This window comes from Spirochaetales bacterium, from assembly GCA_016930085.1.
In the GTDB taxonomy this organism is placed as follows: domain Bacteria; phylum Spirochaetota; class Spirochaetia; order SZUA-6; family JAFGRV01; genus JAFGHO01.
In genome coordinates, this window is sequence record JAFGHO010000117.1 from 1 (window position 1) to 57671 (window position 57671).

The 57671-nt window shown below is 49.1% G+C and carries 43 protein-coding genes (1 of these 43 running past the window's edge); 24 read left to right on the forward strand and 19 right to left on the reverse strand.

The window, feature by feature from the left end; genetic code table 11:
* The first annotated feature begins 287 nt into the window (after nucleotides 1–287).
* Complete coding sequence (locus JW881_19660) at nucleotides 288–740, forward strand: response regulator (GenBank protein ID MBN1699741.1); 453 nt, start codon at nucleotides 288–290, stop codon at nucleotides 738–740.
* Nucleotides 741–833: 93 nt separating this feature from the next.
* Here JW881_19660 and JW881_19665 read toward each other — a convergent pair whose 3' ends face one another.
* The 6 genes from JW881_19665 to aepX all read right to left on the reverse strand — a co-directional run bounded on the left by JW881_19665 (nucleotide 834) and on the right by aepX (nucleotide 6351).
* Nucleotides 834–1085: an RNA-binding protein gene (locus JW881_19665; protein ID MBN1699742.1), complete on the reverse strand. Its 252-nt coding sequence runs from the start codon at nucleotides 1083–1085 to the stop codon at nucleotides 834–836.
* A gap of 357 nt (nucleotides 1086–1442) precedes the next feature.
* A complete protein-coding gene (locus tag JW881_19670; protein ID MBN1699743.1) occupies nucleotides 1443–1853 on the reverse strand; it encodes a DoxX family membrane protein in 411 nt (136 codons plus the stop codon).
* Between the two features lie 203 nt (nucleotides 1854–2056).
* On the reverse strand, nucleotides 2057–3196 hold the full coding sequence (locus JW881_19675; protein MBN1699744.1) for a phosphonoacetaldehyde reductase: 1140 nt from the start codon (nucleotides 3194–3196) through the stop codon (nucleotides 2057–2059).
* Nucleotides 3183–3917: an NTP transferase domain-containing protein gene (locus tag JW881_19680; GenBank protein ID MBN1699745.1), complete on the reverse strand. Its 735-nt coding sequence runs from the start codon at nucleotides 3915–3917 to the stop codon at nucleotides 3183–3185. Before JW881_19680 ends, JW881_19675 begins: the two co-directional genes overlap by 14 nt.
* A 4-nt stretch (nucleotides 3918–3921) precedes the next feature.
* Nucleotides 3922–5052 (reverse strand): phosphonopyruvate decarboxylase, encoded by a 1131-nt coding sequence (gene aepY, locus JW881_19685; protein ID MBN1699746.1) that lies wholly within the window; start codon nucleotides 5050–5052, stop codon nucleotides 3922–3924.
* On the reverse strand, nucleotides 5053–6351 hold the full coding sequence (gene aepX, locus JW881_19690; GenBank protein ID MBN1699747.1) for a phosphoenolpyruvate mutase: 1299 nt from the start codon (nucleotides 6349–6351) through the stop codon (nucleotides 5053–5055).
* A 208-nt stretch (nucleotides 6352–6559) separates the two neighbouring features.
* Here aepX and JW881_19695 point away from each other — a divergent pair, with 208 nt between their 5' ends.
* Nucleotides 6560–11755, forward strand: coding sequence for a right-handed parallel beta-helix repeat-containing protein (locus JW881_19695; GenBank protein ID MBN1699748.1), 5196 nt, complete (start codon nucleotides 6560–6562; stop codon nucleotides 11753–11755).
* A gap of 207 nt (nucleotides 11756–11962) precedes the next feature.
* Here the strand turns inward: JW881_19695 and JW881_19700 are convergent, their stop codons facing one another.
* On the reverse strand, nucleotides 11963–12505 hold the full coding sequence (locus JW881_19700; GenBank protein ID MBN1699749.1) for a hypothetical protein: 543 nt from the start codon (nucleotides 12503–12505) through the stop codon (nucleotides 11963–11965).
* Between the two features lie 529 nt (nucleotides 12506–13034).
* Between JW881_19700 and JW881_19705 the strand changes: the two genes are divergently transcribed.
* Both JW881_19705 and JW881_19710 read left to right on the forward strand, forming a co-directional pair.
* The gene (locus JW881_19705; protein ID MBN1699750.1) at nucleotides 13035–15281 is read left to right on the forward strand and encodes a hypothetical protein; all 2247 of its coding nucleotides are present in this window, start codon (nucleotides 13035–13037) and stop codon (nucleotides 15279–15281) included.
* 647 nt (nucleotides 15282–15928) lie between these two features.
* On the forward strand, nucleotides 15929–16378 hold the full coding sequence (locus JW881_19710) for a hypothetical protein (GenBank protein ID MBN1699751.1): 450 nt from the start codon (nucleotides 15929–15931) through the stop codon (nucleotides 16376–16378).
* Nucleotides 16379–16424: 46 nt separating this feature from the next.
* Here JW881_19710 and JW881_19715 read toward each other — a convergent pair whose 3' ends face one another.
* Complete coding sequence (locus JW881_19715) at nucleotides 16425–17129, reverse strand: SDR family oxidoreductase (GenBank protein MBN1699752.1); 705 nt, start codon at nucleotides 17127–17129, stop codon at nucleotides 16425–16427.
* A 40-nt stretch (nucleotides 17130–17169) separates the two neighbouring features.
* Nucleotides 17170–18453: a M48 family metallopeptidase gene (locus JW881_19720; GenBank protein ID MBN1699753.1), complete on the reverse strand. Its 1284-nt coding sequence runs from the start codon at nucleotides 18451–18453 to the stop codon at nucleotides 17170–17172.
* A gap of 285 nt (nucleotides 18454–18738) precedes the next feature.
* Between JW881_19720 and JW881_19725 the strand changes: the two genes are divergently transcribed.
* The 4 genes from JW881_19725 (at nucleotide 18739) to JW881_19740 (ending at nucleotide 23875) form a co-directional block, all read left to right on the forward strand.
* Complete coding sequence (locus JW881_19725; protein ID MBN1699754.1) at nucleotides 18739–20100, forward strand: hypothetical protein; 1362 nt, start codon at nucleotides 18739–18741, stop codon at nucleotides 20098–20100.
* A gap of 12 nt (nucleotides 20101–20112) precedes the next feature.
* Nucleotides 20113–21468, forward strand: coding sequence for a hypothetical protein (locus JW881_19730; protein MBN1699755.1), 1356 nt, complete (start codon nucleotides 20113–20115; stop codon nucleotides 21466–21468).
* Nucleotides 21469–21623: 155 nt separating this feature from the next.
* A complete protein-coding gene (locus tag JW881_19735) occupies nucleotides 21624–22289 on the forward strand; it encodes a hypothetical protein (protein MBN1699756.1) in 666 nt (221 codons plus the stop codon).
* A 74-nt stretch (nucleotides 22290–22363) separates the two neighbouring features.
* Nucleotides 22364–23875 (forward strand): hypothetical protein, encoded by a 1512-nt coding sequence (locus JW881_19740; protein ID MBN1699757.1) that lies wholly within the window; start codon nucleotides 22364–22366, stop codon nucleotides 23873–23875.
* A 121-nt stretch (nucleotides 23876–23996) separates the two neighbouring features.
* Here the strand turns inward: JW881_19740 and JW881_19745 are convergent, their stop codons facing one another.
* Nucleotides 23997–24524 carry a hypothetical protein gene (locus JW881_19745; protein MBN1699758.1) on the reverse strand — a complete coding sequence of 176 codons (528 nt, stop codon included), beginning with the start codon at nucleotides 24522–24524 and terminating at the stop codon, nucleotides 23997–23999.
* A 153-nt stretch (nucleotides 24525–24677) separates the two neighbouring features.
* On the opposite strand from JW881_19745, the gene JW881_19750 reads away from it, so the two are divergent.
* Nucleotides 24678–25436, forward strand: a complete 759-nt coding sequence (locus tag JW881_19750) for a carbohydrate binding domain-containing protein (protein MBN1699759.1) — start codon at nucleotides 24678–24680, stop codon at nucleotides 25434–25436.
* 106 nt (nucleotides 25437–25542) lie between these two features.
* On the forward strand, nucleotides 25543–26067 hold the full coding sequence (locus JW881_19755; GenBank protein ID MBN1699760.1) for a hypothetical protein: 525 nt from the start codon (nucleotides 25543–25545) through the stop codon (nucleotides 26065–26067).
* 133 nt (nucleotides 26068–26200) lie between these two features.
* Here JW881_19755 and JW881_19760 read toward each other — a convergent pair whose 3' ends face one another.
* Both JW881_19760 and JW881_19765 read right to left on the reverse strand, forming a co-directional pair.
* Nucleotides 26201–27733: a hypothetical protein gene (locus JW881_19760; protein ID MBN1699761.1), complete on the reverse strand. Its 1533-nt coding sequence runs from the start codon at nucleotides 27731–27733 to the stop codon at nucleotides 26201–26203.
* A 156-nt stretch (nucleotides 27734–27889) separates the two neighbouring features.
* On the reverse strand, nucleotides 27890–29125 hold the full coding sequence (locus JW881_19765; protein ID MBN1699762.1) for an ankyrin repeat domain-containing protein: 1236 nt from the start codon (nucleotides 29123–29125) through the stop codon (nucleotides 27890–27892).
* A 269-nt stretch (nucleotides 29126–29394) separates the two neighbouring features.
* Between JW881_19765 and mnmE the strand changes: the two genes are divergently transcribed.
* The 3 genes from mnmE (at nucleotide 29395) to rsmG (ending at nucleotide 33392) form a co-directional block, all read left to right on the forward strand.
* Nucleotides 29395–30753, forward strand: coding sequence for a tRNA uridine-5-carboxymethylaminomethyl(34) synthesis GTPase MnmE (gene mnmE / locus JW881_19770; GenBank protein ID MBN1699763.1), 1359 nt, complete (start codon nucleotides 29395–29397; stop codon nucleotides 30751–30753).
* Between the two features lie 2 nt (nucleotides 30754–30755).
* Nucleotides 30756–32651, forward strand: a complete 1896-nt coding sequence (gene mnmG / locus JW881_19775; protein ID MBN1699764.1) for a tRNA uridine-5-carboxymethylaminomethyl(34) synthesis enzyme MnmG — start codon at nucleotides 30756–30758, stop codon at nucleotides 32649–32651.
* A gap of 90 nt (nucleotides 32652–32741) precedes the next feature.
* Entirely contained in the window at nucleotides 32742–33392 is a 651-nt protein-coding gene (gene rsmG / locus JW881_19780) for a 16S rRNA (guanine(527)-N(7))-methyltransferase RsmG (GenBank protein ID MBN1699765.1), read from the forward strand.
* A gap of 13 nt (nucleotides 33393–33405) precedes the next feature.
* On the opposite strand, the gene JW881_19785 is transcribed toward rsmG, so the two are convergent.
* Nucleotides 33406–34782, reverse strand: coding sequence for a tetratricopeptide repeat protein (locus tag JW881_19785; protein MBN1699766.1), 1377 nt, complete (start codon nucleotides 34780–34782; stop codon nucleotides 33406–33408).
* A gap of 251 nt (nucleotides 34783–35033) precedes the next feature.
* On the opposite strand from JW881_19785, the gene JW881_19790 reads away from it, so the two are divergent.
* Complete coding sequence (locus JW881_19790; GenBank protein ID MBN1699767.1) at nucleotides 35034–35975, forward strand: Hsp70 family protein; 942 nt, start codon at nucleotides 35034–35036, stop codon at nucleotides 35973–35975.
* A gap of 35 nt (nucleotides 35976–36010) precedes the next feature.
* The gene (locus tag JW881_19795; protein MBN1699768.1) at nucleotides 36011–38233 is read left to right on the forward strand and encodes a lytic transglycosylase domain-containing protein; all 2223 of its coding nucleotides are present in this window, start codon (nucleotides 36011–36013) and stop codon (nucleotides 38231–38233) included.
* Between the two features lie 69 nt (nucleotides 38234–38302).
* Here the strand turns inward: JW881_19795 and JW881_19800 are convergent, their stop codons facing one another.
* From JW881_19800 to JW881_19810, 3 genes are all read right to left on the reverse strand, one after another.
* Complete coding sequence (locus tag JW881_19800) at nucleotides 38303–40762, reverse strand: cyclic nucleotide-binding domain-containing protein (GenBank protein MBN1699769.1); 2460 nt, start codon at nucleotides 40760–40762, stop codon at nucleotides 38303–38305.
* 152 nt (nucleotides 40763–40914) lie between these two features.
* Complete coding sequence (locus tag JW881_19805; protein MBN1699770.1) at nucleotides 40915–41286, reverse strand: EamA family transporter; 372 nt, start codon at nucleotides 41284–41286, stop codon at nucleotides 40915–40917.
* Nucleotides 41287–41307: 21 nt separating this feature from the next.
* Nucleotides 41308–42201 carry a decaprenyl-phosphate phosphoribosyltransferase gene (locus tag JW881_19810; GenBank protein ID MBN1699771.1) on the reverse strand — a complete coding sequence of 298 codons (894 nt, stop codon included), beginning with the start codon at nucleotides 42199–42201 and terminating at the stop codon, nucleotides 41308–41310.
* Between the two features lie 152 nt (nucleotides 42202–42353).
* On the opposite strand from JW881_19810, the gene JW881_19815 reads away from it, so the two are divergent.
* Nucleotides 42354–42818 (forward strand): hypothetical protein, encoded by a 465-nt coding sequence (locus JW881_19815; protein ID MBN1699772.1) that lies wholly within the window; start codon nucleotides 42354–42356, stop codon nucleotides 42816–42818.
* Nucleotides 42819–42839: 21 nt separating this feature from the next.
* Here the strand turns inward: JW881_19815 and uvrA are convergent, their stop codons facing one another.
* Nucleotides 42840–48440, reverse strand: a complete 5601-nt coding sequence (uvrA, locus tag JW881_19820; GenBank protein ID MBN1699773.1) for an excinuclease ABC subunit UvrA — start codon at nucleotides 48438–48440, stop codon at nucleotides 42840–42842.
* Nucleotides 48441–48469: 29 nt separating this feature from the next.
* Complete coding sequence (locus JW881_19825; protein ID MBN1699774.1) at nucleotides 48470–49738, reverse strand: right-handed parallel beta-helix repeat-containing protein; 1269 nt, start codon at nucleotides 49736–49738, stop codon at nucleotides 48470–48472.
* Nucleotides 49739–49981: 243 nt separating this feature from the next.
* Here JW881_19825 and JW881_19830 point away from each other — a divergent pair, with 243 nt between their 5' ends.
* The 5 genes from JW881_19830 to JW881_19850 all read left to right on the forward strand — a co-directional run bounded on the left by JW881_19830 (nucleotide 49982) and on the right by JW881_19850 (nucleotide 53811).
* A complete protein-coding gene (locus JW881_19830) occupies nucleotides 49982–50575 on the forward strand; it encodes an RNA polymerase sigma factor (GenBank protein ID MBN1699775.1) in 594 nt (197 codons plus the stop codon).
* Between the two features lie 39 nt (nucleotides 50576–50614).
* Entirely contained in the window at nucleotides 50615–51220 is a 606-nt protein-coding gene (locus JW881_19835; protein ID MBN1699776.1) for an isoamylase early set domain-containing protein, read from the forward strand.
* 56 nt (nucleotides 51221–51276) lie between these two features.
* The gene (locus tag JW881_19840; protein ID MBN1699777.1) at nucleotides 51277–51849 is read left to right on the forward strand and encodes a hypothetical protein; all 573 of its coding nucleotides are present in this window, start codon (nucleotides 51277–51279) and stop codon (nucleotides 51847–51849) included.
* 136 nt (nucleotides 51850–51985) lie between these two features.
* On the forward strand, nucleotides 51986–52681 hold the full coding sequence (locus JW881_19845; GenBank protein ID MBN1699778.1) for a hypothetical protein: 696 nt from the start codon (nucleotides 51986–51988) through the stop codon (nucleotides 52679–52681).
* A 17-nt stretch (nucleotides 52682–52698) separates the two neighbouring features.
* Nucleotides 52699–53811, forward strand: coding sequence for a hypothetical protein (locus JW881_19850; protein ID MBN1699779.1), 1113 nt, complete (start codon nucleotides 52699–52701; stop codon nucleotides 53809–53811).
* 85 nt (nucleotides 53812–53896) lie between these two features.
* Here the strand turns inward: JW881_19850 and JW881_19855 are convergent, their stop codons facing one another.
* Entirely contained in the window at nucleotides 53897–54313 is a 417-nt protein-coding gene (locus JW881_19855; GenBank protein MBN1699780.1) for a hypothetical protein, read from the reverse strand.
* Nucleotides 54314–54558: 245 nt separating this feature from the next.
* Between JW881_19855 and JW881_19860 the strand changes: the two genes are divergently transcribed.
* The 3 genes in view from JW881_19860 to JW881_19870 are tightly spaced (at most 2 nt apart) and all read left to right on the forward strand, a layout consistent with a single transcriptional unit that may run on beyond the window.
* Nucleotides 54559–55641, forward strand: coding sequence for a DUF444 family protein (locus tag JW881_19860; protein MBN1699781.1), 1083 nt, complete (start codon nucleotides 54559–54561; stop codon nucleotides 55639–55641).
* Complete coding sequence (locus JW881_19865) at nucleotides 55616–57241, forward strand: SpoVR family protein (GenBank protein MBN1699782.1); 1626 nt, start codon at nucleotides 55616–55618, stop codon at nucleotides 57239–57241. The genes JW881_19860 and JW881_19865 overlap by 26 nt, the downstream gene beginning before the upstream one ends.
* Before the next feature lie 2 nt (nucleotides 57242–57243).
* Nucleotides 57244–57671, forward strand: partial view of a hypothetical protein gene (locus JW881_19870; GenBank protein MBN1699783.1) — the beginning only. 2071 nt of this gene lie beyond the right edge of the window; 428 of the gene's 2499 nt are visible here — the first part of the coding sequence; it begins with the start codon at nucleotides 57244–57246; its stop codon lies off the right edge, out of view.

Genomic DNA, 57671 nt, shown 5'->3' on the forward strand with positions numbered 1-57671 from the left:
ATAATTCAGCATTTACCGGGTAGAAATAGATTAATTTCTCTCTATACGAATCAATATTCACCATTTTGGATACTTCGACTTTAAAAAACACATCTATAAACCACACACCCGCTTCCCATACCTCCATATCGGATCAAACAGAATAATCATGCGTAGACAAGTAAGAAAAAATCACACATAAACCGCTAATCCCGATAAACTAAAACGGTGCCAGGAAAAAAATTTGCTTTCCTGATCCATCCATGATATAATAGAAAACCGTTATATATAAAGGAGAAATATCCGCCATGGAAAATACGGTGACAAAAAACAGGTGTCACATATTGCTTGTTGAAGACAATGAACGTGACATCATCCTCACAAAAGAAGCCTTTAAAGATAATAACATGACATACAGCCTTTTCGTTGCAAAAAACGGTATCGAAGCACTCTCTTTCCTCAGAAGAGAAGATGGCTATGAAAATGTACCGAGACCGGACATCATCCTGCTCGATCTGAACATGCCCGGTAAAAGCGGTTTCGACGTTCTTAAAGAAATCAAGAGTGATCGGAATTATCGATCCATTCCAGTGGCGATATTTTCCAATTCAAGCAATGAAGACGACATTATGGCCAGTTACAATGATTACGCGAACTGTTTTATTACAAAACCCGTCGATTACGAGCAATTAATCACTGTTATTCGGATATTTTTTAATTTCTGGGTCGATACGGTAAAACTTCCCCCCCATAAGAAATAATTGCTGCTCATTCTCCCGCCCTTCTAACGTCTTTAGAATTTCACAATCGCGCCATGCCGGTTATCGTGATGAGATATCCAAAGCGGCCGGGTTTTAATAGCCCGGTCGCTCTTTACGCGGACGGGCATCGTCGACTTTCAGCACTCTTCCCTTGAATTCGGTTCCGTTTAGTGCGTTCTTCGCATTTTCCGCTTCTTCCGTTCCAGCCATTTCGACAAATCCGAATCCCTTCCCCTCGATAATCTTGACATACTTGACTTCCCCATACTGACTGAAAAGATCTTTCAGTTCAGTATAATCAACCGAATAATCAAGATTCCCGACATAGAGTTTATTGGTCTGCATAAACTTCCTCCGATATCATATTTCTTTTAATATTTTGGAGAAAACCGATGCAGTAAACTCCATAGTCTTAAAAGAAACAAAAAATAATGTTAACATCCCGAAAACAGGGGCTGCTTTCCTCTATTCCCAAGCTGTATCACCTTATCTCTACGCCCGCTTCATTTATGGGCTTTCCGACATCATATATAATGTCTACATCGATACAAAATTTTACAATACATTCCCTGTTTTGTCAATAATATTTTGCTCGAGGCACTCTCCTCGCCGGGAACGACCGGTTTGATGATGAAGAGGGAATCGTCCACGCTGCGTCCGATACCCCGTTTATCATTGACTGCGTCTTTAATTATCGGTTTATCAATCGTAGCGTTTCAAAATCACGAAAATTGCCGCCCCGATAACGAGTTCGACCGAAAGAATAAGAAGCCAGACCATGAAGTTTTCAAAACTGGTCGTCATTTTCGTGAAACCCTGAAAAAATCTCGTAATAACGATCCTGATGATCCAGATGATAAAAATTATGAGACTCGTGATCGCCGTATATTTCCTTGCTTTCAGGAAAAAGACACCCAGAAGAAGAACGATACCGCAAATAATCTCGACCACACCGAATGATATCTCGACGGCAATACTCGTCCCCCCACCCATTGAAAACATATCCTCGTCGATACGGGTAGAAACGCCGCAAATACCGAGGGCGATAAAAAAAATCGCGAGCATTATTCTCAGAATCAAAAGCGAATTGACATTTTCTGCAAGCTTTGCCATTGCTATTCTCCTTTTCATAATTTGTTTCCCATTTACAAAAGGGTTATAAGGAGTATGGGGAATTCATGTGATTAATGCAATATTTTGAAACAATATTCTTTCACTTTTTCCTCATTCAACCGCTTTCTGGGACGGAGGTTGGAGAAAACAGCATCAGGCCGTAAAAAGCGGGGACAGAGGTTGAAAAAAAAATAATGCCGGACTCACACCGATGCTTGCGGCAACATTTCCCGAATCAACCCTTCTTCTACCCGTCTCGGATTGTTGGCAAGTCGCTCTAGGTTTACTCTGGAAAGCCATGCATCAACATCGCCTTTGGTTTCCAGGCCGATCTTCGCCATCGCTGTTTCGAGTCCGATTTCCCGCATCAACCTCTCGATTTTTTCTCGCGCTTCTTCCGCGGTTTCAGTGCCGATGGATGTCAGCAACAAGCGCATAGTCTTTTTTACATAACCGCATCCTCGTTTGTCTGTAACATCTTCTTCTGTTACCAGATTATTGTATACGATAAATCGTCCGAGCATGAGTCCTACGGCATGACCGTGCGGGATATGATATTTCTTCGTCAGGTAATAAGAAAAGGCATGAGGAGCGGTCGTTTTCGTGATATTGATCGCCTTGCCTGAAAGATGCGCGGCAAGGGCCATCTTCTCTCTGCTATCGTTGTCCGGTGTAAGTACCGCTTTTTTCAGGTTATCGAATGCGAGGCTTATCGCCTGCTTTGCGTATTCGGCGGATTGTCGATTCGATTGAACCGACCAGAAAGACTCGATCCCCTGTGAAAGGGCGTCCATACCAGTTGCCGCGGTTACGGAAGGCGGCATACTGAGGGTGAGTGACGGGTCCACGATCGCGTAATCGGGAAGGACGGAAGGAGCCGCTACAGAATACTTTTCTCCATTAATATAGACGACCGCGAAGTGCGTTGACTCGCTTCCGGTCCCCGCGGTTGTCGGGATCGCGACAAGGGGTATATCGCGGCTTTTCAATGCTTTTTTTTGCGTTATCAGGAGTTCCGGAGACTCAGCATGGTCGGCAAAAACGGCAATGAGTTTTGCCATGTCGATCACCGAACCTCCCCCGACAGCGATTACGACATCATGACCGTGCTGTCTGAAAAGAGCAAGCCCACGCTTCACATCTTCTATCCGGGGATTTGGATCGAATTCGGAAAAAAACATGATATTGCGATTCCCGATGACCGGTTCAAGCATGTCTTTCGCCCCTGAAGATTCAAACGACATCCGGTCCGCCACCAGAAATATGTTCGAAAACCGCTTTCCTGTTATTATCTGCTTGAGGCGACCGATACTGCCGTACCCGAAAAAATCAGTCTGGCGCACCCTTGCCTCCGTCCCCCAGCAGTTTTATTGCAAGCCGGTAGTCTTCTTCCGTATCGATCTCCATGCATACCTCATGATCCAGCGCGACCGGCTCGAGTCCTATTTTTTCCGAACATTCGTTAAAGGCATTTTCCGCGTATACTTCCGTACGGCCCGAATCGACAAACCTCCTTATCTCCCCAAGCCATATCCCCATCCCATGCATGGAAAGCCGGTATAAGGGAAGAAGAAAAACGCAATCGTTCCCGAAAACCCGTGTCCCGATCTCCACGACGATACCATTCGTGATTCTCCCCTTGAAATCCTTTTCCGGAAGCGGCGCTGCGGGATCGACAATAACCGCGTTATCCGCCGGATGTTTCAGAATCTTTTCACAGACACTCCTTTCCATTATAAGGTCGCCGTGAAGGAGGAGTAATGAATCGCTTTTCACATATCGTTCGGCAAGAAACATCGAATAAATATAGTTCGTGGAAGCATATACCGGATTGAACACATAGGAAACATTCAGGTTTCCGTACTTTTGCAGGACGTACTCCCGGACCAGTCCGTCAAAGGGCCCGAGAGTGATCACAAACTCATCGATGCCGCAGTCAAGGAGGAGATCGATCTGGACCGAAAGAATCGTACCCCCCCGAACCTCGAGCAGGCATTTGGGCCTGTCGTCGGTAAGCCTTCCCATCCGCTTTCCGATTCCGGAGTTCAGTATCAGCGCTTTCACCGGACTATTCTCTCACTCCGAGCCGTTGCATGAACATCCGCTTCAAGTCTTGCGGATGATGATGCGGCCGTCCCAAATCCTTGCGCGCCCCCTTTTTAACACGAACTTCAAGAAAGGCGGGACCGCCGATCTTTATAAAATCCGGAAAGATCGATTCGAGGTCATCCCGGCAATCCGCTTTTACGCAATACCGATAGCCGCACCCGCGCGCGATTTCCACGAGATCGATATCCGTCCCGCAGGTGGGCTGTCCCCCTACCGAATCATGGGCGGCATTATTGAAAACGATATGGCGGAAATTGGAAGGGGCACACGTCCCATTGATTCCGAGGCTTCCGAGGTGCATTATCACCGAACCGTCCCCGTCAAAGCAATAAACCTGCCGCTGACGTTGCGCAAGGGCAATTCCAACTGCGATGTGCGATACATGACCCATGGAACCCACGGTCAGAAAATCCCTTTCGTGCCCGAAGCCGCACTCTTCTCGGTACTCGTACAATTCACGGGATATTTTACCGGTCGTCGAAACGATAACCGCCTCGTCATGCAGTTTTCCCGCGATGAACGAGACCGCCTCTTCCCTGGTCATCGTCCCTGCCGGGTTTGATCTTCTTTTCAATTCATACGGTGCAAAGGTCCCGATTCTGACGACAAACGCAAAACTCCTCCCCTTTTTCAGTATCTTTTTCACTTTTTTCATGCCGATTTGAAGCCCTTCGTATGAGTTGGGCATGATATCATACTGAATATCGAGGGTCTCGAGCATGGGAATCGTGATCTTTCCCATTTTTTTATGCTGCGGTTCGTCTTTTACTCCCGGTTCACCCCTGAATCCGACAAGAAGAAGGAGTGGAAGCGTATAGACGTCAGGGTCGGCGAGGGAGACTAAAGGATTAACGGCATTTCCGAGTCCCGAGTTCTGCATATAGACCATCGCCGCCTTCCCGGTTCCAAGGTAATGCCCGGAAGCAAGCGCGACCGCTCCCCCCTCGTTCGCCGTGATGATATGTCGGTCCGGCGGTACCGTATCAGTCACATATGCGCAGAAATCCTTCAGGGTCGAATCCGGAACCCCTGTGTAAAAATCGATCCCCGCTTCCTTGAGAAGGCGATAAAAATCGCAGGCGTTTATCATTTATTTTCCTCCCGGTATAAGCTCCAGAATCTCCCTGATCGGGATACACATATCCTCCGCTTCAAGACCTCGGTGATACATGAGAATTTTCTCCGCCGTTCCTTTCATGGCTTTATAGGCGCTTCGAAGGAGATGATTCGCGTAGATCACCACACTGATACCCGCAGCGGCAAGTTCGTTCTCGGTAATTGTATTAAAGGTTGTAGGGACGACAAAAAGCGGAACCTTTTCCGTGAAACGGGAAAAAGCCCGTGCGAACTCGAGAATTTCATCCGGCGATCCGTTTTTACTGTGAATCATGATGCCGTCCGCCCCCGCTTCGATGTATGCCTTTGCCCGGATGACCGCGTCATCCATGCCGGCTTCGAGAATAAGGCTTTCAATTCTGGCGACAATCATGAAATCATCCGTGATGCGCGCCTTTTTACCGATCGTGATTTTACTGGAAAAGTTTTCGATCGAATCCTGTGTCTGGGCGACCTCTGTTCCGAAAAGAGAATTTTTTTTAAGACCGATTTTGTCTTCGATGATAATCGCGGACACCCCGAGGCGTTCGTAGGCACGAACGATAAAAGAAAAATGTTCGGGTTTCCCACCCGTATCGCCGTCGATGATGAGGGGCTTTGTCGTCACATCGAGTATATCATTGACCGTGTTGAGACGGGAGGTCAGATCCACGAGTTCGATATCCGGTTTGCCTTTTGCCGTCGAATCGGTAAGGCTGCTGATCCAGATGCCGTCGAACTCCTCCTCGCCTTGATTCTCGTCGACTTTCGTGTGTTCCGCGATAAGACCCGATATACCGTTATGGGCTTCGAGGATCCGGACAATGGGTTTGGCATTGATAAGCCGTTTAAGCCGCTTTCGCCGGATTTCCGGGGTTGTCGCGATTTCGAGAAGCCCCAGATTCATCGCTCCGGAAGAAAAACCGGGGGTATACGAGGTTTCGACCAGTTCCCCCCCCCACTCTTTCAGCGTCTCGATCACCTTTTCTCTCACATCTTTCTGCACGCCGACCTGCCAGTCGTCTCCGTGAACGACATAATCGGGCTTTATCCTTCTCAGGTTTTCCGTATAATCACGGGTTTCCTGCGGAACGACTTCTTCCACGCCTTTGATGTTTTTAATAATCGTTTCACGTTGTCCGTACTGCAGATAGGGAAGACGTTTGTATGAGGCGATCGCCTTGTCGGTCAAAAGGCCGACAATGACACGCCCGAGTTTTCTGGCAATATCGATGATATTGAGATGTCCCGGATGGATGATATCCGCGCTCATGGCTACATAAACCTTTTTCATGGCATATCCTTATTCGTTTTCACGACAAAGTATAAAAATATGATGATACTATGGAAGCTATAAATATAGCAATACCGACAGGCATGTATTCATGTATCGGGCTTGAACAATCTTCAATAATAATGATAGATTATACCACAGGGAATAGAAGACGATATTTGACTTTTGGCAGTAATGGTGATACATTAATAGTAAAAAAGAAAGTAAAATGGATAGGAAAGCCGTATTTCTGATAGTTTTTTGTTTATTTCTCGTTTCAATCCCGGGTTTTACCAGAGATTATTATATTTCCCCGTCGGGAAACGACTCCAACACCGGATTATCTTCAGGAAACGCATTCAAAACCATAGACGGCGCCCGCAGGGCGATTCAAACCTATATTTCAGGGGGAATGTCTGAAGACATCGTCGTCTATCTTTCGGCAGGAACGTATCCCGTTACCGATACCGTCCAATTTACCCCGGCGGATTCCGGGAAAAGCGGTTATTCCATTACCTATCGGAATATTGCGGGCTCGAGACCGCTTGTCGCCGGAGGAATTACCGTAAATCAGTCGGACTGGCAGGCTTATGCATCGATTGTTTACCGGGCTTATGTCGGAACCATCACCGCGGTCGCCCTGTTCGAAAACGGGAGGGCGGGAATCCGGGTCGACAATCCCTATGGGTACGCATTGACCCAGATGGTCTCCTCCCTTGATACGCCGGGTGAGTTTTATTATGACGGGACGCAAGGATACCTTTATTACAATCCCCGCTATACACCCATCGACGAGCAGCAGATCACAATACCGCAGGTGCTGCGTATTATCGAGTTCGCGGGTGAAAGCACGATAAACAGGGTTGAAAACATCATTTTCAGCGGGCTTTCCTTTATCGGCACGACATACTCCGACCTGGAACTCGACAGCTATGGAGACGAAACCGGCCTCATCCACATGAGGAATACATCCCGGATAACGATTCGTGAATGCAGAATTCTGGGCGCCGGGGTTACGGGTGTCTTTGTCTGCGACTATGCCTATCGCAATACGATCGAAAACTGTAGAATCGACGGGAGCGGACGGAACGGGATAACCCTCCGAGGCCATCTTCCTGGCGAGGGCGGCTTTGCGAGTGCGGCGGCCTCTGACGTGAACAAGGAAACCAGTGTCAAAAGCTGTTATATAACGGCAACGGGTACACACAGAAGCACGGGAGTGGGAATACGGATTATTCAGAGCGGAAGCAACATCATCGAAAGCAATACTATTTACAGCACAAGCGGATCAGGCGTCCATATCGACGGCCCCGAAAATATAATCGGCTTATCGGTATACGGGACGACGGTAACGAACACAAACAAATATTCGTTTCTTCACGCAAGGAACAATATAATAAGGAAGAACGATATTTCGCGAACCGGACTGAATGCCACGGGAAGCGGCATTTACACGGGAAACGCGGGCACGGGAAACATCTTTGACAACAACATCGTCCATGATATCTATTCCGGCAACATCGGCGGTTTCGCGGCCGGGATAAGCATCGCCTCTCCTTCGGAGGAAGTATCCGTGGTAAACAATATCCTTCACAGCATCAAAACGAGTGAACGCCGGGGCAGGCCTCTCTATATCGCAGGAAACGATTGCACGATCAGCAACAACATCATCGCCGACAACGATCCCACCCACGACTTCGTCTACGACAATACCAGATACGACGGGCGGAACCTCACCATTACGAACAATATCGCAAGTACTCCGGGGGGGACGTTTATCCATTATTTCGAAAGCTGGCATGAATATGTCATGACATCGGATGAGAATCTCTATTATCATCCGTACGGCGGTTATGAAGTCAGAACTCCGTATGAAAGAAACAGCCTTTCAACATGGCAGCAGCACTACGATCAGTCCTCCGTATTCGATATGAATCCCCTCTTTATCGATGAAGGGTCGCACAATTACTCGCTTGAAACCACCTCACCCGCCTTCCGGATAGATTTTACGGATATCGATCAGGATGCCCTTGGTATACCGAAGGATTTCCCACACCGTTACGCGCGCGATCTCATCGAAGCGGAACGGTACAACGCAATTTCCGGTGCCGCGGGGAGGGTGACAACAATCCGTTCGCAATCCCAGTCGGATTACGCAGGCTACAATTCACTCTTTTTTGACGAACAGTGCAAGAACTTCGAAATCCGGTATTCGTGCAATACCACGGCGGGCGAAAACTCGGGGAGATCGATCAGCCTGAGACTGGACGGCCCGACCGGAACCGAAATAGGCAGCATCGCGCTCAGGGGAACAGGCGGTGAAAAAAAATACAGACAGGAAAACATCCCCGTGACCCGGATAACGGGAAAACACGACCTCTTCCTCTATTTTATCGGCGGCACCTCCACGGTCAGGGTCGACTGGTTCAGGTTCTACGAAACCTATGTCAATCCCGTTGTCCCCGCCGTCAATGCACCCATAGTCCAAATAACGAGCCCTCTCGACGGAGCGGTGCTCCGTTCCGGGCAGGATGTCACCATTACCGGCACGGCCCGCGACCTGGACGGCTCGATTACCTCACTCGTTATTTCACTCAACGGCATCGACTATGCCCTCCCCGTCGGCACAAATTTCTCCTATACATGGCGCCCGTACGGAACCGGCGAGCAATCGATCATCGTCCGTGCGACCGACAACTCCGGAAACACCGGCCTGGCCCAGATCACCGTCAACGTCTCCAACGAAAGCGGTAGCGTCCCGGTTATCACGATCACCCAGCCGGAAAACAATGCGACCTTTAAAAGCCCGTTAGCCGAACTTGCCGTTATCGCGACCGTAACGGATCCCGACGGTAACATCAATTCGACCGTCCTCCTTGTCGACGGGATGATCAAAGACAGCGAACCGGAAGAGATCGATCCGGATACATACAAGCTGGTCTGTCCGGGATTTGAACTCAAACCGGGCTCACATCATGTCACGGTCAGGGCGATCGATGACACGGGATTCCAGGGAGACCATTCCATCGAAATACTCGTCACAAGCGAATCATGCCTGATCGCGCACTGGACCTTCGACTCAGCCGTCGGGAACCGGGCGGAAGATTCGTCGGGAAACAATTTTCCCGGAGTCCTGTTCAATATCAACCGCGTCGAAGCGGGAATCAATGGCAACTGCTATTATTTCGACGGCAACGCGGCGGTCAAGGTGATGACGCCCCTGCTCGATTCCCAGCCCCAGTTCACGATCGCGGGGTGGGTAAAACCGCTGGAATTCGGAAACCGTTCCGGACTCTGGGGACAGTACGGTGTTCTGGGATTCGGTTTTTTTCAGGAATCGCTTATGCAGGTGTTCACCTACAACTGCGGAAACCTCGAACCCCCCTACCCCTTCGGACTCAATACCTGGCACCATATCGCCCTCACCGCGGACGGAAGCGTGCTCAGGGTTTTTTACGACGGGGTAATGCAGGACCCGTCGGCACCGACCCCCTGCTCCACCTACGGGAGTTCCTCATCGACCTTCAATATCGGTGGCGGCGGCATTTTCGACCCGGCCGGCAATTATTTCAAAGGCTGGATCGACGACGTCTACCTCTACAGCTGCGCCCTGAGTGCGGACGAGATCCGTATACTCGCGAAAAAAAACGACAACATACCGCCGTCCGTCCGGATTATGGAGCCCGCGAACAAATCGAAAATTCAGGGCCCCGCGACCATTGAAATAAAAATCGAGGCGAGCGACCGCGACGGTGAAATCGAATTCGTGGAAGTGACGGCGAACGAAGACCATGTCGGCCCGCCGCTTTACGAAGCGCCCTATTATTTTACGTGGGCCGGCGTCCCTCCGGGGGACTATACCATCACGGCAAAGGCGGTGGACAATGCCGGGGGCGAGGCGAGCGCGTCGATAACCGTTACCGTCGTCCAGGAAGGCCAGGACCTGCTCGGCTACTGGTCGTTCGACGAAGAAACGGGCGACAAAGCTTACGACAGGTCGGGAAACGAAAACCACGGTGATCTGAAAAACGGCGCCGCATGGACAAAGGGGATAAGCGGAAGCGCGATCAGGTTCAACGGCCACGCGATTGTAGAGACGAACAAGGGGCTTTTCAATGGACTTGCCGCCTTTACCGCGGCGGCGTGGGTAAAACCGTCCGACCTCCACGATCGGAGCGCCGTTTTGGGCCAGGACCACGCCCTGATTTTTTCGATCAACAAATCAGACGGGTCCTCGAGCGGGGAAAACCTTTTCACCACGTGGACCGCCGCCAATATCTATACCGGCACCCCGTATCGCTTTCCGGTCGAAGAATGGCACCACCTTGCCACCGTGGGAACCGGGGAACAATTCATCCTGTACATCGACGGGAAACCGGTCAGAACGATCAGCCAGCCGTGCAGCAGTTACGGCAACTCCGAGTTCACGTTCACCATCGGCGCACTCCCCGTTTTCTGCCAGTACCCGGGTAATTACTTCAAGGGGATCATCGACGAGGTCTACCTCTACAGCAGCGCGCTCGACGAATACGAGATCAAAAACCTCGCCCTCCTCAACTCCTTCAATGCCCCCGAGGTTATCATCACATCACCGGAAGACTACTCCATTTTCTCCGTCGGTGAGCAGATCGAAATCACCGCGGCCGTGAAAGACGATTTCATCCCACAGCTCAGGATGGAGTTTTACGTGAACGGTACCTTTTTGGCGGTCGACGAAACCGAACCCTATACCACCTCATGGACGTCGATCACAAACGGATCCTTCAATGTCAAAGCCAAGGCGATCACGTGGGACGGATACTGGTCGGAAGCCTCGGTCACCCTGACCATCGAACTGACCGGCGGCGAATCCGTGATCGATGACGAAGACGGCGAGAACGTCGGGGCGGAGGATGAAGAAACCGCATCCGGCGATACGGCGGAATTCTCAGACGGCGACAGGGAGTCTTTTTATTACGACACGGGAACCGATCTTTACGACGACGAGGAAAGCGTCGTTTCCACCAAACACATGCACTCCTCGCAAAGAAACGTGTACGACGAACTCGTCAAAAAAGACGACGGCAATAAAACGGGGAGACAGGACAAAGGTGAAGAAAAGGGTTCCTACGACATCGCCGCCACTCATTCCTTTCCGCTCGGCCGTGACGAAGACGGTAACGGCGATCCCGGTGCCGGAAAACCGGAACCCACCCCCTCCGACGTCACCCTCGCGATCGACCGTGGGGACATCGATCCTGTCACCGGCGAACTCAGACTATGGGATCCGTACACCCAGAACTACGACGGCTCGCCCCTCAAAAAACCCTTCCCCGTGATCCTCATTATCGGGATCATCCTGCTGATTCTTGCCGCAGTGGCAGCACAGGTTTATATCATACGGAAAATGGTGCTGAAGAAAAAAGCGGTCGAACGGCAGCCGTAAAGACCGGTTTTTTCGATACGCGTTTCTTTTCTTTACCGGCATGCAGCGTACATATATGAAAAACTCAACAGGTGACCTGTTTTTTATTAATGCGGACTGGACAAAAAAATATCCGGTGCTTTGTCTATTACGTCGAAGCTGTCGGATATTCTTTTCTTTCCGAAGTTGATAGAGGAATTTAGAATAGATAATTATCAGAGGGGGTTTTTAAAGCCGGAGTATCCAAAATGGCGAATAACGAGGAGGATAGAGAGAAATCAATCCATTTTGTCCCGGTAGATGCTGGATTATCATATACAATTGTCGTAATTTTCTCCGTGGGGATTGCTGTAATCTTTTCTCCTCATTACTCCACTGCTTGAATCTTTTTTCGAATTCTTCAAACACCCTATTCCCATACCTCTCCACCATCGCCAAAAACAACTCCAGCAACCCCCTCACCAACTGTGCGATGCTAAAGCAATTCAAATCGGCATGCAGGAGCTTGATCTTCCGATACATATCCTCAGGGAAATAAGCGTGCACATGTACCCGGCTTTCATCGGGATCCTCCGATACCACTCGATAACGGCTCATTCGTTGCCTTCCCCAAATATGTTCCTTTATAATCAAAGGATCGATACAGGACAATATCCCGACAATGACGCCGGATAACGAACACCTTGAACCGAATAAAGAAAAGGCAAGCAGCTTCTCTCTCATTATATTCGTAATAATGAAATGGAACTCATGCTGATCGGATTCTATCATATGACGCTCCTCGAATAATTATTCTTATACAGTATATAACGCTTAAAAAATGCCCGCTGCTTTGATTTTTAGAGGTAAAAAAAATCACAAAGAGGGGTATACCTGTTGCTAACATATTAATGCGGTTTTTTCACATTTAGTCTTTAATTACCACTACATTGTTTCAATATAAACAATTATATTAAATGCAAAAAACCACATTGCTTTATGAGAAAAGCGCTAAAACCCGGCTTAAAGATGTAAGGTTCTCTCGAATAACCAGATACCAATCATTACAATTTGAACTCTTGTACTTGTGAAATCCGGGTTAAACGCCCACAAAACAAATTATATTAATCAATTCCTGAGCATAATATAAAAATAATGGTACCTCACGCTCTGCCATACACACTAATTTCAATCAGAAAATATTATATTATTGGCTTGAAAAAATATAAAAAGCCAGATAGAAACATATTTAAAAATAAAAAAGGTTGTAAAAATATTACATAAAATATATTCATTCGCTTTTTTTCTTATTGTAATATCTGTGAACCTCAACGCGGGAGCACTCGGCGATGCCAACAATTACAATAAAATCGACATTGTCGACGCATTGGTAACAACACAATATTATGTCGGCGAACCGGTATCGAATTTCGACAAAACCTCAGCGGATGTCGATTGTAACAATGTAATCAGTATCATAGATGCACTCCTCATCGCACAATATTATGTGGGGGTCATCTATGAGTTTCCTTGTCCGACAACCGTCCCGACCCAGACCCCGACGCCCGCACCTACCCCCGTCCCTACTGCGGAACCGACCATTGAACCGACGACGGTTACGACACAGGCCCCCACCCCTGTTCCGGGAGCCGGAGAGGTATGGACGTCACCGTCACAGACTGTCGTTAATGTGGGAGACTATTTTCAGACGGAAATTCACGTCAACAGCGGCGACCGTCGGCTCGCTTATTTCGATATTGATGTCTGGTTCGACAAGTCCATAATCAGGATCGATACATCACGGGGGACGGACGGCGTTGCCGCGGGGAGTTCCGGGTTTTTCGATAATGTATGGCTCGATACGAGCAGTATTGAGATCGAAGGAAGAAATACGACGGGTACGGGGCCCGGAACGAATCTTCATGTCCTTACATTGTACTGGCAGGCAATCGGTGCCGGAATGTGTATTATCGAAAACACACCGTTTTACCTTGATGATCCTGATAATTATCAGATCGGGCTGCTTACCGGTACAGACGGCACGGTGGAAGTAAAGGAAATACCGACACCGGATCCGACGCCTGATGATACGGGAACACCGGCACCAACCCGGGTTGTCACCCCAAGCCCGACGCCGGAGGTGATGCTTGCGTCATTGAACTGCGATATCGAGTTTGGTACGGTTTTGGGGACGGCAAACCGGTGGATACCGCATACGGGAGAAAGACTCGAGAACCTGAAAGTGAAAATCACCGGTACGGATGAAAACGGCAGCAATTACAGGTTTTCCGATACCTATCAGGCGGTCAATATGCTGACGCCCCTCGATCCATACTATAACGCAGGCGAGGAAAACCCCAAAAACATCATGACGAACAGGGGTGACTGTATGTACATCGTTTCTGCGTGTTACGGCGGCGGCGTGTACTACGATATCGTCGGATTCGAACTCGACACGTCACGTCAGAGTGAAGAACGGTACGTATACGTGACGCTCGGGGTAAGTTACAGTCTGTCAATCGCCTCGGACGGCTATCTTTCCTGTGAAACGCCGGAAGGGACCACGACAACGTTCTGTATAAGGGTAGTATCCGGTTCGGGCAGGGCCCTTCCCGGAGACGATCTTCTTTTGCGGTTCGGGTTGACCAATTATCCCGAATTTTCGGATACTGTAGGTGACGGGGATTTTATGGCGGTGTATGACAAACGGCTTTTGGACGCGGCGAATATGTACGTCGATGAGACAATTGATGAAGGCGGCAGCCCGACGGGTCTTTCCGACTGGAATGGTGCAGCCCAAATCCCGATAAGGAAATGGATCCGTTTTAACGATAATTGTGAAGTCGGCAATGCCGTCGCATACGGCTGGGGATGCTGGGACAGTGTGGATATGTTCAATACGGAAGTCACGACTGTTGAGGGGTTGAGTGAAAACGTCACTGAATGGTACGGCTATACCTTCCCCGCGTTCGAGGTCGTGACAAGCGATAATGTCGACTATTACAAACCGGTTTCGGGCTCCCACAGTGTTCCGCAACTGACGACCTACGCGGCGTTCGGCGACGAATCACAGGCGATGCTGGTCTTCCGTGACGCTGAAGGCAATCCTGTCGACCCGGACGGGGGCGTACTCGACGAAAACAGCGCATACGACAAGAATTACAACTGGCGGCTTGCTGCGGCAAGCTCGGGGACCGACTGTTCGGGATTCGTCAGCAGGTGCGCGCTGCTTTCGGGGACGAACTATAAAATCGTCGATATCGACGACAACAATAAAGTGGAGAAGGAAGGGACCGGCCACCTCGTCAATCCGGATTATACCTGGGAGATAGCGGATTCAGTGAGAAGTCTGATCGTACCTGGTGACATTATCGTCAAGAAGGGGCATGTTGCGATCGTGCTTGCCGTTGATTTTCCCGACGGTTCGAGGGATTTGGGGGCAAATATTTTGCAAAGAGTTTCTATAATTCATTCGACATCTTCTCAATCCAGATGGAGAGTAAGAAATGATCAAGACTGGAGTGATATAGGAAGCACTTATAAACCACGAAGACTTATTATCGAGTAAATAAGGAGTATACTATTATGCGTTATTTATGTCTAATTTTGCTTATTTTCAATATAAATCTACTTTACAGCGAAAATTTAAATAATTACCAAATAATGAATGTTAAAACGATTAACTATGGAAATAAAGAGAATGAAATCGGATTCGATAAACTACCCGAGGGACCTGTGACACCACTTACATTTACTGTGAGTAGCAGGAATTTTATATATGTACCCGATCCGGTAAATAAGAGAATCAATATTTTTACTAATGAAATGATATTCTTAAAAATAATTTACGAGAAAATAAAAGGTGAAGCGCACTGGGCGGAATATATATCAATAGATGATGAAGAAAACATAATTTATCTGAACGACTATCTTGGTCTTAGAAAAATAAATAATATAGGAGAAGAGATTTTTACTATCAGATCTTATTCATTACCAAAACAGATCAGGAGTTACAAAAATCTTTTCATTCTCGATAAAGCTATATTTTATTATAACGACCATCATGAAATTGATTATTATAATGAAAAAGGTTTAAAGGAAAAAGGAATAAATATAATAGAAAAGTTACAAAGCTTATCAGAAAGCAAAAATTCTCAAAATGACAAAATCATAAACGGCGTAGAATTACCGGAACCTGTCCGTGACGAGATAGAGGTGCTTAAAAACGACGGTAAACACCTGATTGTCGGGAACAGGTTTTATTCGACCTGCTTCAGGAAGCATAATGAATATTACCAAAAAATCAGGGGGGTGCGGCTTCAAGGCCAGGATATAAACGAAGAAAAGGTAAAACAGGAAGTATCAATCGATCTTGACGGCTATTATCTTCTTTTTGCAGGCTATGATGATGCCAACCACAGTTACTGGACGGCGGCGGAAAAAGCTTCGATAAACGGCATGAAAAACCAGATAATCGTCGTCATCGATAACCTCGGCGAACTCGTCGATGCATTTCAATACGGTAAGCTTGAAAACGATATTCCGCAGAGAAACGACTATCCCGCCTCCGGCGCAAAGGTCGCCATTGCTCCTTCGGGAGATGTGTGGTTTATGGCGGTGAGTCCTGAAGGATACGACTTCTACAGGGTCGACCGGCAATGGTAATGCGGCTTTCACTTCCGCTATATGATTCCTCATCCGGGACGCCCCCTCACGATGCCAGGTACTTGTACCGCTGGGCCTGAAAGAGTTCGCCCGTGGGGCCGTTGTCTTCGAGAAGCGCGGGAACGAGGGCGCCGGGAAGGACGGTCTCGACATCGAACCACGCGTCCGGCCCGCCGAGATCGGTCCTGAGCCAGCCGGGGTCGAGAAGGTTGACGAGGACATTGTCGTCTTTCAATTCAAAGGCGATATCCTTCGAATACTTGTCGACCGCGGCCTTGCTGACGCTGTAGGGGGCGAGTTCCGGCTGGTCCTTGATCCCGGAAGTGAGGTTGACGATCCTTCCGTAGCCGCGTTTTTTCATGATCGGGGCAAAGACATTGCAGAGGCGGACAACCGCGTAAAGGTTGATCCGGAATACCCGCTTCCACTCCTCTTCCGGAATCTCCCATACCGCACCCCACGCACTCATCACCGCCGCGTTGTTGTAGAGGATATCCACCCCCCCGGTTTTTTTGATGATCGCATCCGTCAATGCCGCGATCTCGTCTTCTGAAGAGAGTTCGGCGGCAACGGCGGTTGTCTCGACGCCGAGTGTCTCAAGCTGCGAAACGGTCGCTTCGGTATGCTCGATTTTTCTTCCGTGCACATACACGTTGCAGCCGAGCCGCCCGAGTCCGACGGCTATCTGTCGGCCGATGCCCCGGCTCGAACCGGTGACAAGCGCCCATTTGCCGGTGAGTTTTTTCATCATGGATACATATCCTCCTTTTTCTGATACATCGGTGTAATAATCATGAAGGTCGAACCGCTCCGATACCCTCTTTTTCTGCAAAGGCGTCGATCGCCCTGATACGTTCGAGCAACGTAGGGTGGGAATAGTGATAGAAACTGTAGAGGGGGTGAGGGGTAAGATTGCTCAGGTTTTCCCTGTGCAGGGTGAGGAGGGCGTTCTTGAACGGCCCCGGATTCCCGGTCGCGTTGACGGCAAACCGGTCCGCCTCATATTCGTATTTCCTTGACAGGAGGGAACCGAGCGGCGTGAGGAAAAAGGTAAAGGGTCCCGAACAGAAGATCAGCAGTACTAAAACCGTGTGGTAGCTGGGTCCCTCGAGCCCGAACGCCTGGAAAAAGGGCGCGAAATTGAGAAGAAGGCTGATGATCCAGAAACCGAGCAGGCTCCCGGCAAGGGAGAGAAAAAGTGTTTTTATGGTATGCCGGAGTTTCTCGTGCCCTATTTCGTGCCCGAGTACGGAAAGGAGTTCATCCTCCCCCATACTCTCGATAAGGGTGTCGAAAAGGACGATCCGTTTTACCTTACCCATGCCGGTAAAATAGGCATTGCTGTGGGCGGAACGCTTGCTTCCGTCCATCATAAAAATTCCGCTTGTCCTGAAATCCAGTTTCTCCGCGAGTTCGAATATCCTGTCCCGGAGCCGGCCTTCCGGAAGGGGCGTGAACTTGTTGAACAAGGGGGCGATGACCGCCGGATAGATGAGGGTGAGAACGAACTGGATTATGGTAAAGGCGGCGAAAGCCGCGATCCACCAGAAATCCCCCGCCCTGTCCATGAAAAAAAAGAGAAGGTAGATCAGGGGTACAAAGATGACGAGTGACACAAAAAGGCCTTTGAGCATATCGAGAAAGAATAGTTTTTTCGTCATTCTGTTAAAGCCGAATCGTTCTTCGATAACGAACTGTCCGTAGAGAGAAAAAGGGAGTCCGAACAGCCTGAATGCTAAAGCGACTATAATGATAAAAAGAACACCGTGGGTATACGGTTCGATGTGCAATCCCTTGAGCCACGTCTCGACGACGCCCAGGCTGCCGGAAATAATAATCGCGAGAAGAAAGCCGGACGATGCCGTCTCGGAGAAAAGGGCGAACCGGGACCTCGTCAACGTATAATCGACGGATTTACGGTATTCCTCCGGGGTGACGATTGCATCGACAAACCCGGGGACGGAGGTGCTGTGTTTTCGGACATGATTCATATTAAGCAATAAAAGCGCGGTCTCCCAGATGTATTGAAGGCCAAAAAGAACAAGGTAGAGAATGAGAATGAATCCGGCCGTCATGGCAACCTCTCTTTCCTTTTTTATACAAGAAAACAATCTATGAAAAAATCCCCGGATGGTCAAGAAGCCGGCCGCATCCGCCGATATGAACTTTTGATAAAATATTGGGGACAAAGTATTTTTTTTCTCTTTGAATATTGTTAAATTTATGGAAATCCGGGATGAAGTGGGATACATTGAGTGGCAATGCTGATTTTTTTTACCGATTTTACGCCAAAATAATTTGAAAAATGGTTACCGGCTCATATACTTATGTAGTGAAACACAACACAAGGAGGCAGTTAAATGAGGAAAGGAAAATATATCGGTTTTCTTTTAATATTTATATGTTTCACTCTCTCTTTTACCCATGCCCAGGAAGTATCGGAAAAACAGGATATTTCGATTTTTAATCTGAGTTATTATGCGTGGGACATCCCCGATGACGTGCTCGGAAGCATCGATTCCGAAATACGAAGCGTCTTCATCAATCTCGGCCGGTTCAACGTTCTCGAAGTCCGCAAACGCTTCGATGCAGACAGCGATCTGCAGTCATTCATCAATAGCATACGGGAGTTCAAGGAGCAGAACGTGGAAATTCCCGAAGAAGTATCATACGGCCGTGTTATTTTCACCGAAGCGGACTTCCAGCAGCTTATTTCATCCTTTATCGTCATTCTCCCCGAAGTTACCTATTTCAATGTCATCAGGAAGGAAAAGGACAACGGTGAATTGAAAGAATACGAGGTCGAAATCAAAACTTCTTATTCGATCCTCGACGCGAGTACAATGCAGGTGATAGCGAAACCGTCCGTATCCTCGAACGGAAGCGATAAAAACAGAAAGAGTGCTATTCAGGACGCGATCGAGGGAATCCCTCTGAATCTCGCTTTTGAAATCAAGAGTGTTTCGATTTTCACCCTCAAAACCGGCGTTCTCGAGGTGTATTCCGGGGGAGTGACGATCGAAAAGGGAAAGAATATGGGGATTCTGCCCGGCTTCGAGTTTGAAATCGTCAAGAAAGAAGAATTAAAGTCCGGTCTCGAACGCGAACGCCACGCCGGTCTCATCCTGGTCAGATCCGTGTCCGAGGAGGTCTCAGAGGCCACTGTCCTTTACGGGCGGCCGGAGGAAAACGACCAGCTCCTTGAAGTGCCCCGTGTCGGCGGGGATATCATGGTGTACGGCCACGTGCTTTGGGATGTCCTCAGCAAGAGTACGGAAGAAGATCTGCCGCTCAGCTTCGTCCTCGGGTTCAAGGCGACATGGAGTCTGGGATTGTACGCGGTAAAACCACTCGTCTTTTTTGAAATACCGTTCGCGAAACTGTCGAAAAACGAGGTCGTCGAACTGATAACATTGTTGTACGGTTTTCCCGGCAATGTCTTTATCGGGGCGGAGTTCAATCTCTATATGGGCCGGCTGCAGATATCGCCGACAATCGCGGGCGGTCTTGGATTTTACTATCCGTGGGAAGAAGGGGATGAAGACGACAAATTCCTGAGTCACCTGGGATTCAAGGCCATGCTGGGCATCAATTATCTCTTTTCCCGGGACGCGAAGTTCACGTTAGAGGCGGGGTACCAGCATATGTTTCCCATTTACCCGAGTTTTTTCAACGACTACGGCGGGGTTCTTCTCGGCTGCGGGGTCGTCTTTAAATTATAAGGGAGGCAATTAATGATCAAACGAACGGCATATATTATCGCGTTGACGGGCATTCTCGTCTTAGCCCTGTCTTGCGTTTCACAGCCGCCCTCTTCCAGAAAGGCTTCCGGAAAGGAGAAAACGGGTACGGAGGCGAAGCTTCCCGCCCTGCCGGAAGAGAAAGAGTATTCGGGTGGGGGAAAAAGCGAATCGCTGGGCGAGGCGATGCGCCTTTCAAAAGCGGAAGCGGTCAAACAGGGGGTCATCGAGATCATCGGTGCGAAAAAGGAATCCGACAACAAGGGAAAACTCGAAGAGATCATTTACAATTCCCGCAATGTGGGTGATTTCGCTGAAATGATCGAACGCACCCGCAAGGACAAGGTGGACGATGAGTATGTCTATGAAGCGCTGTACATGGTCAATCTGGCGAAACTCACCGGCACCCTGAAAGCCCACGGCATCATTGAAGGGGTAAAGGCCTCCGAAGAATCGGTCATCGCGATAGGCGACGATGAGGATGAAGGTGAGGCAGATGAAGAGGACGAGGGTGAGGTGACGGATGAGGAAGTATACGGCGAACTCACCCGCGAAGAGGAAAAATATATCAAGCGGTACGTCGACAAAATGACCTTCCTGGTCTTTTTCGCAGAAGGGGTGACCGAGGATCCCTACTATATCAAGGGCGCGATCACCCTCGCCAACGATTATCTCATCTCGAACGGAAGAACCGCGATCGACTTCGCGACAGCGGAAAAACTGAAAGAGGACAATATCATGGTCTATGAAGAAGAGACCGGGGGGTCCATATCGATCATCCAGTGGATCGCGCAGCAGCTGAATGCCGATGTCTATATCGAGTTCGACGGAAAAACCGAAGGCAGATCGGAGGCGGGCGGGAAATACTACGGTACGGCGAATGTCCAGATGAAGGCATACGAGGCGTCGACCGGTGAGCTTGTCGGGTCGGTCGCCTATAACCAGCACGGGACCAACGCGTCCTTCAGCAAGGTATCGGAGGAGGCGGCCCGGCTATCCTCGATCCAGGCCGTCGTCTACTCGAAGATAATGCCGCAGCTCTTCGAACAGATCAACAAGAATATGATGGACAAAATAAAGAAACTCGGTATCAGATATGAAATCGTCATACAGCAGCCGCCGAACGACAGGATTATGAGCAAACTCTGGAAAAAAATCGGTGACGATATCAAATCGTACGATCTGCTTTATCAGACGGAAGACGAGTTCAAGTACGCGGTCTATTTTATCGGCGACATCGAGGATCTCAAAAACGTGTTTTACGACGCATCGGAAACCATTTCCGAACTGGAGGAAATGTACGCGGTGCTCGCACGGGGTAAAACGATTACCTTTAATTCAGGATTATAGGAGGCGTTGCCTCTCAAGATAGAGGGGGTTATCGGGATGAATGCCTGAGGCGGTTTTCGAAAGAAAATTGTCGCGTTCAACGGTATCCGGCATCATCGCGGTTGTGCCCTCACGATCATTTTTCCATGTATCACCATGATAGAGGAGGATTACAAATGAACAAAATATTACATGTTTTGATCGTCGCGGCATTGGTTTTTGCCGTGCTCGGTTGTACAAGCACAAAAGCAAAGGGCACCGATGACAAGGGCGGCTCCACGTCAAAACCGACACCCGCCCCGCCGCCGCCGCCCCAGATTATCGAACACAAGACAAGTGATTTCGGCGGTGAAGTGCCGGAATGGGTGGATATGACCTCATCCGAACTCGAAGCCATGCCGAAATACGACGGCTATTATGTCTTTATCGAGGACCATTCGGGCCAGTCGCGTGAAGGAATCGAGATGTGGGCGAGAGAGTTCTCCGCTGCCGATGCCCTCGCGAGTTTCATCAAAACCAAGGTACAGTCGAAGTTCGTCGGCGCCGCGGCCGGAGACAAGGATTTTATCGAAACCTACATGGAGCAGGTGGTAAAGAACGTGTCACAGGGCGAGTTCTCGGGCTTCAGGGAAGAGGAAAAGTTCTGGGTGCGGAAACGCTATTTCGATCAGGACGGCAATGTCGATCATGAGGAATACCGTTACCTCTTTCTCTTCACGATCCCGAAAAAATCTTTGAGTGATGCGGTAAAACGTGCTTATGATGGAGCGAAACCGGAGACGGAAGAAGAGAAAAGCGCGAAAGACAGGGTCATGGAAGCCTGGGGAGATTCTCTGGACTGAAAAAATTCGAAATAAAACGAAGAGTACCCGGGGACGCGGTTCCCGGGTACATTTTTTTTGAGGAGGTAAAAAAAATGACAAAATGTACTTTTACGGCTGTTTTTGGAATTGTCATATGCCTGTTTATCGTCCTCGCAGGTTGTGTCAGCTCTTCGCCGTCAAAGGAGAATGCGGGAAAGACGGCCGCCAAATCGGCCCCGGACTGGTTCTTCAATCCCCCGAAAGACGATGCGAAAAACAAGTACTTCATCGGCTCCGGTTCGAGTGAAACGGGAGATATTTCTGCGGCCGAAGACAATGCGATCCGGGATCTCATGGATCAGATCATCATGTACATCGGCGTACAGGTAACATCGGATACCACCTCGACCGCCGTTGCTTCCCTCGACGATTTTGAGTCCGATATCAGACAGACGGTAAAGGTTAAAGGAAGCGCGAGAGTCACGGGTTTCGAGATCAAGGAAAAACTTCCGCATGAAAAAGACGGCAAGCTCACCATGTATATCCTTGCCGCATACAACAAGATAGAGCTGGAAAAGGAGCGGGAACGGATTCGAAAGATATTCGAGGAACAATACGAAGCCATCTCGGGACCGGAAGCGGAAGGCGAACGGCTCGCCGGAAGCGGAAAATATTACGAGGCCGCGATCAAATTCATGGAAGCGGCCGGGGCAGCGGCATCCTCGAAAGTGGAAAACGCCGAAATCAAGTTTGAACGGAATATCAACAAGGCAAAATCGGCTGTCGAAAAGATAAACCTCATCAAGCTCAACGACAACATCACCGGCCTCGCGGGCCAGAGTCTTCCTGAACCCTTTATGCTCAAGGTCACCTCCGGTGCGTCCGAAGATTCGCCCGGCATTCCGGATGTGGTTCTCGATGTGGGGTACACGGAAATCAATAATGCGGGTAAAACCAGATACAAATCACAGAAAATGAAAACCGATGAAAACGGCATCTGTTCGTTCGAACACCCGATCCCCGATTTCGTCGGAGCCGCCGATGTAAAAATGTCCCTTGATTTCGATTCGTACATGGAACCCCTCTGGGACACACCGTCCGAATTCAGCGAAATGGTCGACGGTCTCGACAGCCTTATCATTTCCAAAAAAGCGACATTCGCGTTCGCGGTTGAATCGAACGCAAAAAACATCGATACGGGAATCGTTATTCTGGATATCGACGTCGATGCCGAAGCTGTGAAAAAAACGGAAACCGCTTCATCACTGTTGGGAACACTGACCGACGAACGATTCAAAATACGGCTTCTGAACCTTAATCCGGGCGATCTCAAAGATAAAAGCGATTACGATATTATCGCCATACTCTCGAACAAGTACGCATCCCAGGTGAAGCGTGCTGTTTTCGGGACGGCGCGTGTGTTGAGTTTCTCTGAAAAAAGCGGAAAAACATTTGCAAAATGTTCCGCCACCATCCAGGTTGTCGATCTTGAGTCCGGGGAAATTCTCCTTACCGTGGTGAAAACGGTAAACGCAATGGGCTCGGATGAAAAAACGGCCCAGTCGGACGGATTCAGGAGACTCGGTGAAGAAATCGGCAAAGAAATTAAGAACAAACTGAGATAAAAAAACCCCCCTCAAAACAAAGGGGGGATCGCTATCGGGAATCCGGGTGACACACCCCGGCGTTATATAAGGATGTGCAGCCGCCGGTCCCCGATGAGATTGTGCGTTTGTGGTCTCGAACCTAAGTCGATTCGGAATCTTTCATTTTCTGCTTTAATTTTTCAAGTTCGTTCAATGCATCCTCTTCCCTGAATTTTTCCGCCACCTCGTCTCTTTCCCCGGTAATCATATCGAGTTCGGCCTGAAGCTGTTCGGCATCGACGGAAGGGACAAATCCGGCCTTCAGTTTTTTCAGGTTCTCGATGAGTGTTTTCGTCTTTGCGGCAAGATCATATTCTTCCGTCCGTAGTCTTTCCAGGCTATCCGAGATCTCTTTCACTTTCATATCCGCAGCGCTTCGCAAATCCGGGCGGCCCCTCTCCGCCGCGAAGGAAACCCGCTGCTGCCATAATTCAAGTTCCGCCGCCGTTTCCTTCATTTTCTGTTGTGTCTGTTTCAGGGTCGTAATATATGCCATGACATACTCCCTCGCAGATGCCACATCCATGCCTGAAAGATCGGTCTCGTCGCGAAAGTCGCCGTCACCGTTATATTTTGAATGGGACGTATCGTTTCCGCCGCCACTACCGAAATCATTACTGTCACTCATGATATTGACTCCTTGATTTTTTATAAAATACAGCGTATAAAAAGTATAGTTGACATGAGGGTAAAAATCAACCGGTTTATTGCCCTTGTTATATATGTTTACTATAAAATCGAATGGTATCATTCGTAAGCCAAAATACATAAGGGGGAGAAAATGGTAAAGAAAACAACATTGACGTTGGTGAGTATGGTGATCTTGTTTTTTTCCTTGTACAGCCTGATCGCATCGGATGCGTCGTCCGGTGCGACAAAAGGGGATGTCAATGAAGACGGTGTTACCGATATGGTGGACGCCCTTCTCGTTGCCAGAGAAGCGGGCGGGGTCGGCAAGAAGGCCATTAACGAGGAAGCGGGTGATATAAACGGGAACGGAGAAATCGACGAGGAAGATTCGTCGTATATCGCCCGGTTTGCATTGGGCCTTATTTCCTCTCTCACCGATATCGAGGGTGGATCGGCGGCAGCCAACCTTGCGGCAAATCCCGGATTCGAAGTGGGGACGGAGGGCTGGTTCAACTTCGGTCCGTCCTGCGTCCTGACCGTATCGTCGGACAAGGTACGGTCCGGGGATTTCAGCGGCTATATTACAGACAGAACCGAACCATGGAACGGTCCCGCCCTTGATTTGAGTTCCATAATGAAAGACGGGGGGGAATACAAGTTATCAGTATGGGCGCAACTCGATAACGCGAAATCCTCCATGCTCAAGCTTACCGTTAAAAAGGTGGACGGAAACGGAGCCGAATATACGAATATCGGGGCCGGAAAAGCGACAAACACCGAATGGACGAAAATCGGGGGAAGCTATATGTGCAGCATCAGCGGCGAACTGCAGGAACTCGTCATGTATGTCGAAGACGCACCGCCCGGCGTCAACTTTTATGTCGACGATGCCGAAGTTTCCGAGATGTAAGCCGCCCTGCCGTCCGAAAAAAAAATGACGCAGGGAACGAATAGGTAATGAATTATTCGGATAATGAAATATTTTAGGATATATAATTTATGGAGGATATACCAAAATGATAAATAAAGGATATTTTAAGTATTACTGCATATGTGCGGTAATCATTGTCTGTTTTCTTCCGGGATGTGTCTCGACCGGGACCGTAGATCAGGGTTCCGCCGGCATCGTCCGGTTTGATCCCGAAGAAACGGAAGTCAAAGTGGATGATACGTTTTCACACGCAATTCGCGTCAATACGGGGAAACAGCGGCTGGCCGCATATGCGTTTTTGATAACCTATCCGCCTGAAATGATCGGAATCGATATCGCAAAAGGAACGGAGGGCGTTGAAGCGGGACGGGACGGTTATCTGGCTGCGGTCAACACAATAGATCCCGGTAAAATTTACGTCGGGGGTTATGATATAAACGGGAAGGGACCCAATCAAAACCTCCATCTTCTGACCATTCACTGGAAAGCCCTGTCCGCCGGCTTTATCAAGGTCAATATCGAAATTATCAATTTGAATGACGAGCAAACGGGAATCGTCGGCAAACCGAAGGGAACAGGGGCAAAAATAAAGATCGGCCAGATCGAGTAGTTTCCGTAGATCCTGTTGTGCCGTATTTTCACGATAAAAAAAGCCGCCGGCATCCAATTTTCGGATGCCGGCGGCTTTATTTTTCTTCGGAAGACATTCAACAAATCCTTCCATTCCCCGTATTTATCACCTGTTACGGATCCATCACCCTTCCCATAAAAAGAATCGTCCCCGTATTTTCATTATAAATGAAGAAAATAAAGGGCCTGTCGATTGTCATGGTTACCGCGGGAGGCGGTGTCGGAGGATTCGGCGAACTGCCGGCCAATACAATCGCCGTCGCTGCGGCCGCTTCCGTTCCATTTTCATCGACTCCGACATATGCCTTATGGATGACATCGGAAATAAAAAGCTTTTCTTCATTCGTAATCCCCGAAAAATCAGCCGACGTCGCGTCAAATGATTCCGTCATCCCAAGTGCCATGAGCATGGTCGTTATCGAGGAACCCCAACGGCAGGTAAACTTCGGAAGGGTCAATATCACTTTGTGGCCCGTCATTTGACCGACAATCTCACCGAACGAGTCATAGGTGAGATCGCTTTCAACGGAAGTATAACTTCCTTCTTCCGGTAGAATGATAATCATCGAGTTTTTCTTCGTCCCCTGGTAGTTGAGTTTCACCGCCTGGTATTGCCCCGGGACGTCGCAGTAGACGGTACTGACGGTCTGATGCATCATGGGGACGTCTTTTGTGGTTCCCGAAAGCAGATGAAACGTCTGGTCATACGTATTATCTTCATCAAAGGGATAATACCAGACTGCCTTGAAATAGATGGCATTCGTCAACACCAGCCTCGTAAGGGGAGTAACGGAGCCGCCCGGAAGAAGATCCTTGATCTTCCCCGCGGTCTGATCGCTTACCCACTGGTTGATGAGAAGCCTGCACTGCTCGGCGTTATTGAAAAAATCGACTGTATTCATCCCCGCTCCGTAATGGTAGGCCAGGATATCGAGATAATCCGGATAAAAATAGTAATCCTTCTGTCCCCAGATACTGTTGACGATATGAAGTTTGAGATCTTCACCCATTGCAGAGACGGGATTTTCCTGTTCGCTCGTAAGGGTGAGATCGAGTGAATTGTAGGCGTTGTGAAGGCGTTCTCCCTGAAGGGTAAAATGAAGTACCCGTTCGATTTCCGATTCGGTACTCCCACGGGCACCGGCATAGCACATGGCAAAAGCATATGAGATACTGACAGGTGAATAAAATATATTATTCGACGCTTCCTCCGCCGATTCCCTTATCACATGAAAACAATCGAATCCAAAGCCGTTGATTCCGTCGACAGCCTGAGCCAGTTCATTTTCCTGGAGGCTCGGGGAGGTATTGCGGGATAGTTCTGATGCGACGATTTCCACCTCCCCGGTGACATTCTGAACCGGGAATTCCGTAATAAGCCCCACATAGAACCGGGCGACAAGGAGCGCGTCGACAATGGTAATGGAGCCGTCACCATTGACATCGGCCACAGTGGTGTTGAAATTTGCAGGTGAAAGACCGACACTATACTGTGCGATCAAAAGCGCATCTAAAATATTGACGGTATTGTCGTCATTGACATTGCCGAGTCCGGGATTGGATTGGGCAAAGAGTGAAAAACCGCCGATAACCAAGATAAACAGCAGACAAAATAGCATTCTTTTTATTAAAACTGTTTTTTCCATTTGTACGTATCCTCCTGTTTTGTTTTATTGCCGATTTATTATTATTCCTTGAAACTAATTATATCACACTGCAGTGACCGGTACAGCAGGCGAAACACTGATTTAAAATTTAATTTTCAACAGATAATATCGGAGATATGTCCTATAGAAATACCGCTATCGGCCTTCTTTCAGGAGAGACGCGCATTCTTCATGGCCTTTTATGCTGGCGATATCCAAAGGGGTGAATCCTTGCTTATACACTTCATAATCCTGTGTCAACGCCTTTGATGTATCCGCTCCGTTTTCAAGAAGCAGCCTGACCGCCTCGCAATTATTATGTTCAGCCGCCTCATGAAGCGGAGTAAATCCCATATCATCCGCTATGTCCGTATCGGCACCATGCGCAAGAAGAAGTTCCAGAACCGAAATGTTATCCTGCCTGCAGACATAATGGAGGGCGGTGAGTCCCCAGGAATCCTTCGCGGATATATCGATGCCGCGGTCGACGAGCAGTTCGATAAACTCAACGGGACAGTTGACATCGCAGGCGAGCATGAGGAGGGTCGTGCCCGTTTCGAGATCGGTATCACTTATATCGACACCCTTTTCAATACAATAACCGGCCAGACGCATATATTCCTTTTTTTTATTAAGATACGGAATACAATGCTCGATCACTTCCGCTTTCGCCTTCTCATCCCCGATCACTCCGTCCTTGATATACTCATCCGCTATGCCGTCGCCCTGATACGCAATACTGATACTCATCCCATTGTTCGCCAAAAAATTAATGCGTGTATCAAAACCGCCTTCCGAGTCGATTTCAATATCCGCATCAAAACAATAACGTGGAAGTGCGGCGGCAAGACAGAAAAGAATATTCCGCCCTGTTTGCTTTTTAAAAAGGATGTTTGCGCCTTTTGAGATAAGATACTCTGCGATGTCGATTTTACCGCTTCTCAAAGCCGAATAAAGCGGCGTTTCACCTTCCTTGTTTACGGATTCACAATCCGCGCCCGCTTCGAGAAGGACTTTGACTGTTTGCAGATCGCCCCTGTCGCTGTAACACGTTATATCCAGCGGAGACCGGTGGAGCAGGTTTTTCGCTTCCACATCCGCCCCTTTTGCGAGTAAAAATGCTGCCATCGCCGAATCTCCTGAAGACGCCGCCTCGAGAAGAGGCGTTCCGATATTCAGTTTTTTATCGACATAAAATGCCTCGATATTAGCCCCGGCATCAAGCAATGCCTGTGCGACGGGAATACCATTATTGCCCGAACAGAGGTGCAGGGGCGTATGGCCGTTCAGGTCGACGGCATTGACATCGTCACCCCGGCCGATAAGCCGGACAACGTCATCGATATTGGACTGCGCCGCAGCTTTATGTAAATCTCCGGTTTTGAGCTCCATATTATCTCCTTGCAAAGATTTTATTTTCTTTATAATGGCAACCGGTCCTAATAAAAGCCTTTATATCTTTTTACAGGTTAAATATGATACTGTCAATGCCGGGCTTTTTCAAATTTCTTATCACCTCCGTCCCCCGTTTTCCCGCTTCATCCTATCCCCAGCCGGAACCGAAATGTCCGGCTGGACGATCGATCGGGCGGCTTCATTAATCTCCCCGCTCAGATCTCCACTTGCACACAATAAAAAAAGAATGTATCTTTTACCATACCATGATAGCCTATTCGACGGAAGATCCTATTGTCGCATTAGCCTCGCCATCGGGAGAGAGTGCCATTGCCGTTATCCGGACTTCAGGTACCGATTCCATTGCACGCCTCGCACCACTCTTCAAGGGAACACGTGACCTTACGAACGCCTCAAGCCATGCCCTTCATCACGGCTGCATCATTGATCCTTCCACATTGGAAAAAATCGATGAAATACTTGCTGCGGTCTTCCGGGGACCTTCAAGTTACACGGGGGAGGACGGTGTTGAATTGTACTGCCACGGCAGCATCCCGATCATTCAGCGAATCATCATGCTTCTTACACAGCATGGCTTTCGCAAGGCGGGGCCGGGGGAATTCACCCTTCGTGCATTCCTCAACAAAAAAATGGATCTGACGCAGGCGGAAGCGGTGAACGAAATCATACGGGCCCAAACGGATAAAGCGCGCGCATTCGCCCTCAACCGGCTTTCCGGAAGCATACGAAACCGGATCGACGAAATCAAGAAGGAATGTGTCACGCTTCTGGCCGCTATCGAAGTACAGATCGATTATCCTGATGAAGAAATCGAAGCCGATAGTAACCTGAAAAAAGCGGTTGAAAAAATAGCTAATCAATGCAAGAAAATCCTTGCAACCTACGCGACCGGGAAAATAATCCAGGATGGAATCAGTATGGTGATCGCGGGAAGCACAAATGCAGGAAAATCCACGCTTTTCAATTTACTACTTCGTGAAGACAGGGCGATCGTTTCCGATATTCACGGAACAACCCGTGATTATATCGAGGGAGTCATTTCTATCGAAGGAATACCCGTTCGTCTTTACGATACTGCGGGATTACGCGATACGGATAATCCCGTCGAAATCGAGGGAATCAGGCGGACCGACAGATTGATTGAAAACGCCCATGTCCTTCTCTATGTCATCGACGCGGGCTGTGGAATGACCGGACAATCCGGACGATTTATTGAAGCATATCAAAAAAAGACCCACACCATCGTTATCTGGAATAAAACGGACGTGACCTCCGTCCCCTGCCCGCCCGGGTTCATCCCGTTCAGCGCTAAAACCGGTAACGGGCTTGACGAATTGAACGAACTGGTTGTTAAAACCGTGATCGGTACATCGCCGGAGATGACGGGGGAACCTGTGATAGATTCTATACGACAGAAAGAATGTCTCGAGAAATGTCTCACATCACTCGGAGACTTTGAAAAGGGGCTTTCGGACGGGCTGCCGCTCGACGTTCTTGCAATCTGTCTTCAGGATTCGATCGAATCACTCGGAACCATTACCGGTGAAGTGACATCGGACGATGTGTTATCCGAGATGTTCTCTCATTTTTGTGTCGGGAAATAACAATGGATTTTGATGCGATTGTCATCGGCGGCGGACACGCGGGCATAGAGGCATCCCTGGCCCTCGCCCGTCTTGAAAAAGAAACCCTTCTCATTACCCAGAACCTCGATTGTATCGGAAAAATGTCCTGCAATCCGGCGATCGGCGGTCTGGCAAAGGGAAATCTGGTAAGAGAGATCGACGCCCTTGGCGGCGAGATCGCCCGGCTTATCGACGCGACCATGATCCAGTTTAGAATGCTCAATAAAAGTAAGGGGCCGGCGGTTCAGGCGCCCCGGGCACAGGCGGACAAAGCCTCATACAGCCTGCTGGCCAAAAGGACACTGGAGCGGCAAAAGCATCTTGAGATCTTCCAGGATACGGTGACGGATCTCCTCACCGATTCGGCCGGAAGAACGATACGGGGGGTGGTGACGGAACGGGGACGGAGGTTTACCGCAAAAGCCGTTGTTCTCACAACAGGCACATTCATGGAGGGCGTCATCTATATCGGGAGTTTCTCATGTTCTTCGGGAAGATTAGGAGAACCCGCCGCAATCGGACTCGGCGGCGCACTCCAGGAAAAGGGATTTTCAGTCGGACGGCTTAAAACAGGGACGCCCGCGCGGGTGCTTCGCGACTCCCTCGATTATAAAAAAATGAGCGGGCAGGCCGGCGATACCCGCATACAGCCCTTCTCATTTTCAAATGAGTCGATTACAAGGCCCGATGTCCCCTGTTACATTACGTATACAACGGAAAAAACCCACGAAATAATTCGAAAAAACATCCACCTCTCCCCACTTTTCTCCGGGAAAATAAGGGGCGTCGGCCCCCGTTACTGTCCGTCGATCGAGGACAAGGTGATGCGGTTTCCCGATCGCAGCCGGCACCAGATCTTTGTCGAACCCGAAGGCCTCGACACGGAAGAAATGTATCTGAACGGGATTTCATCTTCTCTCCCGGAAACGGTACAGGAAGAGTTTTTACGGACAGTACCCGGTTTCGAACATCTCGTTATCATGAGGCCCGGTTATGCGGTCGAGTACGACTACCTCAATCCGCAGCAGCTTTATCCTTCTCTCCAGACAAAACGAATAAAAGGGCTTTTTATCGCCGGACAAACGAACGGAACATCTGGCTATGAAGAGGCTGCCGCCCAGGGGCTTGTCGCGGGAATCAACGCCTTCCTGTCGATGGAAAACAAGGAACCGTTGATTCTGTCCCGTTCGGAAGCCTATATCGGGGTGCTTATCGATGATCTGGTCACACTCGGGACGGACGAGCCGTACCGGCTTTTCACATCCCGCGCGGAATACAGACTTTCTCTCCGGCATGATACGGCGGACATACGGCTTCTGGAAAAGGGATATACAATTGGATTGAAAAGCAGGGAAGCATATGACAACCTGCAGTTGAAACTGAAACATCTGGAAGAGGTAAAGGAACTCCTCCGCAAGCGGCGTATTCGGGAGGAAGATATTGCAAAAACCCCGTCATTCGAAAAACATCTGGGGAAGAATCTGGAAGCCTTACTCAGGGATCCGGCGATACATATGAATGACCTGAAAGAGATAGAACAGGCACTGTCGCACCACGATGAAGGAATTCTCGTTCATACGGAACTCGATGTCAAATATGAGGGGTATATCAAACGCCAGGAAGAACAGGTGAAACGTTTTCAGAAAATGGAATCCATGAAAATTCCCCCTGATTTTGATTTTGAATCGATAACGGGACTCTCTAAGGAAGCCCGTGAAAAATTCATTGCGGTCCGGCCCGTATCAGTCGGGCAGGCTTCACGAATTTCAGGTGTCCGTTATTCCGATATCACGATACTGCTCTTTTATCTCAAAAAATCGGGGACACTTAAAAAAACCGGCGCGCAACGGGGGACCGATACACTTACGGAAGCGTAACTTCTTCCGGAGACAATGTACTACGGAAGCCGTTTTCTCACGCCGGCAAACCGGCACACGCAATGATTTTCGATGTAAGGATGGATACCAGTGAAACAACTCCTTGAAAGCGGACTCACCGAACTCGAACTCGGCTATCAGGAAGCCGATATACTATCGCTTTCCTTGTTCATCCGTGAAATCGAACGGTGGAACAAAAACTTCAATCTCGTCAAGGCAACGGGGGATGACCTTGTCGTCAGACATATCCTCGACTCCCTTGCCGGTCTGCCGTTTTTTTCAAACACTCAAAGTGATACGACCGTCCTCGATATCGGTTCGGGCGCCGGATTTCCGGGTATCCCTCTTTCCCTTTTTCTTTCTTCCTGCTCTTTTACCCTGGCGGAAAGAAACAACCTGCGCGCGTCTTTCCTCAATAACATCCGCGCGCTGCTTCCTTTATCGAATGTAACTGTGTTCGAGGGAGATTACAGGCAGACAAAGAATAAATTTGATATCATCACCTTCCGGGCATTTACCTCTCTCGAGAAAGAGATCGGACATATAACGGAAAAACTCGAACCCGGAGGGAAAATCATCGCCTACAAAGGAAAACTCGACAAGACGGCGCTGGAACTCGCGATAATCCGCTCGTATGGGCTTTCCGGCAGGATCGAACCCATCCGTGTACCCTTTCTCGAGGAGGAAAGGCACCTTTTGATCGTCGGAGGCACGGACACACAAGCACCGCCTCAATTTTAGGGAATGTTTATTCTTAGCTCGCCGGGGGGCCGGTTTTAAATGAAATCCGATTAAAAAGACTGATGAGGGAGTCTTTATCGATAAGATCGATGAGTCTCGCTTCAACGAACTGCTTGGCCCCTTCCGAAAAATCCCCCGCGTGAATGCAAAAAGCCCTTCCGGCGCGCAATTCCTTGCTTCGTGAATACAATTCCCTCAAAATAAGTTCCCCGACTGTGCCGCTCGAACGTATGAACCTGAAAAGAACCAGATCCTCCCATTTTTTCGTATTAATTTCGGTAAGGATATCGGTATACTGGCTTTTTACGATGGTAATGTCGAGTATTTTGACCCTCGAGTTCGAAAAAAAATCGATGGTGATCTTTCTGCAAAGCGTGACGAATTCCGATGTCGGTGCAATCAGGAAAACCTGAAGATTTTTGTTGGAATTCAACTCCTGATAAATCCCGATCTGATCGATGACGTCCTTATATCCGGGCTTCATCTTTATAATTTCGCGAAGGAGATTCAAAGCCCGTTCGATCTGCTGTAGTTTCACATACGCCGCCGCAAGCCGGTACATGAGTTCCACTTTTATTTCAGGCGCTATTTCCTCGTGACGCAATCCTATTTCAAAATCCATAACCGCTTTATTATACTGCTTCTGATTGAGATTGATCGTCCCGGACATGAGCGCGGCGTTCGATCCTACCTTCGAGTCCGTTCTCAGATGTGAAAAAATAAGCAAGGCTTTTTCCTTGCTTTTCAACTCATAATAGCACTGCGCCAGTGCGAAAAGCGATTCCTTATCGTCAGGTTCATATTCCGTCGCCTTTTCCAGGAACCCGACCGCTTCATCGTATTTTTTAATTCGGTGCAGCCCGAGACCGAGAAGGCGGATTGTCTGTATGTGCTCGGGTTGTTTCTCATTCGCATGAGAAAAAAGAACGACGGCTTTTTCGTAATTTTTTCTGAGATATTCGAGATAACCGAGATGGTAGTTGACCTGAAAATCACCCGTATTAAGATTTCTCGCAACCACAAGTGCTTTGTAGGCTTCTTCATAATTCTTGAGTTTCAGCGCGGAAAGGCCGTGATAAAGACTGATATCGAACTCGTTAAGGTGCGGATGAAGGGGACAGAGATCGAGCAAAATACTGTAATTTTTATATGCCTTTTCCCAGGACTCTTCCTTGAAATGAAGTTCCGCAAGGGCAAGTATCGCATCAGGATCACGGGGATTGACGGAAAGCTTTTTGTTCGCTATTTTCAGTATTTTATTTCTGTCCTTTTCACGAATGCGCTTTGGTTTGTTTTTGGTTGTCGACATTTCCCTTCTGAAAAAAAAGCTGAAAAGAAAAACAATGGCAAAGAGGACGATGCCCACGATTATCCAGATAGTATACTCCATAGTTTTATTATCAAATTACCGGGAAGAAAAGTCAATAAAAATAATGCTGCATTTACCGCTAATCACCGGAAACCTTCATAATACCGGCTGTTGCGGACGAATGACACAAAAACGGAGGGCGAATACGGCAGGTAAAAATCGAAAAAGCCATGAAATGTTTTAAAATGACGCAAGAAAGCTTCAAGAAAATCGTTGACAAACTTCAAAGAGAGCGTTACGATTTAAATTAATTCTATGTATGGGGAGGTGCTTTGAGTAATCATATAATTGGTATAAAGCTGGCTGACGGTTCTTTCTACCCCGTTCTTGAAGAAGGTTTTTTAGGAAAAAAACGCCTGGTACTGTCGACAGTGAGGGACAATCAGGAAAGCATGCAGATCGATTTTTATCGCGGCAAGGAAAAAGATATAGCGACATCGGAATACATCGGAAGCCTCGTCATTGAAAATATCGAACTGAAACCCAAACGGATACCGGAAATCGAGGTCATTATCGGGCTGGATGAAAACAACAAACTGAGTGCCGAAGCGCGAAATCTGGCATCCGACGACAAACAATCGCTTTCAGTCGTTCTTGAATCGCTGGACGAAGAGCGTACCTACGATATGCCGGAATTCGAAATCGGTGAAGATGTCGAAACAACTAAAGATTTCGAAGAGGAAGAGGAACCGCCCCAGGCGGATGAAGAGGAATCGATCGCGGGCGAAACATATCCGATCGAAGCCGAGGACAGGCGTAAAACGCATCTGAAAAAGAAAAAATCCAATCCCCTCATGGCAATACTCTTTGTTTTTTTAGGCCTTCTTTTAATTGCGGGATTGTCGGTTCTTATCTTTTGGGCGGTCAACCGGTTTTTCCCTACCCATCCTATAAATACCGGATCTACCGGGGATATAAAAAAAGAGACGACGACGTCGGTACGTGAAAGCGACGCCAGTGAAACGACCGTCACCGGGAAGGAAACGGAAACCGGTGTGGCGGAAGAAATAGAAAAAGACGAGGAAGAGCCCGCAAATACCGTTTCAGGAGGTATCTATTATAAACTGAAATGGGGTGACACACTATGGGATCTCGCGGCAACGTATTACCGGGATCCCTTTCAATATTACAGAATATATCGCCACAAACCAAACAAAATAACGGATCCGGACCTCATCTACGCGGGCCGGACAATATTTATTCCGGAAGAATAACTCAGTCGACATACCGTATTCAAGGAAATATCTTCATGAATGGATTATTATCATTAATGAAAAGGCCGGCGGCTTTTTTTATTCTCGCAATTATATTGACGGCAGGCAGCTGTTCGCCTTCGTCGATCTGGAATATCCCCTCAGACCGGCTGCGGAAGCAGATACAAAAATCGGATTACTCATTTTTAAAAGAAGCAACGATTAAAAGCTCCAATCTGGGAGAGGTAACGAGGCTGGGGCCCGGAGCTGCGTATTATTTTTATTACATTTTTCTCAAAGCGGGTTTCAGAGCGTACGCACTGCAGATGCTTCTTATAAGTTGTGAAAAAGAAAAAAAAATTTTCAGAGAGGAATCGTGGCTTCCGCTGCTCAGGCACCTTTTGAATGATAAAAATTACCCTGCCTGCGAAAAATACGCAAAAACCTTTATAAAAAAATACGGTGAGTCAAAAAGGGGAAAAGAAGGTAAGCGGATATTAATCGAGGCGCTCTACCGGCAAAAAAAGGATGAAGAGGTGGTGAAATCACTCGAAACTTATTTTCACGAAGAAGAACCTTCTTTTCAGGATGATCCGGAACTTCTTCTCTTCAAGGCCGTTTCCTCGAGCAGGCTTAATACGGACGGATGGAAAGACGACATCATCAGGCTTTTTCTTGAAATCGGTGACGCCGAAATCATCAAACGCGCCTACGATTACATTATCGGCGAGAAAGTGCTATATAACGCGTTCGACGAGGACATGAAACGCTATATGGCGGCAAAGAACTCACTATGTCTCGACGACAGTGATGAAATAAAGGCGCTGGCGCTGCCTGTTATCGAAGCATATGTAAAAAGCATTGAAAGGCCGGACTTACGGACAAGGGCGATGATAAAAACCCTTGGCCTCACCTATCTTTCTCTCGACGAAGCGGGCCGCGGCGCGAAACTGCTTTCCTCCCTGTCGGCTGATCTTTCCGGAAAAAGCGCCCTCGATGCGTTCGAGATGGCCGGACGGTGTTACCGTAAAAACGAACAATATTCACTCGCCGTCAAATATCTCGGCAAGGTCATCGACAGGTCGAAAAACGACGACCACAGGTCGAAAAACGACGACCAGAAAGAGCGGGCGGTCTGGTTTCTCCTTGACTGTATTCAGGAGCTATCGCCGGATTCATTTATCGAAGCCGCCGGGCGGTATGCCCCGCATTGGCGTGACCCTTCATATTTCGACGATGTGCTCGAGAAAGAAATCGCGGAACTCGTTTCACTGAAAAAATGGAAAACGATCTTTGCGCTTCACGATGTTCTCAAAGACCATATCTCCGATGAAATCGATTCACAGTTGAGCCTTCTCAGGGCGAGAATCCTTTCCCTGGGCTATCTGACGGTCGAGGGGGTTGACCGTACAAAAGAAATCAACCGGTTGCTGAAAAAAGCCGCTTCCGTCGGGGGCATGGAATATTCCGGATTTCTCGCATCCGCATTAACCGGTGAAACCCCGAGATTCTTCAGGAGCTTACATGGGAAGAACAAGCAAATTCGGCCCGAATCATTTTCCGGTATTGAAGCGGTAATTTCCGGATTTTTCGAATACGGCCTGCCGCTTGAAGGATACGAGATGATATCGGAAAACAAGGAAGAACTCGGTAAAAACCTGTTACTGCACGCCTCACGGATGCTTTCCGAACAGGGGTGTGACCGTGAAGCCCTCCTTGTTGCCGCGTATTACGCATACAAGAAGAATTACATACTCACCGGGGAAGAAATGCGATATCTGTATCCTCGCGCATTCGCTACCTTCATCGATGCACATGCGGAGAAACGGGAAATCAGAACACATCTGCTTTATGCACTTGTCAGGGAAGAAAGCGCCTTCGATCCCGCGATCGTTTCGTCGGCGGGCGCTGTCGGGCTGAGTCAGCTGATGCCCGAAACCGCATCGGACCTGGCCGGGTGGATGCGGCTCGAGGAGTATGACCTCTATGATCCCGAAACGAATATTTCTTTGGGTTCATACTATTTTGCCAGGCTATATCGATTGATCGAAAGCCTTCCGAAAACACTGATCGCCTACAATGCCGGCATGGGAAGGTTAAGAAGCTGGGAAAAGACCTACCGCGGCTTTACCGACGATTTTTTTATTGAATTAATTCCTTATAAAGAAACAAGGGGATATGTAAAAAAGATTATTGTATCCGCGGTCATCTACGCCTGCCTTTACGGGAAGGAATCCCCGAAACAGATCCTTTCAGAAATACTTCCGGGCCTTTTTTAAAATCGATTCGTCCGCCGGACGCTTCATCGATGTCCGGCGATAAAATACCCGTCCGATTCAATTTCTTCGCTACATGTGCAGGAATTCCATATAACGGATGAGGTCAGTCGGAACCGGTTCACCGGCCTTTTCATACTTTCTTATCCTGCTCTCGATCTTTAGCATCTGCCGCTTTATGATATTCTGGTATTTCATCTCGATACCCAGGAAAACCGGCCGCTGACTCAGTCTGTCTCTGTCATTCTTTTTGAACGGACAGAATTTATAAAAAATTTCCCGGGAGACGGGATTGTGTTTGGGTATACCGTCGAACTCGTAAATCACCCAGGACATATAATCCCGGGTGAATCTGTCCTTGTCCGATCGTGTCTTTTTCACGAACTCCTTGACGCGTAGTTTTGCTTCCGGTGTAAGATTGGGGTTCTTTTTGTAGAAATTGATGTAATCGTAATACGCGCCGGTGAGCCCGCCTTCGACGGGATTCATCCAGTTCGCACCCGCTATCAGCCGATGCAACTCCCACCGGAAATGCCCGATCACCGCGAGCAGACTCTTGTATTTGTCGCCATTGAACAGAACGGGAAGAAAAAGCCTCCCCATCGAATCACGCTTTGGTCCGTCGAGTTCCTGCCACATGAGCATTTTCGTTCCGTAAACAGGATACATAACGAAGTTCGGAATAACTTCCTTCTTTATAATATCGCTTCCGTATTTGTGATGTATCACGACCTCCCTGTAAAACATCGAAAAATCACGCTGCCGCAGGTTGTTGATGATTTGCACCCATTGTTCGGCTTCGAGAAAAAGCTTGCCGGGAGGGCCCAGAATCGCGTTCGAACAGAGAATGGGAAAGGCCGTCGCGACCGAACCGAAAACCATCCTGTATGCGGAAGAAATGACTTTCCGGATTTCGAATCGTATCTTGTCCTCCGGAGCGTCACGATATTCTTCCTCGAGTTTCTTTTTCGGTATTTTCTCCTGTTTTTTGAGAAGGTCCTTGAATGATTCACCCATTTCAGTGAGGGAAGGATTCGCGTGCTCCTTGTATATCTTTTCCAGAAAATAAGGAAGCGTCATGACCGGGATCGTCGCGTCGGTATGGAGATTCTTCATGAACGCCTGATCCACCACGTGAAGGTGGGTTTTGCTGACCAATGTTTCATCCAGTACGCCGAAATGAAGCATGATTCCGGGTATGAATTTCTTGAGATCCCCCGTAATCACCTTGAGAATGCATTTTTCATATAAACGCCAGTAGGCGGTCGCGATCCTTCGTTTCAGTGAATTGAGTTTCGGTACATTCTCGAATTTGTTCTCGAATTTCTTGAAGCTTCTGAGGTTGCCGACAAAATCCGCATTGAAGGAATCCCCCATTTCCGCGAACTGAAGGATTCTCGCCAAAAGATTGGTATACTTCGAGAACGCGCTTCCCGAGATTTCAGGCGACTCTGTCGCCTGGATACCCGCCCCGCGAACCGTTTCCTGCTTTTTTGCCTCGATCGTTCCGGCATCGATCCTGCTGAACGACTCCAGATTCGTATAGACGGGAAAGGCGGTTTTCAGATCCATGCCGAAAAGCTGGAGGATATCCTTGCGAAACTTGAGGCTGTACTTGCCCAGATAGTGATTAAATCGAAGCGCCTTCTGATTATGAAGCCCTTGCGCCTTGAGCGCCTGGGCCAGCCATCCATTGGCGGAAAAAAGCGTATGGATAAGTTTGTAGATCGTATTTGAAATCCGCTCATATTCTCCGACCGCCCGGAAAAGCGCGCCGCTTAAAAATTGATGGAGATACCGTAATACTTCCTTGTCTTTCTTCAAAATCGGAGCGAGCAGGCCGTCCGGAAAAGCCAGAAGCCGCTTGAAAAAAAGAAATTGCGGGTAATCGATGATCGTGTCGATCCGTATCTTCTCACTTTCATCCACCGTCCCGAGATCGGCTGAGGCGCTCAGGACATTCGGATCCCATTCCATGGAAGGCTGGAGGCCCTTGCTTGCGTAGCGTTTTTTCACATGGGAAGCATAGTCCGACAGGGAACTCCCCGCCCTCTCCGATACGGGATTCTCCTGCCGGCCCGGCGGGGAAAGATTGACGGAAAGCGCGATACCGTCCGCGACCTTGTTGAGACTGCTCCAGAGGGATTTGGAGCCGGTGAGAAGAAAATCGGTAAAGGTAATGCGGCTGACGATCGATCTGAGAACCTGGAGACTAAGGGCGGCTTTACCCTCGAGTTCGCCGAAAAAATCATTACCCCCGGAGGGAATGACGGAAATGACGCAGTCAGTCAACGCGCGTACCGATTTCCTGTACGGTGTATCGCCCGATCCCTCCGGTATGCCATATATCGATTCGCCTTTAAGAAGACCGACCCGCCTGCTTTTTCCGATAATCTCATCGGGTTTGAGTCCGTTCACCTCGACATTCGAACAGAGCAGTTCGGCCAGACCGGAATGGAGGAGATTGACCGCCTTCTGGCGTTCCCCCTGCAGAAGCAGTACCGTCCCCTGGGTGACATTTTTCTTTGTCACCGGATTCCTGATATCGACAACATCCATAATCTAATAATAATATATTTCAGAAAAAAAACAAGCAAGGGGAGGTAATACATGACGCTCTCACGTTAAAAAAACAGAAAAAGTCACGGATAATCCTCATGATGGTTCATTGTCCGCGGATATACTCAGACCTGCTGCCTCGCGGATATACCGATCAGGTATACACCGGCCACGATGAGGGCGATCCCGACCCACCGGACAACGGTAATCCTTTCCTTGAGGACTACCCATGCCAGGATCGAGGTCAAAATATAGCCGATACCGACAAGGGGCCGTAAAAAACTGAGATCGTATTTTTTCAACAGCAGCATCCAGACGAGAAAACTAAGCCCGTACGAGAACGCGCCGATATAGGTATACGGGGTTTTTAAAAGATTGATATAATAATCCGTAAAACCCGCGTTTTCTGCGGTCTGTGACTGAATAGCGGCGAGTTTGAGAAAAAGCTGTCCCACGGCGCCCAAAGCGATACTCGCAAACACGACAAGGTACTGCATAACCGGGATTGCTCCTTTCCTCTATAGAATTCGAAACGGCAGATAGATCAGACCGATAGAAAGCAGAAGCCACAGCAGGCCCGAAATAATAATACCGATGTCCTGCAATACGACCTCCGTAGGGTCTCCCTCATCCCGTTTCCAGATAATGAACACATACCGGAAAAGAACGAAGGTGACAAAGGGAATGGTAAATATCAGAAAATCACCATTGTGAAATTTCTCGGTAACCGAGGGAGAAATCGTATACATGGCATAGGAGATAATTGCAATCGCACAACTCGAGAAAATGAGGTGATTGAGCAGGGTCTCGTCGTAAAAATTGAGGACTTTCCGGTGAGATCCCTTTTCCCGATCGAGTTTTATATACTCGTTCCGCCGCTTGCCGAAACCGAGGAACAATGAAAGAAAAAAAGTGGTCATCATCATCCAGTTGGAGGGAACGACCTCGATGGCGAGCGAACCGGCGATGACCCGAAGGACAAATCCCGAAGCGATAAAGAGAACGTCGAGAATAATCACGTGCTTGCCCCAGAGCGTGTATATAATATTAAGCAGAAAATAAGTCGCGAGACAAATGATGTATCTGTAATTGAGAAACAGACTCAAAGCCCCCCCCGCGACAAAAAACGGGACGGCTATAAGAAGCGCTGTGGCCGGTGTTATCTTTCCGGACGGGATGGGCCTGTGTTTCTTGCGGGGATGCAATTTATCCGCGTCTTTATCGAAAACATCGTTCACGATATAGATGACACTCGATATGAGACTGAACGTAAAAAAAGCGAGAATGCTGTGAATAACATCGCCTGCACCGGTCAGTTTACCGGCAAAAAACAGCGGAATAAGGACAAAAAAATTCTTGATCCACTGCTTTATTCGAAGAAGCGAAAAAATATCCCTGATAAAACCAATCATATACCCCCCTTTATCACGGAAATACGGCATCTGTCAAGAACATAGACGCTTCGTGACGGGACCTGCTTCCCTCTCTTTCTGAAATTTATTATGTTATTAACGACAATGATTTCCTCCCGGTTTACCATGTATTCCGGCAAAAAGGAGATACCATGAAAACGACACTTTATCGCATGTTTCTGGAAAACATTCCCCTTGCCGTCCTCATCATCACCGGATTCGTCCTTTCACTAGCCGCGTGGTGGCTTATCGGTATCATGTATCTCGGCTACACGATATTCGCCCTGCTTTTCTTTACCGCCAATGTATGCACCTGTTGTGCCGGCTATTACCGCGGCGACTGTCCTTCCGGATTTCACAAGATCGCCCGGTTTTTCAAACCCCTTGCGGGCAAACAATTCAAACACCGGTTCAAAAGGTATACCCCTGTTCTATATCCCATCTGGTTCCTCCCGCCCGTCATCGCCCTGGTGCTTCTGGTCCTGAAATTCTCGTGGATAATCCTCACCCTTCTTCTTCTTTTTTCGTTTACCGGCTTTTTCATTATTCCGTTTGTTTCGAGTAAATTGTGCGGGGGGTGTTCGAATGCCGAATGCTGTCCCCAGGTGAACAGATGACACCCTTACCCGAACACCCGATTACCATCTGTTTTCCCGTTCGAGCAACCCGGCCAGGAATCGGGCGGTATGAGAGTCCTTTTTTTTCAACGCTACCTTTTCCGGCTGTCCCTGTGCCACAATCCTGCCGCCCCCTTCGCCGCCTTCGGGCCCGAGATCGATAATCCAGTCCGCTTCGGCAATAACATCGAGGTTGTGCTCGATGATGACGACCGTATTGCCGCAGTCGGTGAGCCGGTGCAGCACCCCGACCAGTTTCGATACATCGGCCATATGCAGACCGATCGTCGGCTCGTCAAGGATATACAGGGTATGTTTTTCATTACGGAGTTTTTCCTTATTTCGGGGATCGGGATGCTTTTCCTGAGGCCCCGCTTTCACGAGTTCCGAAACGAGCTTGATCCGCTGCGCTTCTCCGCCGCTTAAGGAAGGACTTCGCTGCCCGAGAGAAAGATACCCCAGACCGACCTCGGAAATAAGCGAAAGGGCGTGCCGGATCGATTGGTGCGCGGAAAAGAAAGCGGCCGCCTCCCCGGCATCCATGGCAAGAACATCCGCAATACTTTTATCCCTGTACCGCACTTCACGGGTCTCATGCGTAAACCTGGTTCCGTTACATGTTTCGCAGAGGACCTCGACGTCGGGGAGGAAACTCATCTCGATCTTCCGGACCCCCTGTCCCTTGCAGGATTCACACCTCCCCCCTTCGACATTGAACGAAAACCGTTCGGGCCCGTACCCCCTCACGCGGGAATCCGTCGTACCCGCGAAAAGACGCCGGATATCGGCCCAGAACCCGACATATGTCGCGGGACACGAGCGCGGCGTTCTTCCGATCGGGGTCTGATCCACTTCGAGGACACGGCCGATTTTCTCCCATCCCGATATACTCCCGCATCCCGAAAGGACCGCTCTACCGGCCGGGAAACCGGATGCTGTTTCCCCGCTCTTCCCCTTTCCCCGCGGTCGCCTCATCTGCAAGAGGGAACTCAAATTTCTGTAGAGGATATCGCGGACGAGGGTGCTTTTTCCACTCCCGCTGACACCGGTCACGCAGACCAGTCTTCCAAGTGGTATCGCGACGTCAAGGTTTTTGAGATTGTGAAGGTTCACATTGCCTATCCTCAACCATCCCCGGTCTTCCTCCGTCCCCACGCTTCGTTTTTTTCTTCCGGAATATCTTTTTTCCGGCGAACGAAGGTATTCTCCGGTCAGGGATTCCCTGCAGGAAAGCAATGCCTCGGGCGTTCCCTCGAAAACGAGTCTTCCCCCATTGATACCGCCGCCCGGGCCGAGGTCGATAATATGATCCGCATCACGTATCGTCTGATCGTCATGTTCGACGACCACGACCGTGTTCCCCTTCTCCCTGAGTCCCAGAAGGGTACGCATAAGATGCCGGTTGTCGCGCGCATGAAGGCCGATCGTGGGCTCGTCGAGGATATAACAGACCCCCCTGAGGTTCGATCCAAGCTGGGCCGCGAGTCGAATACGCTGTGCCTCGCCGCTGCTCAATGTCGGTGCCGGCCGGTCAAGGGAGAGATAAGGTAAACCGACCTCACGGAGAAAATCGAGCCTCACCGATATTTCCGCACAGATATCGCGGGTAATTTCGGCTTCCCGGCCCGAGAGGTCGAGACCTGAAAAGAATACGGCCGCGGCCTCGATAGAGAGCGCCGTTATCGACGTGATAGTCCGTCCTTTGAACTTCACGTGCAGGGCTTCCTCCCTGAGCCTGCCGCCCCGGCACACTGAACAGGGGACCGTTTCCGTTTCGTTTCCGTATTCATGCATATTTTTCGAACGTGAAGCCCGCCTCCCGCTTTTTTTATCCGACGTCGATATTTTTATCCCGGTTCCGTCGCATGCCGGACAGGCACCGTGACCGGAATTAAACGAAAAAAGCCGGGGATCGGGTTCACGGAAACTACGGTCACAGCGGGGACAGACCCGTCTTGTCGAAAAAACAGCCTCCGCCTGCTTCTCCGCACCCTTTCCGGGCTTTCCGGTTTGAGCGATATAGATGACCCCTTTTCCGATCCCGAGCGCCTTTTCAATAAGCCCCATAAGCTCCCGCGCCCTTTTCCTCGTGACCGTCACCTCGGCGACGGGAAGATCGATCGTATGCTCCCTGAACCGGTCCAGACGCGGCCAGGGAGAGGTGGAAACCAGCGTTCCGTCGACCCGGAGATATGGATATCCCTCAGAAGACGCCCACGCGGCAAGATCGGTATAGTATCCCTTGCGGGAGGCAACAAGCGGGGCATAGACGACAACCTCTTTTCCTTCGAAATCGTCCGTCACACGTTTTCTTACCCCGGAAATCGTTTGCGAGCCGACACGGACCCCGCAGTCCGGGCAATATTGCGTACCACCCCTGGCAAAAAGCAGGCGGAGAAAATGGTATACTTCCGTCATGGTAGCCACGGTGCTTTTCCCGCCCCCCCTGCTTGTCCGTTGTTCGATAGCGACCGCGGGCGGAATACCGGAGACAAGATCGACATCGGGGCGTTTCGCAGGCCGGACATACTGCCGTATATAGGCATTCAGCGATTCGCAATACCGCCTTTGGCCTTCCGAAAAAAGGATATCGAACGCGAGGGTGCTTTTACCGCTTCCGCTCACCCCCGTTATTACCGTCAGCCTGTCATGCGGAATTGAAACATCGATATTCCTGAGGTTGTTCTCCCGTGCGTGCCGGATATGTATCTTCTTTCCGTTCCCGCCGGCAGGTCCTGCCTTTTCCGTTTTCCCGCATAACGATGCGTCGCTGAAAGCGGGCTTGCCTCCGTCCCGGCCTGCGAACACCGTCCGGAGGGCTTTCCCCGTGTAGCTTCGCTTGCACCCGGCAACCGTATGAGGGTGTCCCGTACACACCACCTCGCCGCCGTCTTCTCCCCCCTCCGGTCCGAGATCGATAATCCAGTCGGCGGAACCGATTACCTGAAGATTGTGTTCGATCACCACCACCGAATTGCCCGCTTCACAAAGGAAACGGAGTGAAGCGAGAAGCTTCTCGATATCCTCGCCGTGGAGACCCGTGGTCGGTTCGTCGAGAAGAAAAAGAAGATGTTTCGCCGTTTTCTTCCTTCCGGCCGTCCGGGCAAGATACCCGGCGATTTTGAGCCGCTGGGCTTCACCCCCGCTCAATGTGGGGACACTCTGTCCGAGAGCAAGATAACCGAGTCCCACATCACGGAGTGGTTTGAGTGCGCGAAGCACGTCTTCGTTTTCACCGAAGACCTCATATGCTTCGTCCACCGTCAACTCGAGTACATCGGCGATCGACATGTTCATATCGCCGCGCGATGGCTCCTTGAGTTTTACTTCGAGGATTTCCCTGCGGTACCGGCGTCCGTCGCATTCGATACAACGAAGGTATACATCGCTTAAAAACTGCATCTCGATATGCTCGAAACCCGATCCCCTGCACGCCGGGCATTGACCCGCTTTCGAGTTGAAACTGAAGGCCCCCGGGCCGTAGCCCTCGCGGCGCGCGTGGTCGGTCGCGCTGAAGATCTTTCGGATGGCATCGAGGGCGCCGACATAACTCGCGGGATTCGACCGTGTCGTCTTTCCTATCGGGGATTGATCGACCATGACGACATCGTCGATCAGCCGGTGGCCCCTGATCTCGCGGTGCTCCCCCGGCCGGTCTGCGGGGTGCGCTTTGATCCTGCAGAGTGCATTATAGCAGACATCCTGTATCAGGGTCGATTTTCCCGATCCGCTGACACCGGTGACACACACGAAACGGTTCAAAGGTATGAGGACATCGATGTCTTTCAGGTTATGGGCGCAGGCCCCGATGATCTCGATACAGGGGCCTTCGGCCGGGCTGTCATTACCACCTGAGGAAATCGGACGTTGTCCTGATTTCCTCAGGTACGCGCCCGTTTTGGATACCGGTGATTGTAAAAGTCCCGCGACATCACCGCAATACACGATCCCGCCCCCCCGTTCTCCCGGTCCCGGCCCCATGTCGACCACAACATCGGCACACCTGATCACCTCCGGATCGTGTTCGACGACAATCAGTGTATTCCCCGCGTCGCGCAGCCGGTGGAGAACGGAAACAAGCCGGCCGATATCGCGCGAATGCAGCCCGATACTCGGCTCATCAAGGATAAAAAGGGTGTTGACAAGCGAGGTGCCGAGTGCGGTTGTGAGATTGATGCGCTGTACTTCCCCGCCGCTCAAGGTTCTGGACTGCCGGTCGAGTGAAAGATAGCCGAGGCCGACATCGACAAGATATCCGAGGCGGCAGAGTATTTCATCGAGAAGCATCCCGTACGCCTCCCCAGACGGACGATTTTCGGGATCGCCCGCTTCTTTCAAACCAAGAAAGAAGGCCCGGCATTTATCGATAGGAAGAAGCATCACCTCATGAATCGATTTTCCTTTTCCCGGCCCGCCGCCGAGCCGCCACAACAGCGACTCCATTTTGAGCCGCGTCCCCCCGCAGCCGGGGCATTTCCTGTACATCCGGTATTTGGAAAGCAGAACGCGTATGTGCATCTTGTAGCTTTTCGATTCGAGCCACCGGAAAAAGCGCCGCACACCGTACCATACACCATCGTCGAATTCCCCCTCGCCCTCGAACACCCACTGCCTTTGCCGCATGGTGAGATCGCGCCACGGGACAGAAAGGGGTATCTTTCGTTTCTTCGCAAAGTGTTCGAGTTCGGTCTGGCATACGCCGTAGGTTTTGGTCTGCCACGGTTTGACGGCGCCCCCTTTCAGGGTTTTCGACGGATCGGGCACCACCAGTGACTCGTCGATATCGATGATTCGCCCGAATCCGTGGCACGCCGTGCACGCCCCGATCGGTGAATTGAACGAAAACGCCCCCGGCACCGGGTCCTCAAAATGGATTTTGCAATCCGGGCAATGAAGATCAGCCGAATAGTTATGCGTCGAAAGCACCCGGCGCTCCGAATCGAACAGACGAATCGTAACAAGTCCCCTGCCGTTTCTGAGTGCCGCCGTGAGGTCGTCGACAATCCTCGACCGGACGCCGTCCGAGAGGACAAGGCGGTCCTGGATTACTTCGAGTACTTCGTCCTTTTTACCGAAGAATCGTTCGTACCCCTGGGTAAGGAGGGCGGCTTTCACTTCCTCTTCCGTGAAGTTATGCGGTATGGGAACGGGAAAGGTGACGGCAATCAGTCTTTTTTTTTCTTTTGACAGGAAAGACAGAATATCATCCGCTATGCTTTCGGGCGTATCGCGCCGCACCCGGCGCCCGCACCCCCCGCAGTAAAGCTGCGCCGCGCGGGCAAAGAGAAGCTTGATATAATCATTGAGTTCCGACATGGTACCGACCGTCGACCGTGATGTCCTCACGGGATTGACCTGGTCGATCGCGATCGCGGGCGGAATCCCCTCTATCCTGTCCACCCTGGGTTTGTCCATCCGGTCGAGAAATTGCCGTGTGTAGGGGGAAAAGGTCTCGACATAACGCCGCTGCCCCTCCGCGTAGAGGGTATCGAAGGCCAGGGATGATTTCCCCGAACCGCTTACACCCGTGATAACGATTAGCCTGTTGAGCGGCAACCGTAAATCGATTCCCTTGAGATTATTCTGGCGGGCGTTTTTAACGATTATCGATGTTTCCGGCATTGAAATCCCCACGGAACGGAAAATCCCGGCTATTCTTCATCCCCGAAGTGATTGCCGGAAAAACGGCATTCTTTGATGGAGAGCAGTTCCCTGTGATCGGCAAAACGGGAGGAGGTATTGCCGTTGAAATCACAGCCGTTGACGTCGACGATTTCACATTCAGGACCGATACCGAACATCGTTTGTCCGTTATTGCCTGAAAAATCACACGACTGAAAGAGAATTTTCCCGCTGCCCCCCGTGATACCGATGAGGGTATAGTCTCCGGTATCCCTGAAGTGCGAGTTTTCAAACCTTAAACCGGCTGAATCGGAGATATATATAAGGCCGTAGGTGCATTCTTTTATTGTCGAAAAATCGAACAGCATATTGTCAACATGATCCAGTTCGAGGCCGATGGTACCGCTTCCATATAACGTGCACCGGTCGATGGAGACGGTATCACAGACCGAAAACCTCAAGACCCCGCCGGCGCAATATCCCGGTTTGGTGTGGCCGAACGTGATGTTCTCCAGACCGATATTCGAGCATGTCTTCCACTCCATCACCCACCCGTATGCCGGATCGATGACCACGCTGACATTTCCTTCCCCGATCAGCGTGAGGTTCGAAATTGAACGGATCACCGGATAAAGTCCGTCGAAATTATCTTCCCACTTGATATGCCGGTTCTGAAACCGGTACCCCCCGCTGAGATTATACTCTCCCTCTTTTATTCTGATAACGACGTCCGGTCCGATCGCCTTCAACAGGGCTTCCGTGGTGGCAACGGTGACGAACCTGCCCTCTCCGGCTGCGGTATCCGGTTTCTCTCCCTCCCCGACCCCGAGAAAAACGGAAATAAACAGACCGCTGTCTTCGATGAGTGAATTGACATCGATATATACCTGTGAGGCCGTACCGAGCGTTTCCCCTGTTTCGACATCGATGAGTTTGATCGTGATCATAAACCTGTCGCCGACCGTCCCGAAACTGCCGACGATAATATAGCTTGCGGAAAGCATCCTTCCAAGCCTCAGCTGGCAGCCGGTATCGACGCAATCGGAAACGGACCATTCTATTTCCTTTAACAGGGCTTCCCGTTCCATCCTGTCGATGACCCGGTATTTTCCGGATTCGACAATATGGGAGGTGATATGATCGACGACGAGACGGGCTTCCTCTTTAGAGATGCCATGTGTCTCGAAATCCAAAACGGTGAGAACCGGTTTGGGATCCTGTGAATACACAGGTGCCGCGATAAATAATATGCAAAAAACGGGAAAAACAATAATCCGGGATACCGCTGGATTTTTCATATGCCGCAACAACTCGATGTAACCCTTTTTTCGTAAAAAAGTCAAGCCATCCGGCCGGGTCGCGGATCCCGTATGCGGGAGGGAAAGACAGACAGGAGTCTGTTTACCCGAATCGGTTCATATTGTATATTTATCCATGACTGCATTATGAGCCGAAAACCTGAAACCTTCAGCCGTTTATTGGCGTATAGTATAATGGGAAGGTCTTTGGTCAATGTAGTGAGATAATATGGATTGACAATTGTGAATGAAAAAAAAATTGCGGGGTCTACGGAGGCGGATACCCTTCAAGCGATCCATGAAACACTCAATGGAAACACGGCGGCATTCTCCTACATCGTCGAATCCTACACGCCCCTTGTTTATTCACTCTCTTATTCGATACTCGGAAAACATCATGAGGCCGAAGAAGCGGTACAGGAGATATTTCTCAAGATCTATACAGGACTGTCCCGGTTCAATATTTCACGGAGGTTTCTTCCCTGGATGTACACGATCGCCCTCAACTACCTTCGTTCCCGCTTGAGAAAAATAAAGAAAAGATTATCCGTCCTCTCGATTGACGAAATCGGGTATAATAACAGGCAGATATCCCCGGGTAAAGATCCCCTTGACAGGTTCGCGGAAAAAGAAGAGGAAATCCTTGCAAAAAAAGCGGTAACACAATTGCGGAAGAAATACAGGGAAGTTTTTATCCTCAGACAAATCGAAGGTCTCTCAGTGAGTGAGGTTTCCTCGATCCTGGCAATACCCGAAGGGACGGTAAAAACATATCTCCACAGGGCGAAAAAGGATCTTGTTGCCATCCTCATGAAGATGGATATTATGAAACCATAATGAGAAAACGGTGTATATTATAATATAAGGAGATTACTGATGAATTGCAGTGAGTGGCGTGCCGAGTTTCAGCGATGGACGGAAACGGTAATAACCGGCGAACAAAACGATATGGTTCTGCCGGAAAAAATCGCCGAGCATACCTCGGAATGCGCAGAGTGTTCCGCGCGGTTAAAAAGTTTTCTCGTCCTGATGAAGGGAACGCCGCTCAAGCGGCGGCCGGATCCGGGACTTTCGGGGCGGGTTTTTTCAGTTATCGAAGAAAGCGGACGAATCAAACGGCATAACCCGCTCAGGTGGCTCGCCGTTCCCCTCGCGGCATCGATCATCGCGGCCCTTGCCGTCTTTTTGACGTTTACCTTGAGGGGTACGGAAGGACAGATGGTCACCATCCACCTCTCACTCGAAGCGCCATACGCCAGAAGCGTTTCCGTTGTCGGGGACTGGAATGCCTGGGACCCGCGCGCGAATATCCTTCATGACCCCGAAGGCGACGGGACATGGGAGATAAAGCTGAAACTGTCCTCAAGCAGGGATTACCGCTATCAATTCCTGATTGACGGGACATACTGGATTCCCGACCCGGACGCGTCCCTTCATGTCGATGACGGCTTTGGCGGGATAAATTCGGTTCTTGAGATTTGATCCGCGTATATTGAAAGAATATACGCGGATTGTTATAGTAAGGGGGCATGCAAAATATGAAAACGTATCGTGTTATTTTGATTGTTTTCGTTATTATCGGCCTGCCGACTTTTCTTTTCGCCGGGGAACAGGATTTTCTGATTCTAATAGAGAAAGAACTCCTCAATAACGGATGGACGCCTTCTGAAGCCGAAGCGTTCACCCTGAATGCCCGGCAGTATGGGTGGGAAGAAGCGGACAGGGATTTCTGCGAGATGATCGCGCACTCGCTGGTATTGTGCAGGGAAAACGGCGGAAAACTCACTGCACATGAAGAAGCGGCTTTAGCCTTTCATCTGGCCGTTACGGCAAAAGAGATGAAACAATACGGTTTCAGGGAGCAGCAGATTATTCGTATATCTTTCAACACGAGCAGGGATGTCGTCTCGGAGGTTCGGAATGCAGGAGAACATATGGATGAGGAAGTACTTGAAGCGGTTATTCGCGAACAAATAAGAAAACAACTGTGCAAGGAAGGTGTCGACGGAAAAATGAAGGGCCTGATGAAAAAATTGCGGGAAGGTGAAGATAAAAAACAGATGCACCGGCATAGGGGAACAGATACCGGAAGGCCTGATTTCATACAGTAAATGCAGACTTGGTAACCGGTCAATAGTATGACGGCTTGAAGAGGATTATCGTGACAGGTATCATGACAAGACGTCTTGATGAGTGAATAGTAACAACGCAGGAACAGGGAATATGCAGAGCCGGGGAAAAAACCGAATGCCTCATAAAAAAGGGAGACAAATTTTCTCCGTACCTTTCTTTATAGTGTTGTCGTATGCCGTGTCTTTCCTATCCCTCTCATCTTTTTGTTACGCGGAAACCCTCTCTTCCCTGCTTGAAAATGGTCCCTACACGGAAGAACAGTCGGCCGTGATCCTGGAAATATTCGGGAAGGCCGGTGAAGAAGGAATCCCCGAAGCCCTTATTCTTCCGCGGTTCGAAGAGGGAATCGCAAAAAAAGTCCCGTTCGAACGGCTTAAAGGTGTTCTCGAGCAGGAGATCCTCTATCTCAAAACATCAAAAAAAATCCTATTGGAAGCGATCGATGGCATCAAGCCGGAGGAACACCCTGAGTTATGGTCCCGTGCGGCGATTCTCCTGGCAACGGGAATTTCAGAAAACGAAATACGAATCCTCGCAAAAGCCTCCGTTTCACGCCTGCATGCGTTCAGAAACGCGACGACACTCTATGTTTCACTGCTCAAGTGGGAGCTTGAAAAAGAAACCTCCCTCAAACTCGTCGCCGCACTGCTCGGTTCCTCCATACCCGAACAAGAGTTTGACAGCATTCTCAATATACTTATCATAGGAAGAAGACGCTATATTCAACCCGAGGAACTTGCGGACAGAATCATAAAGGAACTGTCCGCCGGTACGACAATAGAGACGATAAAAGAAAAGGTACTATTTTGATAAAAAAGAGGTATTACATGAAATTCGCGCGATTATCACTGCCGTTGATTGTGTTAATCATGATGTTCACCCAATTCCCCGGATTCTGTTATCCCCCTTCTTCGATAGTGGGACTGTCGATCGAGAGTATTCTTTTCCCGGAAGACGATGAGCGTACCGGTATAAACAATTGTGTAAAGGCGGGCGCTCTTCTGAGTTTACGGGAAAAAATAGGTGAATCTGGATATATATCGCTGCTTTCAGAGGCGGAAGGTGGTGTGTTCCTGATCGAATCCCGGCCGGTTATAGATGAAGAAAATATTAATCTTGAAGCGGGCTTTGATTTTACCGGAAGCCGTTTGATCCTCGATACCTTTTTTGCTTCATCATTTACGGGAAGAGACGATGTGCTGCCGTATTACAAACCGATGTGGGAAACACGCTATTATTTCTCGACCGAAAACAAAAAACCCAATCCGTTTCTATCATATAAAGGCTTCTATTTCACCGAACCATCCGGAACGGACGACAGACAGTTTCACGGGGGGACCATCGGGTTTGAATGGAGGCCTTCACTTTATTGGGGCTTCGGTATTAGCGGCGGTGGAGGCTGGGAAGAATGGTTCGAATATCCGCTTGTCGACGAAACGGGAATCGCAACGGGAGCCCTCCGAAACGACTATATCGTGAACGCGTCCCTGACGGCAGAAGGATTTATCGGATTTTATGTCGACTGGAGTGCGGTCCTCCACAGCGAGATGAGATGGTCGACAGCCAATCTGTACGACGATGTCCATGGCGCCCTTATAGAAAAAAGCGAGGAAAAGTTTACAATAGGAATAGACGGAAGCGTGGGTTTCAGCCCCACGCGTCATTTCAACATTGAAATAATGCCCGAAGTGGATCAGGAAATCTATTTTTATCGCCCTGCACAGGACGAAGATAACGAATACACGGGCGAACGGATTATGAATACCTATTGCCGCGGTATCGTACACCTTGACTGGACCCCCAACAACGAATTCTATTTTGTCTGTGAAATGAAAGCGGAAAGTGTATTTTCGACCCACTATGAATATAATGACTGGAATATCGGCGTCGAAGCGGGTATTGAATACAGCTTCCCGCTTTCCGGCGGGAATACCGATTGATTATTCCACTCCGCACAGTAAGCGTGATGTGTTCGCGTTGAAAACGCGACGAGTTCGCGTTGAAAACGCGACGAGCACATGCGAATCACTCATTGGAATCGATACGAAGCGGTTCCTTCCCGTTTTTTTCTCTAATCCAGTTGATCGCTTTTATGACAAGGGGATTCCGCAGTATTAAAAATATCAGTTTGTGCTTTCCTGGAAAATCAAAAAGAAAAAGACCGATAAGAACCGTAATAATCCCCTGGCCGGGAAGCACAAGCATGAGAATTCCGGCAACAATCAGGATAATACCGATTATATTTTTGAATACTTTAACTACCAGACGTAAAAGGAAGTGAACCTTTAAAAAGCGTTCCTCATGCTTTTTATCATATAGAAAGTCCGGCGGCAGGCGGGTGATTATATATGGAACCGCTATCACGGTTGTAACAAACAGCACGAACGAGATGCCGCCTATCCAGTAAAAGATAAAAATATGCTGTTGGACCCACGCTATCATGGCATATGAACCCGGCTTACCGGCCCCCCACTTTCATCGAATACGTATTAAATCACACGACAGACAGGCAATGGTCACTATCATCGATACATAATGACATTGATCGGGAATTTGTTGCTTCCTGTAAAAAATCAGGCTTCATAGTAAAAAAAACGCTTTATCATGTCAAGGAAATGATCGATTAATGGGTCGGATTATTTGTAGCATCAATTCATATGTAGTATATTAATAACAGGCAGGACAATATGATTGAAGATAAAATTAATTCCAATGAGTCGGAAGGTGTTTTCAACGAGTTTATCGAGGATCAACTCGAAGACCTTATCGAGAATATCATTAATAACGGCGAACTCGAACGTTTCGGAGATAAAACAAGCGATATTATCGTCGAAATGGACGATATAAACCCACCGACATTCGTGTATGAAGACAGTTTCGGCTCAGGATACGGGAAAGGTAAAGGACCGGGTAAACAGGGCGACAAAATACGCTTTAACCTTCCATACAAGCGTTTAATGGAACTGATCGCGGAAAAACTCAACCTTCCCAATCTGGTCAAGGAAGGACAGGGGAAAATCAAACAGATCTCCTATACCTTTAAAACCTTCGGGCCGACCGGCGTTATCCTCGATAAAAAACGTACATTCAAGCGGGCACTTCGCACCAGCATAAACACCGGGTACTACGACCCTGCCCACGATAAATACACCGTATTAATCAGAAGGCGCGACAAACGGTACAAGCTTCCAAAACGGGAAGAAAAGCCCCGCTACAGGGCCGTCGTCTTCTTTATGGGTGATATTTCATATTCGACCTACGGCGAACGCCTCGACCTCGAAAAACGTCTTGTCAATTTCATACAAAGCTGGATCGATTTCAATTACGGCCCGGGCAATGTCGATCACCGGTTTTTCGTTCATGATGTGGAGGCGTATGAAATAAGTGCCGAGGATTTTTACAATGTCGGTAACGCGGGGGGGACGGAGGCGGCCTGTGTCTTCGATCTCATTCATCAGATCGCGTTCAATGAATATGATATACAGACGACCAATTTTTACGGATTTTATTTTGGTGATGGTGAACTTTTCGGCGACGATGCGAGAAAAATCGGAGAAATTATCGATACAAAACTCCGATTATTGTTTAACCGGATCGGGATTGTCGAAGTGAAACCGAGTTCCCTGAGTCAGATCAAACGGGAACTGGGGGAACGCTATTCAAGCGACAGTATCGTACGGATATGCGATATTCACGAGACGCATCATACCATCAAGGTTATCAAGGAATTATTCGGGGAGCAGCATGCAGAATATCAGTCAAAATTCTGAACTCAATGAGTTATACCACATCGTCATGGGACTCGCAAAAAAGCTGGGTCGTAAGCTGCCGGAGATTCGCTTTTTTATTCTCGACGGCCTCGAGTTCGTCTCTCTGCTTGAAAAAAGGGTATATCCGACAAGTCCCCTCAATATCTGGGAGGGGAAAAGGATGGTGACGAGAAAATACCGTATCAAAACCGGCATGGAATCGACCCTTTACTATGAAGTGGTACAGACGGGTAATCCTTCCTATGCGTACCTTAACAACAGTAATTCTCCCATGATACAGGCCAGCGTTATGGCACATGTCTGCGGTCACTGTGAGTTCTCGGAAGTAAATGTTCTCAAAGATTCGAATCCCGACAGGACGGAATATGTCATGTACCTCACACGGAAAGTCGATCTCGCACGGTCACAAATGGGAGAACATCAGTATCTCAATTACTGGAATGCCTGTGAATCGGTATTACCGCTTATTGCACCACACTCACAGCACAACCTCGATAATTCGGTGGATACGGAAACGGCGATGAGCAAGAATATCGAACAAAAAGACATGGAAAAGGAGAAGGAGAAAACGGGTTTCATGCCGGTTTCCACCACCCTCTCACGCCTTATTCAAAATACGATTAAAACGGATATCTTTAAAGAAGACGCTCATAAAAAGAAACGTAAAGAAACATTGAGCAGGGTCGGTTATACATTGAAGGCTCCCTGTCAGGATATACTGGGATTTTTACGGGGTTTTGCCCCCGCGAGCAAAGCCGAACGGTCCATCCTCGATTACCTGTATATCGTCCATATCCCCCATGATTTTGTCCTTCGCACGCAGATCATGAACGAGGGGTGGGCGATGTACTGGGAAAAAAAGATCATGCTCGAACTATTCAAAGAGAAGGCGGTGAAGGGGATAATCGATTACGCGCGGATTTTTTCAGGGGTTTGTTTTCCACGGCCGTATTTCATGAGGAACCCCTATCATCTCGGGTATAACCTCTGGAATCATATCGAAGGACTATACCGGGACGGAAAGGTCTGCCTCGAATACACTGAAGAAAAAGATCTCGAGAAGAAAAAAAACTGGAAAAAGGTCACCGATGTCGATCCTGTCGGGGAAATGGAACACCTTGTCGCGACAATCACCGATTATGAGTTCCTCCGGAGATTTCTCACTCCGGAACTCATTCATTCGCTGCACCTGAATCGACTGGAAAAACGCTACGCGGAGTACCTGCGGTTGAGTGACAAGGATATCTATGAATCCGACGATACATGGGTATGGCTCAATCCGGAACCGGTCCGTGAGGAAATGCTCAGGTTTTATACTCATTTCGGAAGACCCCGCATCTATATTATCGATACCGATTTTCAGGACGGCGGTCTGCTTCTCTACCATAGAGACGATAAAAGAGAATTACGCAAGGACTGGATAAAACCCACCCTAAGAAATCTCAATATTGTATGGAAAAATTCCATTTACCTCATCTCCCGCAACACTCTCTACAGTTACGCGGCAGACAGGTACAAGGAAACGATCATCACCCCACTTTCATTCGAGGAAGTGTCGGAAAAAATGTATAAAGGCGCCAAGCCATTCAAGTTGGAGTGATTATGGAACTTTTCGATTACAAGGAGCTTCTTGGTTATCACCGGGAAGAAAGCATGAGTTTTTCCGAATTTGTCGAAGATCTCATCAAAGATCCCGTGCCGTACCTTCATACCAGTTCGACACTGATATATGAAGCCATAAAGTATTTCGGCTACAGGATCGTGGTCAGAAGCGGTGAACCGACGATAAGGTACAACCTCTTCGACGATCCCTTTTCCGGCGGCATCAATGCCGTATACGGGCAGGAGTTCTGTATCACCCAGCTTGTGGATGTTATAGAATCGATCGGCAAGGAATCCGGACCCAACAGGGGGATTGTTCTGGTCGGCCCCCCGGCGTCCGGAAAGACGAACATCGTGGACCTGATAGGTATGGCTATCGAAGTGTATACAAAACAGGAAAACGTGAAACTCTATACGTTCTATTACCG

Bases quoted from the DNA above. Each gene is read 5' to 3' on its own strand.
- JW881_19660 (MBN1699741.1), top strand. From the start codon at position 288: ATGGAAAATACGGTGACAAAAAACAGGTGTCACATATTGCTTGTTGAA.
- JW881_19665 (MBN1699742.1), bottom strand. From the start codon at position 1,085: ATGCAGACCAATAAACTCTATGTCGGGAATCTTGATTATTCGGTTGAT.
- JW881_19670 (MBN1699743.1), bottom strand. From the start codon at position 1,853: ATGGCAAAGCTTGCAGAAAATGTCAATTCGCTTTTGATTCTGAGAATA.
- aepY (MBN1699746.1), bottom strand. From the start codon at position 5,052: ATGATAAACGCCTGCGATTTTTATCGCCTTCTCAAGGAAGCGGGGATC.
- aepX (MBN1699747.1), bottom strand. From the start codon at position 6,351: ATGAAAAAGGTTTATGTAGCCATGAGCGCGGATATCATCCATCCGGGA.
- JW881_19695 (MBN1699748.1), top strand. From the start codon at position 6,560: ATGGATAGGAAAGCCGTATTTCTGATAGTTTTTTGTTTATTTCTCGTT.
- JW881_19700 (MBN1699749.1), bottom strand. From the start codon at position 12,505: ATGATAGAATCCGATCAGCATGAGTTCCATTTCATTATTACGAATATA.
- JW881_19715 (MBN1699752.1), bottom strand. From the start codon at position 17,129: ATGATGAAAAAACTCACCGGCAAATGGGCGCTTGTCACCGGTTCGAGC.
- JW881_19720 (MBN1699753.1), bottom strand. From the start codon at position 18,453: ATGACGGCCGGATTCATTCTCATTCTCTACCTTGTTCTTTTTGGCCTT.
- JW881_19725 (MBN1699754.1), top strand. From the start codon at position 18,739: ATGAGGAAAGGAAAATATATCGGTTTTCTTTTAATATTTATATGTTTC.
- JW881_19730 (MBN1699755.1), top strand. From the start codon at position 20,113: ATGATCAAACGAACGGCATATATTATCGCGTTGACGGGCATTCTCGTC.
- JW881_19735 (MBN1699756.1), top strand. From the start codon at position 21,624: ATGAACAAAATATTACATGTTTTGATCGTCGCGGCATTGGTTTTTGCC.
- JW881_19740 (MBN1699757.1), top strand. From the start codon at position 22,364: ATGACAAAATGTACTTTTACGGCTGTTTTTGGAATTGTCATATGCCTG.
- JW881_19745 (MBN1699758.1), bottom strand. From the start codon at position 24,524: ATGAGTGACAGTAATGATTTCGGTAGTGGCGGCGGAAACGATACGTCC.
- JW881_19750 (MBN1699759.1), top strand. From the start codon at position 24,678: ATGGTAAAGAAAACAACATTGACGTTGGTGAGTATGGTGATCTTGTTT.
- JW881_19755 (MBN1699760.1), top strand. From the start codon at position 25,543: ATGATAAATAAAGGATATTTTAAGTATTACTGCATATGTGCGGTAATC.
- JW881_19760 (MBN1699761.1), bottom strand. From the start codon at position 27,733: ATGGAAAAAACAGTTTTAATAAAAAGAATGCTATTTTGTCTGCTGTTT.
- JW881_19765 (MBN1699762.1), bottom strand. From the start codon at position 29,125: ATGGAGCTCAAAACCGGAGATTTACATAAAGCTGCGGCGCAGTCCAAT.
- mnmE (MBN1699763.1), top strand. From the start codon at position 29,395: ATGATAGCCTATTCGACGGAAGATCCTATTGTCGCATTAGCCTCGCCA.
- mnmG (MBN1699764.1), top strand. From the start codon at position 30,756: ATGGATTTTGATGCGATTGTCATCGGCGGCGGACACGCGGGCATAGAG.
- JW881_19785 (MBN1699766.1), bottom strand. From the start codon at position 34,782: ATGGAGTATACTATCTGGATAATCGTGGGCATCGTCCTCTTTGCCATT.
- JW881_19795 (MBN1699768.1), top strand. From the start codon at position 36,011: ATGAATGGATTATTATCATTAATGAAAAGGCCGGCGGCTTTTTTTATT.
- JW881_19805 (MBN1699770.1), bottom strand. From the start codon at position 41,286: ATGCAGTACCTTGTCGTGTTTGCGAGTATCGCTTTGGGCGCCGTGGGA.
- JW881_19810 (MBN1699771.1), bottom strand. From the start codon at position 42,201: ATGATTGGTTTTATCAGGGATATTTTTTCGCTTCTTCGAATAAAGCAG.
- JW881_19815 (MBN1699772.1), top strand. From the start codon at position 42,354: ATGAAAACGACACTTTATCGCATGTTTCTGGAAAACATTCCCCTTGCC.
- uvrA (MBN1699773.1), bottom strand. From the start codon at position 48,440: ATGCCGGAAACATCGATAATCGTTAAAAACGCCCGCCAGAATAATCTC.
- JW881_19825 (MBN1699774.1), bottom strand. From the start codon at position 49,738: ATGAAAAATCCAGCGGTATCCCGGATTATTGTTTTTCCCGTTTTTTGC.
- JW881_19835 (MBN1699776.1), top strand. From the start codon at position 50,615: ATGAATTGCAGTGAGTGGCGTGCCGAGTTTCAGCGATGGACGGAAACG.
- JW881_19840 (MBN1699777.1), top strand. From the start codon at position 51,277: ATGAAAACGTATCGTGTTATTTTGATTGTTTTCGTTATTATCGGCCTG.
- JW881_19845 (MBN1699778.1), top strand. From the start codon at position 51,986: ATGCCTCATAAAAAAGGGAGACAAATTTTCTCCGTACCTTTCTTTATA.
- JW881_19850 (MBN1699779.1), top strand. From the start codon at position 52,699: ATGAAATTCGCGCGATTATCACTGCCGTTGATTGTGTTAATCATGATG.
- JW881_19855 (MBN1699780.1), bottom strand. From the start codon at position 54,313: ATGATAGCGTGGGTCCAACAGCATATTTTTATCTTTTACTGGATAGGC.
- JW881_19860 (MBN1699781.1), top strand. From the start codon at position 54,559: ATGATTGAAGATAAAATTAATTCCAATGAGTCGGAAGGTGTTTTCAAC.
- JW881_19865 (MBN1699782.1), top strand. From the start codon at position 55,616: ATGCAGAATATCAGTCAAAATTCTGAACTCAATGAGTTATACCACATC.